This window comes from Enterococcus sp. GPZ-007, from assembly GCF_059374735.1.
Map to the genome: position 1 here is coordinate 57,672 of NZ_JCAFYN010000005.1, position 57,671 is coordinate 115,342.

Below are 57,671 nucleotides of genomic sequence, written 5' to 3' on the forward strand. Positions count from 1 at the left end.
TGACGACTTTGATTTTGATTCAGCAGATACGCTTTGCTCAGCTGATTTAAAAGCATTGATTGAAGACAACCATTTGAATCCAGATTTTGAAGGCTACAACCTGCGTCATATTTTCGGCAGCTCTTCCATTAAGGATACTGTTTATAACAATCCACGTGCTTGGTACGGTCAAAAATACTTTACTCCTGAAGTAGAACAAGATCCAATGGATCAAGACTTGCCATTCATTTGTCGAGCAAACCGCAAAATTTCGATTGAAGACGTGAAATTCGTCTTGAGTTCTCACTTTGAAAATACGAAATACGATCCTTACGGTGACGGTACAGAAGCAGAAAAAACATTGATTCGTCCAATCGGAATCAACCGCAACCATAATGTACACATCCTGCAAATTCGCAATAATGTACCCGCTGAAATTGCCGGTGTTCATTGGTTGGCTTATGGTGCCAACACATTTAACACAGTTGTTCCATTCTATTCAAATGTTAACGACACACCAGCTTGCTACAAAGATGCGACAGGAACGTTCGATATGAACAATATGTACTGGTTAAGCTGTGCGACCGCGCTTTTAGGCGATACAGATTACAATTTCTACGTTGATTTCCGTAACACCTTCGAATTAGAAGCCATGTCCGCTTATCATGTCATCCAAAATGAAACAGATAAAGTCGTTGGAGATCAATCAGACGTCCAAAAATTCTTAGAAGAAGCTAACGAAAAATTGGCTGACGAATCCTTCAAACGTCAAACCAAACTATTTGGTGATATGGTTATTTCTGGTTCAGAACACATGAAATTACGCTATAACCTAAATGACTAGTTAAAAAAACTGTAATCTTTCGCAAAAACGAGAGATTACAGTTTTTTCATTTCATTAATAATCCATGGTATTGATATAGCTCATCAATCGTCTTATAACGATGCAAGGTGATGCCAGCAGTAATAAAGCTGATGGTGATATCTCGTTCAATCTCACGAGCACGTTGGCATAGTGGCGCGAGATTCTTCCAATCGAATACACTTAGTAGTTCCTTCGTTGCGATACTAATCGATAAATCTTCCTTCAATGAGCTCTGCAAACTGCCAGCGGTCAAGAAGGCTAAGATATAATTGCCTGATAGTTCGCAGGCATATATCTTATTGAAGCTTGAACAAACCTCCTCGTACCAAATGGCTGCTTGATGGTAGTCGGGTGTGGCTGCGCTCATTTCTTTGGGTGAATCCGGTTTGATGTAGTAATCGGTTGGCTGATAAGAAAAAGCAGTAGCTGTTGAGAATAGTTTACCAGTAGCAGACTGAAGTGCGGACAAATTTTGTGCTTGTGGAACTTCCTGATAAAGAGCCAAAAAGTCTTCCGGTAGTCGAGTGAACATCTGCAATTCTTGATATTGTTCTTTGAGACCTTTATGGAAATACGTTTGATTTTGATAGGCGATACAGGTTGTTAGCGTATTTAAATGTTTAACTGCTAATTCTCGCGCCAAGCTCAAATCAGTGGCTTGCTGGATTTGTGAATTGTACAACGCTGCCTTTTTCAATCTATTAATCGCACGATTCTTCATTAAGTCTTCATCATTCATATTTCGTTCCATTCGTTCCTTTAGTTCCTCATAGCGCTGCCGCTCTTTATCCGAATGGCTGAAAAGAATGATTGAATCACCTAGTAAAGGGGATAGATGATTGTGGAAGTCGGCGATATCTTGCAGAATATCCCAAGATAAAGGAAAAATATCGTAGCCGACACCATTCAGAATGAATGTCTCCGACAGTTCATGATTATCTGTGCGAGGAATGTAGAACAAATCAACATCAGAAAGTGCGGTAGCATTTCCTGTCACATAAGAACCGTAGCACACGATTAAATCAATTTCATTAGCTAATCTTTCTCCCCGTTTGGTAATGTATTCTATTATTTGTTTTTGGACTTTCATTAGGACTCCTCTCTGATGTTTGCTTAATTATAATGTTTTTCATTAATAGGATAACAATGATCCCTAGGGTTTTGTCAACATATTTCGCTTTCGTTTCTTAAATAAGTTCTGAAATGTTTTGTTTTTGTGACATTTTTTGTTGGATTATTGTTTTAACTATGGTCATTTCTGGAAGGGAAGGCCAGTTTTGTTTTGAAATCAATTGAATATTCTGTGTAAAGCATCTCATCTCCAACAAATATTCCGCCTTTCCCTGTTATACTGAAAAAGAAATAGAAAACGGATACTTAAACGTATTTTTCCAGAAAAGCGAAAAGGGGAGAGCGAAACAATGAAAAAAGCAGTATTGATTGTCAATCCCAGTTCTGGGAATGAAGAAGCGAAAAAATATACTAGTCAAGCAAGAGAAAAATTGGAACAATTTTTTGATGAAATCGAAGTAAAAGAAACCGAAAAAGAAGGCGATGCAACGAATTTTGCACGAAAAGCAGCAGAAGAAAAAGCGCATAGTGTCTTTGCGATGGGTGGCGATGGTACAGTCAATGAAGCCATCAGCGGTTTAGCCGAACAAGATTATCGACCGAATTTCGGCTTTTTCCCATTAGGCACAGTGAATGATTTAGGACGTTCGCTAAATATTTCGATGGACCCAGAACAAGCAATCGCATCATTTGACCCTGAACGAAAGACTTCACTGGATATTGGCAAGATCAACGATGATTATTTCATGAATATCGTCTCGGTCGGAAGTATTCCCGAAGCCATCAGCGATGTGGATGTAGAAGAGAAGACCAAGTTCGGCAAGCTAGCCTATTTTGTGAATGGCGTTAAAGAAGTCTTCAACGATGAAAATTATCACTTCACCTTAGAGATCGATGGAGAAAAGACCGAGATAGAAAGCAGTGCAGTTGTCATAGTTCTAACAAGGACAATTGGCGGATTTACTCATATCGTGCCTGAGGCTAAAAATAATGATGGCAATCTGTATCTGCTTTATTTGAAGGATCAAAGTATTACAGATCGATTGAAAAGCCTGCCTGATATCATTAAAGGTGTGGACCAATCCACCGAGAATATCGGCTATACACCTTTTACAGAAGGACGATTGACAATGAAAGAAGAAGTCGACCTGCATCCCAGTGTCGATGGCGATGAAGGGCCGGCACTGCCACTGTCATTCAAAGTATTGCCCCAGCATTTAGAAGTCTATTATGGAAATGAACAGAAAAATTAGTAGAAAAGATCACCTGTGATGGTGGTCTTTTTGCATAACTTTTCGAATTCTTCCTAGAAAAATGTGTCATACAGGGCTGATTAAGTGAATTTTTTTTTCAAGAAAAACAACAACACTTGTATTATTCGCAAAAATCATCAATTATTTTCTTCTAAATAGTTATTTTCCTCTTTCATCAACTTTCGTGAATAAAAAGCGCTTAAGCTGAACATTTGGCAATTTATTTCTTAAGGATTATAGTTATTACAGAAAGAGATTTATTTTAGTTTTGTTATTCACAATAGTAGGGGAGGAATTAAAATGGATATAGTGACGTTGGCCCGTTTTCAGTTCGCTATGACGACGGTTTTTCACTTTTTCTTTGTGCCATTCTCGATTGGGATGGTATTGGTTGTTGCCATTATGGAAACGTTATATGTTAAAACGAAAAATGAAAAATACCTGCAGCTGGCGAAATTCTGGGGAAAGATATTCCTATTGAGTTTTGCGGTGGGCGTCGTGACTGGGATCATCCAAGAGTTTCAATTTGGGATGAACTGGTCAGATTATTCACGGTTCGTCGGAGATATTTTTGGCGCGCCATTAGCAATTGAGGCATTATTAGCTTTCTTTATGGAGTCGACATTCTTAGGACTCTGGATGTTTACGTGGGATCGTGTGAAGCCAAAGGTCCATGTGCTCTTTATTTGGTTAGTGACGATTGCTTCGATGCTATCAGCTTTCTGGATTTTAGCGGCAAATAGTTTTATGCAGCACCCAGTCGGCTACGCTATTCGTAATGGGCGGGCAGAGATGACAGATTTTGGCGCGGTTATCACTAATCCCAAAGTGCTGTATGAATTTGGCCATGTGCTGGCAGCAGCAATTACCATGGGCGGAATGATCGCGGCAGGACTTGCGGCGTTCCAATTGTTAAAACGCAAAGACAAACCAATGCGAGAATTCTTTATGAAGTCGATGCGTATTGGACTTGTAATTACTTTATTTGGTTCAATCATGGTTCTAGGTGCAGGTGATGCGCAAATGAAGGCCTTGATTGAAGGTCAACCAATGAAGTTTGCGGCGATGGAAGGAACCTATGAGGATACCGGTGATCCGGCAGCTTGGACCTTGATCGCTTGGGATAACGAGCGGGAGCATAAGCAGGTCTTTGGTGTACAAATTCCGTATATTTTAAGTATTCTTTCTTATAATAAGCCTTCTGGCTCGATTAAAGGGATGGATACCGTCAATAAGGAATTAGTCAAAAAATATGGTGATCGTAATTACTATCCGCCAGTGAATGTTTTGTTCTGGAATTTCCGGATCATGGCAGGCTTCGGTATGTTAATGCTATTGGTAGCGATTCTCGGCTTGTTCTTTACTCGGAAAAAGAAACCAGTCTTGTATGAGAAACGCTGGATGCTTTGGGTGATGGCGCTTTGTACCTTCGCACCGTTTTTGGCAAATACAGCTGGGTGGCTGGTGACTGAATTAGGCCGCTATCCTTGGACCGTTTACGGTTTATTTACGATTGAAGACAGTGTTTCGCCAAATGTTTCAGTTGCTTCATTGTTAACTTCAAACATCATTTACTTCCTATTGTTCTCAGGCTTGGCGGTAACGATGATCTATCTAGTGAAACGGCAATTAAACATAGGACCTGAATTGGATCAGATTTCAAAAGAAAATGATTCCGTTGATCCTTTCGACAGGGGGGCATTCACTCATGAGTAGCTTACAATTATTATGGTTCTTATTGATCGGCGTCTTGTTTTCCGGTTTTTTCTTTTTAGAAGGCTTTGATTTCGGTGTCGGGATGTCCGTACAGACATTAGCTCATGATGAGCATGAAAAAGATCAGATTGTTCAGACAATTGGACCCGTTTGGGATGGCAATGAAGTTTGGTTGCTGACAGCCGGCGGGGCGATGTTCGCTTCATTCCCGTATTGGTATGCGTCATTGTTCAGCGGGTACTATTTGATTTTGTTTATCATTTTATTCGGCTTGATTATTCGTGGTGTTTCTTTTGAGTTTCGCAGTCATATGCCGAAGGAACGCAAACAGTTGTGGAACTGGACGTTGAGCATTGGCAGTTTCTTAGTGCCATTTTTCTTCGGCGTTTTGTTCATTAGTATGATCCAAGGAATGCCGTTGGACGCGGATCATAATATGATGGCGACTTTTACTGACTATATCAACTTGTATTCAGTGGTCGGCGGCGTTGCCTTGACGTTATTATGCTATTTGCATGGCTTGAATTACATCGCATTGCGTACAGAAGGTCCAGTACGTTATCGGGCTAAGAACTATGCCCAAATGCTCTATTGGGTGTTGTACGTCGGTTTGATTATTTTCGCTATCTTGATGTATTTTCAAACAGATTTCTTCCAAAACAATTTTGCGGTAACGTTGATTTTATTAGCCGTGATCGTGTTACTGACAGTAATCGCGAATGTCTCTATTTATAAAAATAAGGAAATGCTGGCGTTTATGATGAGCGGCTTTACGTTGATCGCATTGGTTGCACTATTATTTAGTGGATTGTTCCCACGTGTATTGATCAGTTCGATCCCAGGCAATGATCTATTAATCGCAAATGCGTCTTCAAGTCCTTATACTTTGAAGATTATGTCGTACATTTCATTGACGATCTTACCATTTGTTCTAGGATATACAGCTTGGACATATTACATTTTCCGCAAACGGATCAAACATCCGCATGAGGTTGGAGTAGAGGTACAATCATGATCGACAAGAAGTTATTACAACTTCCCGGAATCAAAAAAATTCTAATGTTGCTTGCAGGATCTGCGGTCCTGCAAGCAATCTTTATAATTGGGCAAGCGTATGGTTTATCCATGACGATCACTCATTTATGGAACGAAGGCTTAAACAACCAAATAAACTGGATGCTACTATTCTTCGGTTCTTTTGCGCTACGTCATTTGATGACTTATCTGCGGGAGCATGTACTGGAAGAGTATGCGTATCAACAAGCTAAGGATCTGCGTAGTCAATTGCTGCGGAAGATTTTTCGATTAGGTCCGCAGGTCGTGCAAAAGCAAGGGACTGGGAGTGTGGTTACGACTGCATTAGATGGGATCGATCAGGTAGAAGAGTATTTGCATCTGATTTTACCTAAAATGCTGAATATGATGATCATTCCATGGATTTTATTAGTCGCGATTTTTCTATTGGACTGGGAATCGGGGATCGTGTTATTGATCGTTTTTCCGATCATCATTATCTTTATGATTATTTTAGGTTATGCGGCTCAAAGTAAAGCAGATAAGCAATACAAGGTCTTTCAAGTATTATCGAATCATTTTATCGATTCACTGCGAGGAATCGATACGCTGAAATTTTTCGGTATCAGTAAGCAATATAGCAAAAGTATTTTTACTACCAGTGAGCGATTCCGCAAGGCGACGATGAGTACCTTGAAGATCGCGATCCTGTCGACGTTTGCGTTGGATTTCTTTACGACTCTATCTGTGGCAGTCGTGGCGGTCTTGCTGGGACTGCGTTTAATCAATGAAGCAATCTTCTTATTTCCGGCTTTGACCGTACTGATTTTGGCTCCAGAGTATTTCTTGCCGATCCGAGATTTTTCTAGTGATTATCATGCGACTTTGGATGGAAAAAATGCGATGGATGCTGTGAATCAAATTTTGGATCTGCCAGAGAAGCAAGATACAACGATTGGTTTACCGACTTGGTCAACTGACAGTCAATTGAGTGTTAATATGCAGTATAATTACGCAGATAAACTTGGTGCAGAAGTTGATTTCGAGGTACAGGGATACAAAAAAATTGGAGTCATCGGTATGAGCGGATCAGGAAAATCAACACTGATCAATTTGTTGAGTGGATTTTTGCAGCCTGATAAAGGTCAAATCAGATTTGATGAACAAGCTTTGACGGCTTTTGATCAGCCTCAGTGGCAGGAACAATTGATTTATATCCCACAGAATCCTTATATTTTCCAACGCTCAGTTCGGGAAAATATTGCCTTCTATCATCCGCAAGCTAGCGATGAAGAAATTCTAAAAGCGATAGAAGTCACGGGATTAACGGAATTACTTCAAGAACTACCTGAGGGGTTGGATACAAAACTAGGTGAGGGAGCACGTACACTTAGTGGAGGACAAGCGCAGCGGATCGCATTAGCTAGAGCATTTCTGGATCAAGAACGGAAAATTTTACTATTCGATGAACCGACAGCACATTTGGATATTGAGACAGAGGTAGAACTGAAGGAACGAATGTTGCCATTGATGGATAATCATCTGGTGTTCTTTGCGACTCACCGTCTGCATTGGTTATCAGAAATGGATTATCTGCTAGTGATGGATCATGGCGAGCTTATTGAGCAGGGAACATTAGAAGAACTGAAACAAAGAAATGGCGCCTTTACTAAATTGAGTCAGGCATTGCGAGGTGAAGAAGCATGAAGCAGATCGGATTATTCGAAGTATTAAAGACCGATGAATGGGTCAAACCCTTTTTCAAACAATATAAGAAATCGTTGATTTTGGCTTTGACGCTAGGTTTCATTACTTTCTTCTGTGCCGGAGCTTTGATGTTCAACTCAGGTTTCTTGATTAGTCGAGCCGCTTCGTTACCGGAGAACATTTTGATGATCTACATTCCCATCGTATTGACGCGTGCTTTTGGGATTGGGCGTCCAGTCTTTCGCTATGTCGAACGCTTGGTCAGCCATAACTGGGTTTTGAAGATGACGTCAAATTTGCGTGTGAAGCTGTATGATTCATTGGAGCAAGATGCCATTTTCTTCAAACAGAATCATCGGACAGGAGATATTCTTGGTTTGCTTTCTGAGGATATCAACCATATCCAAAACTTGTATCTGCGGACGATTTTTCCAACAATTATCGCTTGGCTGCTGTATGTCTTTATTATTATCGGGATCGGCTACTTTTCACCATTCTTTGCATTAGTAATGTTGCTGTTGCTAGGAATCGTTGTCTTTTTACTACCGCTATGGTCGGTAATCATCAACGGTGCTCGTCAGGAGCAACAAAAGCAGATGAAGAATCAGCTGTATAGTGACTTAACTGATAATGTTTTGGGTGTGTCGGACTGGATATTTAGTCAACGAGGGCAGGATTATGTGAACCATCACGAGGAATCCGAAGAAGCCTTGCGAGCTGTCAATCGCAAGCTGCAAAGCTTTCAGCGCAAGCGCAACTTCATTTTACAGTTGATGTTTGGTATCATAACGATTGCCTTATTGTTGTGGACGAGCCGACAGTTCCCCGGAAATCATGGGGGAGCAGCAAATTGGATAGCAGCTTTTGTTCTATCCGTCTTTCCATTGATTGATGCCTTTGCGCCATTGCCAGCCGCGGCTCAGGAAACGAACAGCTATCAGGATTCCATCAGAAACTTGAATGGTCTTCCAGAGATTCAGAAAATTGATGATTTGATATCGACTGTTTCAGGTGCTTTGACCTTGAAAATTGACAATGTTCATTATCATTATCCAGAAAGTACCAAGGAAGTTTTATCAGGTATTGAGTTGACACTGAATCCAGGTCAGAAAATGGCGATTTTAGGACGCAGCGGCTCGGGAAAGAGTACGTTGGCTAATTTGATTCGTGGTGATCTGCGAGCAACTGAAGGTGCAATTACGCTGAATGGAGAGGATACGTACAAGTTTGGTGATGATATTAGTAAATATATTGGAGTGATTCACCAAACACCATATTTATTCCATACGACGATCGCGAATAATTTGCGAATCGGGAACGAATCTGCGGATGAAGCTGAGCTTTGGCAGGTGCTGACCCGTGTTGGGTTGAGTGAATTAGTAGAAAGCTTGCCAGAAGGATTAGAAACAATGATAGATGAAGCTGGGTTACGCTTTTCTGGCGGTGAACGGCAGCGTTTAGCGCTAGCTCGGATCCTGTTGCAGGAAGCACCGATCATCTTATTAGACGAACCGACCGTTGGACTCGATCCTGTAACAGAACAGGCCTTGATCAATACATTCTTCCATGAGTTGGAGGGGAAGACCGTTATTTGGATCACCCATCATTTACAAGGAATTGATGCGATGGATCAAGTTATCTTCATTGAAGACGGTCACTTGACAATGCAAGGTACCCCCGCTGAATTAGAATTAACGAATGCTCATTATCGTAAACTAAAGCAAATTGATAAAGGGATTATATAAAAGCAAAGCTTCTCCAGCAAACCGCCGGAGAAGCTTTTTGCCAGTCGGACTTTTCGCAGTTCTGTAAAGTAAGTGAGCAAGAAGAGCAATGCATAGTAAAATCTCGCTCGATGAGGATAGTCCGATGGTATGCGTACGAAAAGTGTATTCCTTATTAACTTTTAGGAGAATGACTGACCATGTCATTTTCTGGTACAATTAACAAAAGTAAAGGTTGGAGGTAGGACATGAAAAAGAGCAAAGTTGTTTTAGCTGCGGGAATTCTGGGTGCAGCTGCCGTTATAGCTAAAAAGAAGCTGATCGATGAGACCATCATTAAACATTTGATTCCTCGACATTGGGATGAGGCAGAAATAAAGGAGCGTTTAAGCGAATTTACTCAAGCATTAGCAACTGGAAATGATATAAATATCAATCCCTTCGTTTTAGGAAAAGAAGTTAAAAAATTCAATCCGTTAAAGGGACAAGAATTAACCTTCCTAGAAGCTCGCTTTATAAATTTATATAAAGTTAAAGGAGATAGTTACAATAATTTACGCGGTTTAGTATCCTACCGTGTTGCTACACCGAAAAAAGAGTACACGTATTTGATTAAAGTTGCTCGTCTAGGTGTTGAGAAGCTGGAGTGGTATATTCAAAAAGTAGTGGAACAGGATCATGGGATAAAATATCCAAATCAATATTTGCTACAGCTGACAGCTGTTCGTTCGAATGAGGAGCTTTGTCAGATCGAAACGGATGCAGGGACAATAACTTTGAGAGTATTTCAGCAGGATGCCCCGAAAGCGGTTAAGAATTGGCGCGGATTAGCAAAACAAGGCTTTTATGACGGCACGCCATTTGCCCGAGTGATCAAAGATTTTGTGATTCAGGGCGGAGCCTTGGACGGTTCTGGTGATGAGGCGCAATCGATTTATGGTGGATACTTTGAGGATGAAGTGGATGAAGGATTGTATCATTTTGATGGGGCAGTTTGTTTAGGCAATCATGGTCCAAACACTAACGGCAATCAGTTTTACATTGTGGAACGGAATCACGTGGATAAGGAACAGTTATATAGAATGAATTTGCCGTTGAAGGTTCGCTCTCATTATGAAGCGGTTGGTGGAATTCCTGAGCTGGATGGTCGATACACTGTTTTTGGTCAAGTCATTGAAGGTATGTCGGTTGTACGGAAGATTGCAAGCCAAGAGAGTGATACTCAAGATGCGCCATTGAAGCCGATCATGATTCGACAAATCACTTTTAAGAAAGCAAGTCAGAGTTGATCTGACTTGCTTTCTTTTGGCTCTATTTTAACTCTTTGTTTTGTGTTTTATCCATCGAGTAGACAATGAATAAAGGATAATTAAACCAATCAAAATGATCATTCGAATGATAGCAGGCGGGCTCCATACCCAAATAACAAATAGGACGAGTAATAGGTAAAGAAAGGTAAGGTAGACCATGTAAAACTCCTTTCCGAAGAAGGCTAGTATGAAGTATCAACTTGTACTGATAACAATATATTTGTTATTTTCAAACATTTACTTATCCGCCAATAATAAAAAATAAGAAGAAAAAAAGTTAAGGAAGACTTAAATTGTCTTCCTTAACTTACTTTATAGTACCACATTTTTGATAGAATTTCAAGATTGTCTTTTTACTAACTATGTGCTATTTAGTCTGTGAAGGAGGCGAACTCAAAGATGACAAAATTTGATTTATCGTTATTTAACTATTTTTTAACTGAACAGACAGAAGAATCACGAACCCAAATTAATCAACAGCTTCTGAAGAATCATAAAAGCTATCAATTATCTGCTGCAGATTTCTCTGAAATCGCTGAAGAGAGGACGCAACTTTTTAAGGAGCATCATCTGATTGATTTTAGCCGGGATAATTCACAGCTAGTAGCAAGTTTCTTAGCTTCAGAACCAATCCTTTACAGAAGTGATTATGTTGAGCATTTATCAGTTTGCCAAGCGATATTTTATTATTTACGAGCGTACCATTCCAGCCAAGTGACGGACCAAGAAATTCTTGAAGAAATCGAGCGACGTTATCGAAAATATGATAGCGATTTAGAAATGCTGCAGGGCTCCTTTGAAGATTTCCCAGAATTGGAGGAAGACGAATGAAAAATGAATTGTTAGATCCAGCGTTTTATCCTTTCTTTATGAAGAAATTACAGGAACGCTTAAGCGGTTCTAGTGTCATGCCGATTGACCAAGCGGAGAGGATTCGGCAGTCAATCGAGTTTGTTCTAGAAAGTGGCGAAGAGGGGGAGTTGCCCGAACGATTTGAACAGGGCAAAGCGAAGTTGAAGGACCGATTAGCTGAGCTTCAGGACATCTATCAGGGAATCGTGGATAATTATCAAAGTTTTGGTATTGAATCACTGGAAGAAAGTCTGAGTGAAATCGGTAATTTTTTTACTAAATACGATATTGAGTATGGTGCAGCTGAAGTTGATCAGGCGTTTTTGGATTATCAGCTTGCTGAGTCTGTTCCAGCAGATTTTCTTGGTATTGATTTTTATGAACGCTACTTACAGAATCTGGCTGCGGAGGTCCTTTTTCTTAAGAGTATTCCAGAGCACCAAATCTATGAATTAATGGACCATTATCAACAAAAACTAGGATTTGATTACCGCAAGGATGTGAACAATTTGTTTGAAATCGCCTTTAGACAGATAATTGGGAAACTATTAGTCGGAAAAAGCGGGATCAACTCACTGTTGCTAAATAGAGTTGAAGCGCAATATGTGTTGGAACGGATTAAAAATCAAACTCATTTTCCTGAGTTAGATCCGCTTTTTCAAAAGAATGATTATTATCGTCGAGTTTTTCTGCAGCTACGAAACAGGGTTCTTCAACTGATAGTGTCTGAGAGCACAGTTCACTTTTTTATCATCACTACTCCTAAGAAGAAGCTATTAGAGTTACCTCCAACAATGTCATCAATCTGTTTTAATCAATTAATGGAAGCCTATTCTGTCGCGGATCAAAAGGGGAAAATCAATCTAATTGCTACAAATATTTCAACCCCAGAAGATCTCGAGGAATACTTAAAAGGTTCCTCTGAATCACCAGAGTTTTATAAAAGTCTTTTTAAAGCGTTTGACAAGAACTTTATAAAGATTCTTTTGCTGGCTATAATGAATAATTATGGATGTAAAACATATGAGGATATCGTTGATACGACAGCTCCTGACACACTTTTAAATTTTTTAAAAGATTATATAAAAACTTTGGTTTCGAAGCAACGTTTCGAGCTTTTTACCACAATCGAAGAGTATCAATTAGTTCCTAACGATTTTTCGTAATATATAAAAATACGCTGCTAGTTAATGATTTTCCTAATTATTTGCTCGACCAGATTTGTCTGCTCAAAAGAAAGTTATGAAAATATTGTCGGAAATCCCATTATTAATAGATTTTGCCAGATTATTATAATATCGATAGTTATTTTACGAGCGGGATTTAAGAAGAAAGCCCGATTTTCCGTTAATTTGTAGGCAAATAGCAAACAGCTTTTTGCTTAGGAGGAACGGAACATGAGTAGCTATATAAAATTTATGATAATCGCTGCGCTTTTTATTTCTACCGGCGCTGCATCTGTATTTGGTCAATCTCAGGAAAGCTCACCAAGTACAACGGATCAAAAGACATCAGAGCAATCTACAAGTAAAGAAGCCAGCACCTCTTCGGAGAATTCAACGATAAAATCGTCTGAAGTATCATCTGAAGAATCGAGCAGTCAGACAACAACCAGCAGCACAGCTGCCGTTGAAAGTGAACCAGCTGTTCAAGACAGTGATGAAACACCGGTGGTAAACAGCGCGGAAGAACCTGAACCAGCAACTGTTGAATCGACTAATGAATCAGCTGTGATAAATAGTCGGCCGGCACCGACTGTCAATGAAGCTGAGCCAACGAAGGAAACAGCCGCACCAGTCGAGACGCAAAATGCAGCAAACCCTGAACCAACAACAATGCAGGCTAGTCAAATGAAGATCAATGGTCAATTCATTACCTATTTAAATGCTGGCCAAAGTAACGGGCAAGCGATCATTGATGCCAACCCAAATCAAGTCGCAACATGGGGTGGAGCTTCTGTCCAATCAGGAAATGATGGATCTAATACTCATTTTATTGGGCATAACCCTGGAATTTTCAACGTACTATTCTCATTAGGAAATGGTGCGACTATCGATGTTTCTGATAGTGGTAACAATGTAACCTCATATACAGTTTCCCAAATCGTCACTGTTGATGACTCTGGCATGGCGGCGGATGGTACCGACTATTGGGATCAGATTACAGGTACTGGCGGTGGAGAACGCATTACTTTGCAGACATGTATTAATGATGATTACAACCTGATTGTCTTTGCGAACAAATAAACACGAAAGAGCAGTGCCGTATACAGCGGCACTGCTCTTATTTGTTCATTACTTGTTGAGAAAAATAGATTTCCTGGGCGGTTCTCATTTTGATATTGCCGAGTTGTTTTAAATGTCGACGTGACTCATTTTTTTGAATCTTGACAATAAAGTTCAGAAGATTCTCACGATCAGAAGCTGAGAAGAAGTTATTTACGATCAGAACGTTCTCATTTTCGTAGCCTTGGATTGGATTATTGCTAAGCACGATATCGTACGAAGCAAAATTCTTGAAATCTTCTGGTCCGGTGGAAATCACTGGCTCATTGAAAGTGTCGACAACAATGCGTTTATTGTAGTTAGCGATCAAGAAGTCCCGTAACATTTCTGCATGCCTTCGTCCGAGATCGCTGACGACTAGGATGTTTACCTTACGCCGCAGTTTTTCTAATTGAATCGGCAAATGGGTCCATTCCTTCATCAATAGGAAAAAGATACTGTTTAAACGAATATCCGTCCACAGCTCTGGTGATTTTTTCTCGATATCCTGCAAATGAATCTTTACTAAGGTTGAGAAGATAGGGTAGACTAGCTGGATCTCGCGCGCGAATTTCTGATGTTTATCAAACAGCATCGTCTGACGATAAGGATAGAAATTATACTCGACATACCAAGACATCATTTCTTGGATGATTTTGCGTTTATCTTCTCGATCCAATGGAAATTCGATTGCCTGAGAGACATTTTTTAAAAAGGTCTCGATTTTTCCATTGATTCGCACAATCTGTTCGGGATTATCCCAATTATAAAATTCATGGAAAACTGTTCGACTAACTTCTTTGTACCATTGCTTCGGTAGTGTGAAATCCGTTTTTGCTAAAAGATGCTCAGCAAAGGGGCGACTAAAGTCTAAAACCTTATCAATCGTATCATCTTCTTCCGCATAAACGTTTTCTGGCAAATAAAACCCTTGATACATTCGGTTTAGCGTTACCATGAACAGATAAGCAGCTTCTTGAATCTCCCGATCATCCAAAGCAACATCAAAGTCGGTTGATGTTCGCATGATAAAACAGGTCGTTTCTTCATGGTCTAAAGTGAAGGGCCACTCATTGACTCCATAGGCCTCAGTAAAGTATTGTTGGTAAAAGAAGCGTACCCAGCGTTCATCTGGACCAATGATCCTAAATGGAGATCGTTCAAGCTGCAGTCCGCGCCGCTCCAAAAATTCTTCCAACGCATTGACCATGCGGTAAAAGGATGCCTCGCTCATAAACAGCTCATTGATCCAATAATCCGCATCCTGATTAGATTCATAGAGCATCTTCTCTACAAATTGAAATTCCAAAGATTCATGATAGATTTGACCGTAAACATTTCCCAGCTTATTTGAGGTAATGTTGTTCAATCGTACGCCTTGGAATTTTGAATATTCGATGTAAATATAGTCACCCCAAAATTCATTGATAAAATCAATGTCAGATAAAAGTGTTTTGACCGAGCAATCAACTGTTCTAGCTGCTTCTTTGATATCACACCAAGAGGGCAACTGGTCTAAAAATTCCACGAATTGAATGCGTCGATAGGTAGAGGAGTTTAGTAATTGTTTCATAGCGCACTCCTTTCAAAATAATAGTAGTTATCATTATAATTTTACCGATTTTCTTAAAAAAAAGCGAGCTATTTAGTTACACTGAGCAATAAAACCTTCTGAAATAATGATTAAAGTGAGTATTTTCCCATTATAGCCTATGGTATGATAGGAAAAAATGGAGGGATTAAATAATCGTGATCAAATTAGAAAAAGTAACTTCACCAACATTCGATGAAAATGTGGTGCCGGTTCAACTGACTGATGAAACAATGACGGCACGTAAGAACAATTTATTAACAAAAATGCAGCAAGAAAATTATGATGCTGTGGCTATTTACGCGGACTTAGAGCACGGCGGTAATTTTGAATATTTCACTGGTTTCGTTCCCCGCTTTGAGGAGGCGCTATTAGTTATTCACCAAAATGGCGAAGCGTATTTAGTATTAGGTAATGAAAACTTAAATAAGGTACCTTTTGCCCGGATCGAAGCAAAGGCCGTTCACATGCCGCATTTTTCATTGCCAAACCAACCAATGGAAACTAGCTTGAGTGTACCGGATATTTTAAAGCAAACTCGACTAGATAAGGCTAAAACAGTTGGACTGATTGGCTGGAAAAACTTTACTAGTCAGCAAGAAGACAATCGCACGCTTTATGATTTGCCATACTTTTTAGTGGATGGGCTGAAACAAGCAGCACCAGCAGCGATTTTAAAAAACGCTACCTACTTAATGATCGGAGAAAAAGGCCTGCGCACGACAAATAATGTCAATGAGATCGCGCATTATGAGTTCGGCGCTATGGTGGCGGGAAACTGTATGTTGAATGCTATGGATCAGCTGGAGCTGGGAAAAAGTGAAATGGAAGTCGGCGCTTACTTGAATGATCTCGGACAAACTCCGAGTGTAGTGACGATTATGGCGACAGGAGCACGTTTTGAAAAAGCCAATCTTTATCCTACTGGCAAGAAAATTCAGCTGGGTGATCGGATATCTATGACATGCGGCTACAAAGGTGGCCTTCAAAGTCGCGGCGGTTATGCGGTGAATACGAAAGAGGAGCTTCCTGAAGCTGAGCAGGATTATCTGGATCGTGTGGCGAAGCCTTATTTCAATGCTGTGAAAACATGGTTCGAAACCATTGCTGTTGGAATGAACGGAGCTGATCTTTACAATATAATTGAAGAGGTCTTACCGAAGGAACAATACGGCTGGCATCTGAACCCGGGGCATCTATGTGCTGATGAAGAATGGTTAGCCTCTCCTGTTTATCCTAGTTCACGCGAAACAATTAAGAGCGGTATGATTTTTCAGTTTGATGTTATTCCCTCAGTTCCTGGTTATTCCGGAGCTAGCTGTGAAGGCGGGATAGTTATTGCTGATGAACAGCTGCGGAAAACAATCCAGACTGATTGTCCAGAAATGTGGGTACGAATGCAGGCGCGCCGCAGCTATTTAATAGAAGAAATCGGTATTGCTTTGAGTGAAGAAGTGTTGCCGATGTGTAATGCTACAGCTTATTATCGTCCATTCTTTTTAAATAAGAAAGCAGCACTAACAGCTAAATAGATATAATCCAATCAAACACTTAAAGGAGCAATTCTTTGAGTGTTTTTTGGTTTCTTTTTCAGAGATTCGAAAGAAGGAAATTCTGGATGTCGCAGATAAATTATTCACTCGAAAGATTTTTTTATATGAAGTAGTTTAGTATAAACACAATACTGGATATACATACTTTAGTAAATATGGATCGAAATAAACTGGAGGATTTCGCCGTGTCTCATCGGAATGTAACAGCTTGGCAAGTGCTAAATTCACTGAATGCCAATAATAGTAAATTGTTCATCGCAAGAGATTCTATGACTAATAGTTTATAGAATACTAGTTTTTCAGTTTAAATTGAAAAAATTGCTAGAAGAGAAGACTATTCCTGTCATGAAGCAGGGCATTAAGAGTAAGGTGGTGATGAATCGACGCCCTCCTGATGAAATTGATTTGAAGCAAGTACAGCAGGAGTACTAAAAAGAAATAGTTAGCTCTGAGCTTTCGCTTGTCCCTTCCTCATGATATGCTTGATTATGAGGGGAGGGCAGCCTATGATCGAAAGCAGATTATTACAAATTCTTTTTATCCTATTAGAAGCCGGCTCTGCGACTGCGCCCGATCTGGCTGAGAAATTTGAAGTGTCAGCCCGCACGATTTATCGCGACGTAGACGCTTTAAGTGCTGCCGGTATCCCGGTCTATGCCGTTCGAGGAAAAGGCGGCGGTATCTTTATTCAAGAGAACTACGTCTTAGACAAAGCCGTGTTTTCAGATGAGGAACAAGAAGAAATCCTGATTGCGCTGCAAAACTTCAATCTCACCGATGGCACTCTCAGCAGTTCATTGGTTTCTAAGCTCAACACCTTGTTTAAAAAAGAAAGTCTGGATTGGCTAGAGATCGACTTTTCTGATTGGACCGGTCTGCGCACCCAATTTTTCGATACGCTTCAGCGTGCCATTATTAGTAGAAAAGTCATTCGAGTGAAGTATCTCAGCAGTAAGGGACAATTTACTGAGCGAGAACTTGAACCTCTAAAACTTGTTTTCCGCAATAAAGCATGGTATCTCTATGCTTTTTGTCGTGTCAGAGCAGATTTTCGACTTTTCAAAATCGCTAGGATGCGTGATTTACAGATTTTATCGGAAGACTTCGTTCGAGAAACACCGAAGAAAGTGTTCTCAGAAACAGAAGCATCATCGCAAAAAAAAGTTGAGCTGACGCTTCTATTCGATCAGGGGGTCGCCTATCGAGTGCAAGAAGAGTTCAATAATATCGTGGAAAACGAGGATGGCAGTTTGCTCGCTTTCGTAAGATTTCCTGACGATGAAACGACAGTGAATTACTTGTTTTCGTTTGGTGACCATTTAGAAGTTTTAGAACCCAGGGAGTACCGTGAAAAAATGGCTAATCGAATTGAAAATTTGAGAAGGAAATACAAAACTTGACATCGGGTTACAAGTTTCACTTGTTAAACTTAGGAAAAAAGGAGACGTTTTTAATGAAACCAATTTTAAAGGACCAATCAGAATTTCCGACTATTGAGAATTTAGCAAAGCATTTATCCATTGAAGATTTAACACTTTACCAGCAACTATTAGATGAAATCCATAAATTTTCCTACAAAGAGGATTGGAATTACTATAAGGACGGAAATAATTGGTTAAGTAAAATACTCTTTAAAAAGAAAAATCTTGGCTGGATCTCGGTTTGGGAGACTGGTATCAAAGTAAGTGTTTTCTTTGGTGAAAGAATTTGGCCGCAGCTTGTAGCTCATGAGCTGTTTAACAAACTTGAAGCTAACGGTGCATCGATTGACAAAACAGGGAAGCTTAACGCAGTTTTGGTTCCTATTAAAGATGAAGAAAGTTTACAAACTGCTATCGAGTTAGTTAATTTAAAAAAATCCATCAAATAAATAATCAAAAATCTCATAGTGTAAAGTTGTCCATGGAGAAAAATTGGAACAAGGGTGCTTTTGTTGCGAGATTGGTTCGATTCTATTTGAGAGAAGTGAGGCTAATTTCACTATAGATGCAGAAAATGAAACGTTGGAAGGTCCTCAGAGATTACAGAAAATTACAGAAAGTTATAAGATTTAGATATAGAAACAAAAATTCTTTATGGTTAACAAAATCTATTTAACCCAAAACTAAATGATTTTTCTGCCTGTCATTTATAAAAGAAAAGAAAGACAATCCAAATTTAATTTATAGCGAATTTTAAAATGAACTTAGCCACTTCATAAAATAAAAAAACGTCATTGCCCAATTTCATGTATTATTGAAGTTCCTACACAATCAATAAAGGATGAAATGACAATGACGCAAAATGAGAATACCACATTTTTACGCAAAGGCAAACACCTTAATTTTGAAGAGCGAAATAAAATTGAAGCCTGGAAACAATTAGACGAACCACTTTCGAATCGAGCGATCGCCAAACTACTTGATCGTGCTCCTCAAACCATTCATAGCGAAGTAAAAGATGGTACGGTTCGCCAAATCAGGCGGCAAGTTCAAAACAGTAAAACCTACGAATATGAATCGTTTGTTTATTCCGCAGATGCTGGTCAAGCCGCTTACGAAAATGCCCGAACGAATTCCCGCAAACAAATGAAGTGGGTTGCTTTACCGAATTTCATGGCGTATGCCGATCATCAAATGAAGAAAGAAAAGCAATCACCAGATGTCGTTGTTGGTCGTGCAAAGAAACTAGGATTGTTTCCTAACGAAAAGATCCCTTGTACCACAACCCTATACAACTATATTGATCTCGGTTTGATGGAAACGAAGAACATTGATCTCCACCTCAAAGTTCGACGGAAGACCAATAAGCCAAAAAGCAGACGAAACAAAAAAATTCTAGGTGATTTAATTGAAAAACGTCCAGATATTGTCGATACACGTGAGCGATTCGGCGATTGGGAAATCGATACGGTAAACGGTCTGCGCGTTGGCAAAGACCAAGCATTGCTTACTTTGACCGAACGTAAAACACGCTACGAAGTGATGATCAAAATCGATGGAAAAGCAACTGATCCAGTTGATCGTGCACTGACCGCTTTAAAAGAAGCAGCGGGCAACAATTTCAAAGTGCTTTTCAAAACGATTACTTCAGATAATGGTGCTGAATTCGCTGATCTATCCACACTTCTTAAAGATATTACAGAAGTTTATTTCACCCATCCCTATTCTTCATGGGAACGAGGGACCAACGAAAATCATAATGGAATGATTCGCCGTTTTATACCGAAAGGAACACGCATGGAAGATGTAGCGTTGACCACCATTCGTCGTGTACAGGATTGGATGAACAATTTGCCGAGAAGAATATTGGGGTACGCCACTCCGCGTGAGTGTTTATTGAATGAGCTATCAGAGTTATCCTTAGCCGCTAGATAACCAACAAAAACTAAATAACCAATGAATTTCAATAAGTGGCTAACTTGCACTTGAAATTTGGGAAATTTAATTTATAGAAGCTTTTCGATGACAACTGTCGAAGAGCTTTTTTCTTTTTGCATAATGATTATTGGCGATAAAGGAGGACCCAAGAGACAATTTAAGGTTTGAGAAAAATGTTAGTTTTTCTCAAACCTTAAAAGAAGTAAAATGAAAGAGGCTTTTAAATCAAGAATCTTGTCATAGCAACTATAAAGCATTCTTTTGAATCTGTTCGTACACAAAAAATATTTTTTAGAATTGATCTGGAAATTTTTTAACATGAATGATGATGAATCAAAAGAAGAACTCATTTTGAATCAGCAAGCAGCAACAATTACGAACAAGACTTAAGCGAATGATCTGAAACGGCTTCATGAATGAATTGTATGATCCAGTGTGCATCAATTGATCACCAGACGACGATTGACAGTGATTTTAAACGAAAAAGGTCTATAAGATATCACAAGTGATTATTAGAATTCATTTTAGCGATAGCGACAGGCTTTTTCAGTCAATGGATGATGCGTCTAATGAGACAACTAGAGTTTTACAAAGCTATTGATTGCTGAAGAAGCCGCAGGTTAAGAAATCATGTTTTCGTAACAATATCTATTTTCCCGAAAGCATAATTTTTAGGACATTGTAAATCGTAAAAAGCGGCATTTTCAACGATCATTAGAGATACTGAAAAATATTTCTATCGATCCAAAAATATGTTAATCGCATTAATTCGTTTTAATTATGCAAGAAATTACAATTCGTTGGTATCAAGCGTATCCGTTGCTGCATCAATGGTTTTGTTTATCGTTTAGCCGGATTTATGATTGTTCAAATGACTTTTTCTAGCTAAAATACTGATTTTCAATATGTATATAAATTTGATTCAAAATTTTTTAAGTGCAACCCTCTTCTTTAATTTATTTGATACATAGTTATTTAACGACTGGAATAACTATTGTTACGCTTTATAGAAAGAACCATTTTTCAGTAATTTAAGACGATTTATTGGTTTATCCCCTTTCTTATACATTTCTATAAGACGTTATTTTATAATTGACAAAAAGGTATATACCAATTATAATGGATTTAGAGGGTTCGTTCCCTCTCCTACTTCAAAATGAAAGGACTGAATCGAAATGAGTCGAGAAATACTAAAAGAACGCTACGAAAAGGAATTTGAAAAATTACCGGATTTTATCCAAAAGTATTTGCTTTACTTGGAGGCAATCCCCCGTTCGACTAATACACTCTATGAATACTCAAAGGAATATCGGCGATTCCTCTCCTGGCTCTCCTCAGAACGCATCATTCAAGTGGATGATATTTCAGAGATCCGGCTGGAAGATTTTGAAAGACTAAACAAAGATAAGATTGTTCTATATAAGTCCTTTTTAAATCAATCACCGAAACGAACCTTTGAAGGAAAAAATGAAAATGATGTCGCTCAATCCCCTTTAGTTGAAAGAAATACCCATCGTCTGAAAGTTACTGTTCAACGCAGTATTACTGCCCTGCGTTCCCTTTTCAAATATCTAGCAAATGAAGAAGTCGAGGAGTTTGATGAACAAACGGGTGAATATATCATTCGGCCGATGCTAAGAAGAAATATTATGGTCAATATCGAAAATGGTGGTGTCGATGCTTCTGATGCCGTTCGAAAAGATAAAATTGAAAAAATGCTTTATTTGGATTCTGATGCGATCGACTTTGTTGAATTTGTCTATGAGGGCTATGGCAACAATCTGACCTCCCGTCAAGCAAAAACCGCGTATGAAAAAAATCGCATTCGAGACACCGCGATCCTCGCCTTGTTCCTAGGATCAGGTATTCGTCTATCGGAATTGGTCAATACAAATGTCAGTGATCTTAACTATGATGGATTGTATGTTCAAGTTCAGCGTAAAGGCGATACATTAGATCATGCGATGATTTCCCCTATTTTTATCGATTACATTCAGGAATATATTGATCAGCGGAAGGTTTTATATAATGCGGATGACTCGGTGCCGGCTTTGTTTTTAACGAAGCACAAGAATGTTGCCAAACGGATGGAGGGCGGATCAATCGAAAAAATGATCGACAAATACTCCACTGCTTTTGGTAAACGAACGACTCCACATAAGCTGCGGCACAGCGTTGGAACGATGGCTTTCAGAAAGACGAAAAACTTGAAAACTGTTAGCGAAATCTTAGGTCAACGCGGAACCTCAGCGACAGAAATCTATACCCATATCGTCAAAAAGGAAAAACGCTCCGTGATCGATGATTTGTGGACGTAATAAAACAGAAAAGCAGAGATCAATCTCACTAATATGTAGATTGATCTCTGCTTTCTTTTTATTTCTCTGGAGTAATATAGGGAACGATTGGTGCGGTTGCTCCTATTGAGCTTAGAGTATCCTTAAAATAAACATTCTTACTTATGCATATTTTTGAATGCGGCTGTTTGTTCACGAATGCCTTTTTCTGCCGCAAAGCGTTCAATACTTGATGCGCCAAAGAATCCGTCAATTCCCTCAGTTTTTTCGATCACGTATTGAGCATCTTCAGGTTCTGCAATTGGACCACCGTGACAGATTACTAAGATATCAGGGTTTACTTCTCTTCCAGCCTTAATAATAGCTTCGATCTTTTCAACACAGTCATCTAAGGTTAAGGCAGTTTTTGCACCAATCGTTCCCTTGGTCGTTAATCCCATATGGGCTACTAAGATATCAGCACCGGCTTCCGCCATTTTTTTTGCTTGTTCAGGGTCGAAAACATAAGGTGTCGTAAGCATGTCCAAATGATGGGCTTTTCTGATCATGTCTACTTCTAAATCATAGCCCATGCCTGTTTCTTCAAGGTTCTGTCTGAACACGCCGTCGATTAATCCCACTGTTGGGAAATTTTGGACACCGCTAAAGCCTTGCTCTTTCAACTGCTTTAAATAGATTTCCATCACTCGAAATGGATCGGTCCCGCAAACACCAGCAAGTACAGGCGTTTCTTTTACTACAGGCAAGACTTCTTGCCCCATCTCAACAACGATTTGATTAGCATCTCCGTAAGAAAGAAGTCCTGCCAATGATCCTCTTCCAGCCATCCGATATCTGCCAGAATTGTAAATAATCAGCATATCTGCTCCGCCAGCTTCGCTACTCTTAGCCGTGATCCCAGTTCCGGCGCCGACACCGACAAGTACATCTCCTTTGTTGATTTTTTCTTTAAAGTTTGCGACGATTTCTTTTCTAGTTAGCTTATTCATTCTTTATTTCTCCTTTTTAGTCATAAGATTTATTAGTTGTTGAGCTGAAAATTCCGCGAAATCCTTGTCGTTGATCGCTATTTCTTTGTCGATCACGGTTACTTTTTGATTGGTTAAATTTTCTTTGATTGTGTTGATCAAAGCCGCATCTGCTTCTGGATCATAGAAAGGGCCATCTTTCACATCAATAGCTGAAAAACCAGCCTTTGGAATCATTAAAATCGTGTCTGTTTTTGCTAGGTTCAATTTTTCGGCGATTATTTTACCCAGTTTTTTATTTTCCTCAATTGTTGTTCTCATTAGGGTCACAGTCGGGTTATGCTTGTAAAATTCTCTATCCTTGAACTTCTCTGGAACAGTATCGAAGGGACCGAAATTAACCATATCCATCGCACCTAAGGAAACAACCTGAGGAATTTCGGCTAAAGCAGCCGCTTCCAATCGTTTTTCACCAGCGTTCAAAATGCCGCCCACTAATTGATCTGCCCATTCAGTAGTTGTTAAATCAAGAACTCCTTTAAAATAGCCATCAGATACCAACGATTCCATCGTTCTCCCGCCAATACCGGTCGCATGAAAGACTAATACTTCATACCCATTCTCTTCAAGATATTCTCTGGCGAAGTTAACTGCTGGTGTAGTGACACCAAACATGGTCGCTGCAATTAAAGGTCGTTCATCTGTTTCGTCTTCAAAGCGATAATTCAACAAACCAGCCATGGCCGACACAGCATTTCCAAAGATCCGTTTAGAAATCTTGTTCAAGCCGGAGACATCTACAATTGAGGGCATCATCATGATGTCACTGGTTCCAATATAAACACTAGTATCGCCTGAAGCCACCGTTGAGACAATCAGTTTTGGAATTCCAATCGGTAATTGCCGCATTCCCGGAGCTACTAAAGAAGTTCCTCCCGTACCACCAAATGATAGAACGCCATCAAATAATCCCTTTGCGAAAAGCTTAGGTAATAGGCTCTCCAATCCTTTTGACAAGATATCGGTGGCATACGCCCGATCGTTTCGTTCCTGAATTTTCTGGATATTCTCATTCACTTGTTCTGCAATTTCTGCTACATCAACATCAGGTGTAAATGTTGGTTCAAAAACGCCAGTGTGGATAGTGAAGACGTTCAAATTAAGCGTTTCAAGAAGTCCTTTGATATATTGATACTCCGCGCCTTTTGAATCAAAAGTTCCGACTAATGCAACTGTTTTCAATCGTTTGTACCTCCTTATTAAACTTTTTGATTACAAAGTAATTATAGCTGTGCAAACAACCGGTGAAAACGTTTTATCCGCTTAAGAAATAGTGTCTATATTCGATTCTCTGTATTTCTTTGGTGATTTCTTCATGTACTTCTTAAATATCTTGTTAAACTGTGCATAATCTGGGTAGCCGACTAATTGTGCAATCTCAACGAGCCGCAAATCAGTTGATTTCATCAGTTCAATCGCTTTATTTAAGCGAAATTTGATCAGATACTCAGTAAAGCTAATTCCTGTTTTCTTTTTAAAGAGATCACTCAGGTAGCTGGAGGATAAGTTGGTGAACTCGGCAAGGTCACTGATAAAAATATTGGTGGAATAGTTTTCGTGAATGTATTTTTTGACAAACTCTACATAATCATAGTATTTTTCAACGCCTTCTAGAATTTGAATGGTCAGATTGTCATGTTCTGTATGGGCAGCATCTTTAAAGGATTTGATTTGGGTTGAAAGAATTTGCTCAGAATTTATCCGCTCAAATGTTGAACCGCCGATATATCCGCTAATTTCTGGAAACTTATTATAGACGTACCTGACTTCGGTCAAATCATTGATCGGACCACCGTATACCGTAATAATACTAGTGGACTTTCTTTTTTTTAAGAATGTACATATTTCTTGGATTGTAGCAAGCATCGCTTCAAAAGAACGCATCTTTTTAGCACCAAGATTTCCTCCCTCTGTCAGACCTAGATGAATACATAATACATCTGGTCTCACCCGATCCATTTGTTCTGCTTCGTTAGTATTTGTAACAAATCCCATGGTAAATAGACCTGCTTTTTTCGCTTTTTCAATGAAGTCTACTTCTTGAGAGTATTTAATGTTCTCTTCCTCTAATGCTTCTCTGAACTGTCCATCAATCAGGCAAATAGTCGGATAGTTCACAACACCAGCGAAATTATATTCTCGAATATGTTCGATCAGTTCGTTCGAATTCATCAATGGATCGGTGGTATTCACTCCAAATAAGACTGGATAATCCTCGAGGATCGGCAAGAGCTCCCTGATGGAAAAATTTTCTACTAAGTCATTGCTATTGGCAAATGGTAGATAACCGGCTAATGAGCTTCTGCCCATCTGTCTGAATTTCCCCGAATTTAGCGCTAAAATGAAGTCTGCCCCACCTTCTTTAGCGTTGATCGCACTCATTCCTGTAGCTGTAGCAACGCCTAGAAGAAACTTTCCTTCATAAATTTGTCGTTTTAACTTTTTCAGAATTACTTCTCTATTCATCTATTTATCACACTTTCACTAGTTACTAGCATCGATTTTTATAACTCTATGCTAACACTGTGGCATTCAAGTTGCGATATAAAAAGCCGAACGCTGTAAAACTATCCATAATGATAGTCATACAGTCATTCGGCTTAACGTTTTTCACTATTTCATAATATCGTAGACTTCTTTTGACAGCCTTGAGATTGTTTCGTAGTTAGAGTTGTTGGTCATTACACTAATAATATAAGGTTTATTCGTGTAGACGATGCCGCAATCGTGGGCGTAGCCGTACAGATCACCAATTTTGTGAGCGACACGAACGGGTAGATATTTTGGCAGACGTTGTTTATCATAGGTTGTGTTAGACAGGTAATTTAGAACGTTTCCACCATTATGATACATTTCCTTCAATAGTAAGGAGTTTTCACGTGCAGTGACGTAACGGATACCATCCCAGCGACGACCGATCACTCGACTGATCTCATTTCTCATCTTTTGATCGTATTTGTTAGCCCCATAATACCCTAAGAAATTAGCGCCTTGATTGTCGGAATATTTGCAGGTCCAATCCATGATCGTATAGAGGCTGTATTGATTTCCCAATCTCTTTGTTTGAAGAATTCCAGCCCCGCCGCGCATATAGGAATAAGTCATGCGATTGATCTGATCGGTGTAGGTATAGAGCTTATTAGGGTTCAATTTCTTCTCGTTGATCATTTTTTGTGTGTAGTATAAAACAGGCAGCTTTCCAGTGCTAGCCCCCATGAAGGTTTTGCTGCCGTTGATTTGAGCAGTTTCGCCATCAATCAAACTAGTGACATAGATGCCATAATTCCCAGATCGATACTTTCGATTGAGCAGATCCTGAACTCTTTTAATTTTGCTTTTGGTGGAAGCCTCAACTCTGGTTGCACTAGAATTAATATAGCCATACCATTTTCCGTTGCCGTCATATAGCGAAAGATAGCGTGAGCCGTTGAAATGCTGATAATAGCCCTGTGCAGTAAACAGCTTGCTGCGGTAGCTGTTGCTCTTCGCTTTGGGTGTCCAATTAAAGCTGCCCCAAAGATCCCAATTTTGTTTGGTCAGAATCACCTTTTGTCCGCCTTTTTGCCAGATTCCTTGTTTTCCACCAGCTACCTTAACACCTGTCGCATTGATGTACCCCTGCCATTTGTTCTTATTGTCGTACAAGCTGTAATAGGTCGAACCGTTGTAATGCCGATATTGGCCTTGTGCGTGATAGGTTTTTCCGTATAAAGCAGAGCTGCCTTGTTTTTTCTTCCAGGAAAAGTTGTCCCAGACGGTATAGTTTTTGGTCGTGACAGTGATATATTTGTTGAAGCTTTGCCAGATGCCCTGCTGAGCATTGGTGATCTTCGTTCCAGTATCATTGATGTAGCCGATCCAGTTGTTTTTACTATCGTACAAGCTCAAATAGGTCGAACCATTATAATGAAGATAACGCCCTTTTGCGCAATAAGTTCTGCCGAAAACAGATTTCGAGGTGCGTCTTGGATTCCAGCTGAAACTGTTCCATATAGTGTAGTCATTTCTGGAAATCGTCGCATAGCGGTTGTATGTCTGATAGTTCCCTTGCGGTCCGCCTGCATAGGCGACCATCGGCTCTTCGATATAACCGACCCAAGCTTCTTTATTGTTCTTTCTTTCGTATACGCTGAGGTAATTTTTGCCATTGGCATGATAGTAGATTCCCTTAGCAAGCAAGGTTCGATTTAGGAAGCCTTTGTTATCTTTTTTACCTGTAAAAGCAAAGCTAGTCCAAATAACGGTCTGATTTCCTTTTAGATTCAGGTAGCGTCCATGATTGCGATAGTCCCCTTGAGCCGCGGTGATTTTACTATCTTTTTGCGGCAGCCAACCGAGAATCTGTCCTTTTGAATTGGCTACCTGAAAATAGGCGGTTCCATTGAAGTGCTGAGCAGTAGCTTTGATGGTAAGTGTTGCTTTTAAATAATTTGCTGCCGATAGTGTTTGCGAACCATCGCCATTTTGCAAGATTGAAGCTTTACTATTAGTGATGATTAAGTAGCCGTTTTTTACGGTTGGGATACCGAAAGCATCATTGGCAATCGAACCAGCATTGATTTTCCCATAAAAAAGCTTACCATTAGAAAATTGGAATTCCAGAACTTCCCCATTTTCCGTTTCTTGACTGCGGATGATTTTTACTGTAGTACCTTTTTTAATGCTATTAGTCGGCTTCGTCATTTCCGGATCCGTAAAAAGCTTAGTCGGATCAGTAATCGTGAAATACTCAGTTCTTGCCACCCACACAGGTGGAGGTGCCGTTTCTGAAGAAGAAGTTTCTGTTGTCGAATCACTTGTGTTTTGTTCTTGTAAGCCGGTTGTTGTGTCATTAGTATGAGACGATGGCGGTTCTTCGTTTCTAATCTGATCTGAATTATTTAATGAACCATCATAAGTGCTTTCTGCGGTATTCTCAGTTGAAGCGGAATTATTCGATGAATGTACTGTAGTTTCAGCGGTTCTACCTGCAATCAGCCCACTACTCGATTCTGTTTCCGCGATGACTTGCGGAGTAAATAAGAGATTTACCAACAACCCCAAAATAATTAAGTGCCCCTTTTTCATTCCAACCCCTCCAGATAAAACTTTATTTATTATTATTATCACCTATAACAAGAAATCAAGCTAGAGGAAAAGTAAATATAATTTTTAAATGGCTATCATTTCTGCATAAAAAAGGTATGCAATGTTATAAATCACATTACATACCTGAATAATTTTTTTGTGTTTATCCTAATAAATTGAAATAATGTTGACGTTTTACATATTTACGATTATCAATATCGTAATCCAGCTCTTTATCAGCACCAGATAACGTAGGATCATTATTCAATAGTTCTCGGACTAACGCCCACTCGTCTAGCTCCATCTCGAATTCCAACCATTATTGTTCACCTCAATTGTTTACTAAAAAACAACTTGAAATTCTTCACTCGTCAACTATGTTCAGCGACAAATTGTATGATCGCTGCTGCAACTTCTTCCATATTCGTACCAATCGCTGGATGTCCCGGATTCTCAAACAGTTGGAACCGTGCATGCGGGACTTCATCGACGATCGATTGATATTCCTCTTTGATATTCGAACGAATCATGCCATCATTAATAGTTCCTGTTAGCAGTAAAGGACATTTTAATGTTTTTAAAGAATCAAAAAATAAACCTTTCTCTGATCGAATTAGGCGAAGCAGCGAATCGGTATCCTTTTTAACAATCGATTCCCAATCATCACCGAGATACCACTGATAGATCACAGCGGTTTCCGGATTTGCTGCGACAGCTTTTCGTTCGGCCAATAGCTCATCTCCAAAGCCTTCGTGAAGCGAGCGTCCATCGAAACTATCGGCTGTGACAGTAGCGATTAAGTCCGGTCGTAATAATGCCGCATTGATCGCAGCCCAGGCACCGCCGCTGGTTCCAACCAAATCAACTCTTCCAAGTTGAAGATGATCTAGTAACGCAACTGTCTGGCGAGCTTCGTCCTTCCATAGCTCTGTTGGGAATTCCGCTAAGCGATCGGACTGACCGTAGCCTAAGAAATCAATCAAGAGGATTTGAAAATCTGAATACAGATGCAGCATTGGCGAGAAAAACTTCGATGAAGAGGTATTGCCATGTAGGAATAGCAGCGGTTTGCCCTCTCCTATTTTTTCATAATAAATTTGTTTGTCGTGGTAATTGAAGAAACTCATACAGAACCCTCCTGTAGGTAAAAAGACGATCAAAGGTTGGATTAATTTCGTTACCCCGCCATTTGATCGCCATTCTTGTTTGTTTTAACTATATTGATAAATAAATTGGTTGATTGTTTCTGCTACTTCTTCGGAGCTTGACTCGATCGCTGGATGTCCAGGCTTATCAAATATCTTGAAGTGTCCGTGAATGACTTCGCCGACAATCGCTTGGTATTCTCTTTCGATATTCGGACGAATCGTGTCATCTTTTTTGGTTGCTGTTAAAAGTAAAGGAGCTTGAAGAAATTGCAGGGAATCGAAGAATAATTCTCGTCTAGAAATACTTAAACGCCACATGGAATCCGTATCGCGTTTAACCACATCTTTCCAATCATCACCAATACACCAGTGGTAAAACTCAGAGGATTCAGGGTCTTCCATCGTAAAAGAACGCTCTGCCAATATTTCTTCATCATAATCATCTGGCAGTGTTCGACCATGGAAGCTATCCGCCGTGACTGTAGCAATTAGGTCTGGTCTAAGAAATGCTGCATTTATCGCTACCCAAGCGCCACCGCTGGTTCCAACTAAGTTTGCCTCAGCGATGTCCAAATGCTCCAGCAAGGCAATCGTTTGACGTGCTTCATCCTTCCAAAGTTCTGTCGGGAATTTTTCCAAGCGATCTGATCGGCCATAGCCCAAGAAATCAATCAAAATTACCTGAAAATCCTTGTAAAGGGGCAACATGGGTTTAAATAACTTTGACGACGAGGTATTGCCATGCAAAAAAACGAGTGGCTTTCCTTCTCCGATTGTTTCGTAAAAGACATTCTTTCCATTATAGCTAAAGAAACACACTACAATCCCTCCTTAGAACTTAATACATTCCATTTCAAGTATAACAAGAAAAGCCAACGACGAAGGTCATTGATTTTATAATAAATTTTATGATTTATAAATTTTTTGGGTTGGACGTTTAACAAAAAATATGATTTATAACTAAACTTCACTTCTTACCCGCATTTGCTTGAAGATTCGGATAGAGAAAATAGCAATCAAGATGGTCACGACTGATGTTGCAATGATCAATAGTATCAGCATTTCTGTCGAAGCCACTGCCGCAAAGCCGCCATACATCACTTGTCCTAGCGGGATCGCCAAGGTTGTCACGATCATTACTAATGACATGATTCGTCCAAGCAGCGCCTTATCGGAAACTAATTGGATATACACGATCAATTGAACCGAAACCACTGTGACCACACCCATCGCACTAGCAACAATGCTCGTCATGACCCAAAATGCTAAGGTCGAATCTTGGATCAAACCAAATGGAATCACCAGTAGTCCGAACAAAATCGCCACTAAGATCAAATTCTTGGTGATACTAGTTTCATTCAAACGATTGGCGATGATACCGTAAATCACTGTTCCTAACAAGCCGCCGATCGCAAAAATCGTGTTCATCAGACCAAACTGCGCATCACTCGCACCTAATTGAATCCGCGAAACATACGGAATGATGACTTGAAGGAAAGAAGCCAGGAAGAAGTTTAACAAGAATGCCACTGCCGCAACTTTTACAATCACTTTTTGCGCCTTCAAATAATGCGTTACTTCCTTTAAATCTCCCGCCACTACTTGGAACAATGAGCCTTCCTTTGCTGTGTGTGTTTGAACTGGAATTTTCAGCAATACTTCACAGAAGATTGCGATCAAGAACAATCCCGCAGTAATGATGAAAATTTGATAAACGGCATCAAAACGATAGATGATCCCTGCAATGATCGGACCTAAAACCGTGCCTAATGTACCAATCGAACTGATAATGCCATTTGCCCGCGGAATCTCCTCTTCTGCACAAATCACAGGAATCGCTGATTGAACAACAGGTGTTTCAAAGGCTGAGACCATACCGATGACCACTGTCAGTACACCGATTGCAGTAACTGGATTCGCCAAACGTGTAACTAAAAGCAGACCAACGGATAAAACCAGATACAGACAATCCATCAACAACATCAAATTTCTTTTCGGCAAACGATCCGCCAACACACCGCAGAATGGCAAACAAACCAAACGCCCTACGATTGATAATGAAGCAATCACACTAAAAGTCAACGCTGACTTCGTAATATCCAACACATACAATGAAATGACGAACTGAACGATGGTGGTTCCTAACACTGAAAATAATTGACTCCCGATTAATAGATTAAAATTTTTATTTTTTCTCATAATAAACTCCCTACTTTCCTAACCTTATGCAACAACCTCAAAATCCAGCAACTATTTGTCAAAATGAAGAATTATCATACCTACCGTTGGTATCTATGCACTTAAAAAAAATAGCTTATTCGCTGCTATCTTTTTTTATAAACTCAAACATCTTGTAAGCTTCTGTCATGATTTCTTCATTGAAGATCGGAATACCGACACCATCGAATAATTTCTTAGTAAAAAGAATCTTGCGCTTCAACTGCTCCTCTGAAAAAACAGTCAAATGCAATCCAATCCAAAAATTCAGATTCAGCATCAAGACATCAGCCACCTCTTCGGGAAATTCTGTCTCAATCGAACCATCGGCTAACCCCGCCTGCACGATTTTCTTGATCTCTGGAATCACGACTTGGAACATTTCTATAAATTGTTCACCGATGAAGCGCGGACTTCTTAGTGTGACTGCCGCTGAGTAATTCAGCTGCATGCGAGAATAATCAGTGAAGGCATCTAAGATCGCACTCTGCAATCGTTCCATACCGTTATTTCCCTTGTGTTTGCTCAAGCTTTCCTCAGCCGTTGCAGCCGGCTCGATAATTGTCTCGAAAATTTCCAGCTTTGATTTGAAATGCTGATAAATCGCACCCTTCGTCATGCCGTCCAAGCCCTTCACGATGTCTTGAATCGAAGTGTTGTCATAGCCCTTCTCAAGAAACAACTTTTTCGAAACCTCTAGAATCTTTCGCCTAGTCTCTTCTGGATTCTTTCCTCGTGCCATTGCTTTTTCTCCTTACATACCACCGGTATCTAAATAAAAGATAAACCTAAATTAACTATTTGTCAAACTGTTTTTGAAAAAAATATTTGTAGTTATTTGATTTGCGATATAAATAGTCCATCCTTATTCGTAAAAATATCTGCTTATTTGTCGAGAAATCGCGGAATATCCAGACGTAAAAGCTTTTTTACCTGATTCTTCTCGCGACTAAATGAAAAATGTTTTATGCTATAAGAAAGATGAATGATAATTGAGGGATGAAAAATGGATGTTGGACAACGCTTAAAAGCTCGGAGAAATGAATTGAATTTGAAACAGGAGTATGTTGCCGAAGAATTAGGCATCACACGACAAACAATCTCAAACTGGGAAAACGGCAGAAGCTACCCTGATATCGAGCGGATCATTCGCTTGTCAGAAATCTATGAACTATCTTTGGATGAATTATTGAAGGGAGATCAGGAAATGGTCAAGCATTTGCAGGAGAATACGGTCGTCAATCACTTCTTGAAAATCTTTATTGGGATGCTTTTCATCAATGTTCTTTTGATGGTGTTTCTCTTAGTCAATCAAAATATGAGTGAAACCTTTCTATTTATTATTTTTGCTTTGATCGGTGCCAATTGTCTTTCACTTTTCTATCTGATTATTAAAAAAATTTAGGAGCTGATTCTCGTGAACCAAACAACTATAATGATTTTTTTAATGAGTTTACTGATCTTGGCTGCTGCCTGCATGTCCTACTACATTTTTTCATTAGTAATGCTGGACGCTAAAAGTCGCGGAATAGAGCAGCCAAGATTCTGGTCTTTGTTAGCGGCTGGCGGACAAAATGGTGGTGGATTATTGCTCTATCTTTTTGCTCGGCGGAAGACGGCGAGTTTGATGAATGTTGCCGATGCCGCTCGTTTTCAACGGCTCAAGCTTAAAATCTACTGTTTATTAGCAGTACTCTTCTTTCTTTTTCTGTTTTTTATTGTGACTATTTTCCACTTTAATTAAAAAAGAGCCAAGCTCGGCTCTTTTTTAACGATTAATCATTTCTAAATCCAGCAAATATTGCTTCCGCTCCAAGCCGCTGGCGTAACCTGTCAGATTACCATCGCTGCCGATCACCCGATGACAAGGAACGACGATCGCCAATTTATTCGAGCCATTCGCTCGTCCTACCGCACGAACTTTATTTTTATCTCCTAGCCGCAGGGCGATATCGCGATAACTCAATGTTTCTCCGCTCGGGATGGTCGCCAAAATTTTCCAGACTTCTTTTTGGAATGGCGAGCCATCATAGAATAACGGTAATGAAAACTCGGTGCGTTCCCCACGGAAGTATTCACCCAATTGTTCTTCAACTTGCTGATTGATGGTCGTTTGTCCATAGATGATCCGGAAATTGTACTTCGCCCGCAAAGCTTCGATCTCACGCTCTAGCCCCCGCCGATCCTCAAACTCTAATAAATAAAGATACTCGTCATCGGTTAAGCAAAGCATCCGACCGATTGGCGTAGAGATGAATGAAGCATTCAACGTCCGAGCCGCTACTTTTTTCGCCGGATTACCCATGATTTTGGTGAAGGCATCATTGAAGCCGCTGGGCGATTCATAGCCTGCTTCAATCTGCTGATCGATTACCTTGCTGCCTTGGCTGATCTCCTTGAAGGCTAATCCCATGCGACGTGCGCGGGCATATTGAACAAAGGTCATATTGTAGATTTCTTTGAATTTTCTACGGGCTGTGGCAGAATTCAGTCCGATTGCTGAAAAATCAGTCTCCTTCCAGCGTTTTTCTGGATGCTCCTCCACCGCATTCACCAGCAATTGGACCTCTTCCGGAATCGCGTGGGGAAACGACAATGGCTGACAAATCTTACATGGACGATAACCTGCTAGCAACGCCTCTTCTGCCGTTGGATAGAACTCACAGTTTTCCATTTTCGGTTTACGTGCGGTACAGCTGGGATGACAAAAAATTCCTGTGGTTTTTATCCCAGCAAAAAAGATCCCATCATAATTACGATCCCTCTCCTTCAAAGCACGATAATACTCAGCTTGTTTTTTCTTCGAAGTAATCATGAATGACTCCCCCCTTATTGCGTCTATTATAGACCGTTAGCTCGCGCCTTTCTTTCGAAAAATGAACAACTATTTTTTATTTCTATTATTCATTAAATAACTATAAAATGAATATGTGTTTTGTTTCAAAGATATTGGCATTGTATAAAATAACTGTCGTTTGACAGTGTTTCTTCTCTGATTTATACTTCTAATTATAAAGGAGCTGGCCTGTATGAATCAACAAGAAGCCAATCGACGGATGGAGGAAGAAATCCAATTTTTCCCTTGGTTCGTCCAAAATTATTTTCGCAAAAAAAGTGGTGATCAGTATTCTTCTATCACCCTCTATGAATATGCCAAAGAATACCGGCGCTTTTTGAATTGGCTGATCCAAGAAGGCTTCTCTTCAGCAGAAAACCTGTCAGAGATCACCTTGGATGAATTCGCGAAGCTGTGGCCTGAGGACTTGGAATTCTATAAAGCCCATCTAGTCAAAGCACCGAAAATCTTGAAAGAATCTACAAAAAAACGTTTAGAAGAGAATGAGCAAGACCTGCCCTTACGTCAAAACGTGACTGTTCAACGTGGAGTGACAGCTCTGCGTTCCCTATTCAGCTATCTCAATGAAGCAATCGACCGCGATACCGGCAAACCTTATCTTGAACACAATATGATGGGAAAAGTCGCAAATGTCAAGGATAATAAAACCATGGCTGAGCGGGGAGCCGCGATCGAAAAGAAACTTTTCCTAGACGAAGAAGCCTTAGATTTTCTCGATTTTGTCGAAAAACGTTACATTGGTACTTTAGAATCGCGTCAGGCGATCACAGCTTTTAAGAAGAACCAAGTCCGCGACCTCGCGATCATTGGTCTTTTCCTTGGAACCGGCATGCGTTTGTCCGAACTAGTAAATATGAATCTGCAAGATCTTGACCTGAACGCAGGTGAAGCACGTGTCTATCGAAAAGGCGGAAAATGGGATATGGTGGTCATCTCTTCAATCGCTATCGAATACTTGAATGAGTATTTAGCTCAAAGAGAGCAGCTTTATCAGCCAGATGAAAAGGAGTCTGCCCTCTTCCTGACACGCTACCGCGGCAAAGCCAAACGCATCGCTAGCGGTGCCGTCGAAGCAATGGTGGGAAAATATTCCGAAGCCTTCAAAATCAGAATCTCGCCTCACAAGCTGCGGCATTCCGTTGCTACTCAGCTATACAGCAAGACCAATTCCCTAGTTCAAGTCGCAGAACAGCTAGGGCAATCAGGAACATCGGCGACGACTGTTTATACCCATATCGCCGGGAAGAAAAAACGCGATGCGATGAATGATTTGTGGACGTGAGATAAAGAAAAATAGCATCATTTTTTCAAGTATACTTAATAATAAATTTGTTACCTTAGAGAGTCTAGCCCCTTCTATAAGACCGATATGGGGCTGAAAAAGTAGGACAAACGAGCATTCTTGATCTTATTAAGAATGCTCGTTTGTCAGCTTTCGTTAGTTATTACCAAAAAAATCCATTAAATGAGGATAAAGCAGATCCTGATTGATAATGTAACTGGCATGGTCGTGGTCGTTCATGATTTTCGAGGTTGCATTGGGCAAAGTCGCCAACAGATTGATGTAGGTTTCTGGTTTGAAAATATCGCCATCGGCTCTGATTAACAGTGTTGGTGTAACTACTTTTCGAACCTCCTCCAATTCAATGTTGGGCTGCTCCAGCATTAATTTGAACAATGGATCTTTCGTTTCTTCGTAGGTTTCTTTGACGAATTGATAACTCTCTTCGGTAAAATCTTCGGGCTTCAAATTAACCCCCAGCAAAGCCATTTTCTTAATCAACGTTGGTTCCTTCATTGCCAACATTAACCCGATAATCGCGCCATCACTAAAGCCGACTAAATCCACTGGTCCTAAATTTAGTTCCTTAATGAAGCCGGAAATGTCCTTCGTCATAGTTTTGTAAGAATAATCTTCGTTTTTTTGGCTTTGTCCATGATTGCGGCTATCAATAGCGTAGACTGTGTAATGGTCTGCCAGCTTTACGGCCAGTTCAGTAAATATGTGATGGTCTTCCCCGTTTCCATGGAGTAGCAGCATTGGTTCACCGTTGCCACTGACTTGGTAGAAAAGTGAAATGCCGTTTGTTTGAATATTCATGTTGAAGCTCCTTTCAAGTATCTTGCTGGATTTAATTATAGAGGATAGTTCTAAATACGCAAGAAGCAGGAAACGGACTTTTGTTGTATGCTAGACACAAGAGTTGATGAATGCTGTCTAAGATATATCAAGTACGTTTGGTGCTCCGTTGATAAGATAGAAACATGAGTAAGGAGAGGAAATATGATAAAGGATTTGAATCATCTGATTGAGTATATTGAGACCCACTTAACAGAAGAGATTTCTATTGCTGAAGCAGCCAAAGCTATTGGGATTTCCGAATACCATTTGAAACGGACATTTTCCTTCATAGCAGGGATTACTTTATTCGATTACATTAAAAACCGGAAATTTTCATTGGCTAATAGCGATCTGATAGCCGGTAAAAAAGTGACCGAAGTGGCGTTTACGTATGGGTATCAAACAGTTGAAGGCTTCTCTCGGGCTTTTCGTGAATGGAGCGGGTATACGCCTTCAGAGGTCAGCAAAAACAAGCTTCAAAAATCCTTTCCTAAACTCTCGTTTTTTATCGATGTTAAAGGAGGAAGTTCAATGAAATTTAAAATTGAAGAAAAAGCAGCGTTTCATCTAGTTGGCGTATCCAAAAGAGTTCCCTATCAATTTGAAGGAGAGAATCAAGTGATCCGCCAGCTGTCGGAAAGTATTACTTCGCAGCAAAAAGCGGAAATGCATGAACTGGAAGATTTGTATCCCCACCAAGTACTAAATGCCTCGTATAATTTTGATCAGGACCGTTCACAAGAGACCGGTGAGTTGACTCATATGATTGGGGTTGCTACGACCAAGGATAATCCTTTTAGTGACTTAGAAGAATTACTTGTTCCTAGCCATACATGGGCGATCTTTCCAAGTGAAGGAATTTTTCCTACTACATTGCAGGAAACCTGGGGGAAAATCTATGCGGAATGGCTGCCCTCTTCGGACTATGAACTAGTCGAAGCACCAGAAATTTCCTTTATTAGATTTGGCGATGATCCAAAGAACGTTTACAGTGAAATTTGGATTGCTGTAAAGCAAAAATAGAGTAGCAAAAGCCTAAGTTGGCCTAGGAAGATTTTCCCAGGCCAACTTAGGCTTTTAGTCTAATAAAGTAATTTTAGGAGTGCTTTTTTATTAGAGAGCGCTCTTTTTTCTTGGATGTACTTTCGTTCAACGCTGTTATAGTATACTCTCACAAGCTGTGTAGACTAAATCATTCATCCTAACACCAAGGGTTTGTTCATGATATCTATAAAGAATTCGGAGAAGTTCAAATTACCACTTTTTTCTCAAAATTCTGGTCTTAATCGTTTAGTCTAAGCTAGGTTTATCACCCGAAAAACTTTTGTTTGAGTGATAAACCTAAACTATTATTATCTCCTTTTTCCAGCAGAATGTCAAAGCGCAAATTTGCATTTATACCCTGAAATTTACCACTTTATCCCTTAGAAAGCCTAATTCTTCGTTCAAAACCTGCAAATTTGGGGGTAAAAGTGCAAATTTGCGGTTCGCACTTTTTTTGAAAATCCGCTATCTTTTAGTCACCGGCCGGAACAAAAAATAATTTGGAGGAATACAAATGATTCAACACATCGGAAACAAATTACAAGTAGAGATCGACGCAGGTGGAGAGAAAATCAAGAAGATCACCTTCCCAAATGTGATCGAAGAACCAAGTGAAGAAAAAGTCCTTGAACTAGGCGAAATCATGAAAGGATTATCCGTTGAAGGCAGCGAGTTGTATGGCGTGGTCTTGACTAGCCAAACCCGCTACACCAAATAACGAAAGGAGAAAAATAAATGTCTATGATAAAACTTGTCGCAACCTTTAAAACCAGCTTTGGCAAAGATCAACAATGGAGCTTCAATGATCCGAATACATTGAAAACCGACACCGAGATCAAAGGACTATTAGAACAAATGACCACCGTGAAGCTTTGCCAGAAAGATGGCGCGGAGCTCTTCCACACCATCGAGACCGCCAAGTACGTTGAAACGACTGAACGAATTATTTTCTAAATCAATACTTGAGGGGTGATGGTAGCGCTGCCACCACTCCTCTACCAAAAAAAGAAAGGATGAAATCCCATGATGCAGATCCAACCCCTGTCGTTCCGGCAGCTATTCAATTTGAAACCAAAAACATTAGAAACACGTATTACGAATTTTTACCAAGCCACCCAAAACAGCAGTGTCACGATCCAATACATTTTGACCCTCAAGGTCCGCAACCAGCTGGGAGCGAGGGAGTTCGATCATTTTCTGAAGGATCTTGTCCGCGAACTGTTTATGAATACGAAAGCGACTAGCACCATGAAGCGCTTCTTCCATTACTTTGAAGACTATTTTATCACACCAGAGTGGCAAACTTTAAGTTCGAAAATCTCGCCGCAAAGAGTCTCTCCACAAAGAACCTTCGGTGAAAAAGTCGTGTCAAAAGTCCGTTCCTTCTTTTCATTTGCCCGTCCCGAAGAAACCAATGAACCTTGAAAGAATAAGCTGTAACCACTAACCTACGCAGAAAAAATCATCAAAGAAAGGATAAAAAAACCATGAACGAAGATTTAATCGTGACCTTTGGCAAAGGCGATGGCGGGACCCATGACTGGAAATATAAGGGGCTCGACCCTGAACTGACCCCACCAAAGATCAAAGAAGCCTGCGAGCTCCTAACAAAATTAGACATTTGTACAGAAAAAGGCGTAAAACTTTTTGACTCAGTGGTGACCGCAAAAATCGTGACCACTATTGATACTTTGATATTTAACCCAGAACATGAACCAAAAGGGCTTAATTATTACGGAGAACCCGCTCAAGAACCAACCTGTGAAGAAGTCCGCTGTTTTGAAGTGCCAGAGGAAGAAATCGCTCAACCGAAAGAAAAGCAGTTGTTCCCGACTCTCCCTTTATTGGGTTCGACGAAGCAACCACTTGTACGACCAGTTACAGAAGTAGCGAAGATGCAAAACATAGAAACATCCGTAAAGGTGGAAAAGGACGTTTTCCCACAAGTAGAACTTGCGTGCCCAACGTTTAAGGAACACGAACAGGAGACCGTTCTGCCGACTTCTAGCTCACAACAACAGCCTGTATCCCCACCAACCAACAGGAAAGATGGCTGGCTGAAACGACTCTTGAACAGGACGAACCGCAATAAGGAGGACCCACCGATTCTCCCGCGGGAATAACCTTTTTCGCGATTAAATCCGATCCTTGAAAACTGAATATTGCGTAGGGAACAAATTTCCACTGACGCCTGTGAGGGAAATTGCAGATATTGATTCAATCAATTAAGAAAGGAGGTACATGAACCCTTCTAGGATTTGTATCAATCGAACCATTCAACGTTTAGCTTGTTTTAAGCTTCAACAACTATAGTAGACGTTGAAGTTAGTAAAAAGGAGGATTTTTGATGGTCCAAGTAATTTTTAAACGAACGGCTGCGATTTTATTAATCGGTACTTTAGTAATGAGCGCCACAAATGCGTCCCCTGCCATAGTGTTTTCAGTTGAACAAGGTGGTGCTCCAGAAGCCCCGCCAGAAGGAGGCGGTGGACCCGGTGGTGCAAATACGATGACCTACGATTACAGCGGAGAATTGAAAGGCAGTTTAGTAGCCGATACTCAGGAATCCAGCTCGAAAAGTGAAAGTCACAGTTCAACTACTGGTGACGAAAACACGGTGCTGGTAAAAAATGGCGGGAAATTGACTCTTACCGAAGCCGCTTTGGAAAAGTCCGGTGAAAGTGCGAATGATGATAATAGTAACTTTTATGGGTTGAATTCTATTTTATTATCAGTAAATGAAAACTCCTTGGCTTATCTTTCCAATAGTCAATTGACTGCCAGTGATAAAGGAAGTAATGGGTTATTTGCAACGGATAAAGGAATGATTTACGCGAATGATAATATCATTGCGACTGAAGCTGATAACTCTCGCGGCATGGATGCGACTTATGGCGGCACCATTATCGCTAATAAAGCCACGATTAATACCAAAGGAGATCACAGTGCCGCTTTAGCAACCGATCGTGGTGGCGGAAATATCTCCGTAACTGATAGTCAGTTTACAACGCATGGCTCAGGTTCTCCCCTGCTTTATTCTACTGGAGATATCGAAGTAAATAATGTGAAAGGAACGTCTACGGGCAGTCAGATTGCCGGAATGGAAGGTTTTAATTCGATTCAGATATACAATTCTGATTTGACTAGTGAGCTGACCGAAGCAACCGCCAGCGATCCTATCGCAAATGGCGTGATTATTTATCAGTCTACTTCCGGTGACGCAGAATCAACCACTAGCGAAACAGCAACCTTTGAAGCGGTCAACTCCACTTTAAAAAGTGCTACAGAGGGAACCATGTTTTATGTCACAAATACTGAGGCGAATATCGTTTTGCAGGATACTAAGCTGGATTTTGATAACGATAAAGCCGCATTGATGACCATTCAAGGAAATAATTCAAATAATTGGGGAACCGCCGGAAGCAACGGGGGCATAGTGAATGTCACAGGGATCGACCAAAAACTAGCTGGTAAGATCAGTGTGGACTCGATCAGCAGCCTTAACCTTACGCTGACTGAAGGCTCTACTTATAGTGGAAGTACTGAAATTACTACAAATGATGTGAATACCAATCCCACTGATTCTCCTATTACGATCAATGTTGATAAAACATCGAAATGGGTGGTTACTGAGGATTCACAGGTAACCAATTTGAATGTGGCGTCAGGTGGCAAGATTGTCGATGGCGAAGGCAAAACTGTTAATGTTGTAGCGAATGGAGAAAAAGTCGTTGAAGGAACTGGAGCGACTACCGTTACTGTTTCAGGGGCTTATAGTACTCAAGTGAATCTTGATGATAGCAATCAATTAAGTGATCCATCTATTGATCGAACAGCTTTCGACCAACATTTTCAACTAGCAACAGCTTTTACCAACAAAACGATTACCAGTGAAAGCACAAAATCTAGTAGTGAAAATAGTAGTGCCACCAGTGCAACTAATTCCATTACTAGTAGTAATCAAGCGGCAGCTTCTAGCGAAAAGAGCAATCAGTATTTATGGTACGGATTAGTGGGAGTTGTTGTCATTGTTGGAGGGTTCATTTTTATTCGGCGCAGAAGAAGACCGACACACAGACACTAGGTTAATCGAGTCTTCTCGTATCGCTCTAGTTGTTTAAAGGCAATGTTGTTGATACGACTCATCTTTAGCAATCAATGCATTTGTTACTCATGGTCAGAATTAAGTTGGGACGACTATCGGTAAGCTAGAGTCTGAAAAAAGCCCATCATTCGACAGGCTTAAAAAATATCCACTTAAATTACTTGATGATCACTGTTTCGAACGTAGAATCTTTTACTAGGACTATCTGGATAAGACATATTTCCATCATAATGCGTTATTTCAGTGCGATCGTCGTATTTGATGAACTTCACATAGCTACCGCCTGCTCCGCTGATATTCGACCAATGAAGAACGATGCGATTCCCCTCTTGTTCTGTCACACTCCAGCATTTTCGATCGTAATTTTCCCAGGCGATGTCTTTGCTAACTTCATTTGCTGGATTTTTGTAGGTTGCTTCATAAAATTCGATGGCTTCTTCCATTGACGTCCAATCGTTGTTCACTGGTTCTGGCTGAGCAGCTGCCGCTGTTTGTTCCGTCGATTTGCCTGCCGCAATCGCTTGGAAACCACTATTCAATGCTTGGTTTTCTGTTTGAGTGGTGTGCAGTGCTTTGTCCGGCATTCCTTGATTCTGCATGGATACTAAAACCACTGGCTGATTATTGGTAAAGGCAAAGAAGTAGACGTGTCTGGTCTTCATGCCAGAAACTGTTTCCGCATCAGAATAGACCGCAACGATACTGTATTGAGCAGCGGATTCACCTGTATCAGACCACTCCGCTGATACGATAGTGTCATTTACTGCCAATGGACTCTCAGTATTTCCTAGAATTGCTTCAGGTAATGGCATCCCGTAAAAATTCACATTGTTCCCAGGGCGATATTCGTTGTAGGATTGCCCCATCGTATTTCCCCAGCTCTGCATGAAGCTTTGAAGTTCACTAGATTTGTTGGTATCCCATAAGGTAGTTGCAATACTAGTATCAGTCGAGCTTTCACTAGTTTCCGCTGAAGAGGCTTCAGTCGTTTTTGAAGTACTAGCCTTTTCACGCGTTGCTTTGTTCTTTTTACTGGAAGAGTAAGTTTCTGAAACTTTGATCGTGTCATCACTTTCTCCCTTGCTTGCTGGGGACTCGTCCTTGCTGCACCCTGCTAAACCTAATAAGCCCATACACAAACTCAGGCTGATAAGTGCTTTTTTCATGTGATCACTCCTATGTTATAAATACTATATAGTTATAATAACTAAAACAAGATGATAGATGAAAGCTTTTTTTACCCTATTAGAAAAGTTTAGCTTCTTAAAAGTCCAACCTTCATTCTATTTTCATTATACTGCAACATCTGTATTACATTAGGGAGGAATTTTAGTTACCCACTATTTCCTTCCTAGAATTCTTAAAAAGGATAAAGTCCATTATTATTTCAATGAACTTTATCCTATAGTTATCACAAATGACAGTATCTGTTCCTTTAAAAATGGATTTGAAAGACAGAGATTTCCGGCGGCACCCCCATTCTGGCGTGAATGGCTGTCGTGCCTAAGCCAGTATTTACATATAGCTTGGTATGATCACTTAGTTCATACAATCCGCGGATATATTTTTCTGCTAAGACATTCTTAACTTGATAAAAGGGCAGCCGAATTTGACCGCCTTGATAGAATGTCTTATAGCATCAATCCCATAACATATAAATGGTAGTATTTTCCTTCAATTAAGGTGGTATTCTTCAATTCGCCTTCAATTTCGAAGCCAAATTTCTGATACAATTCTACTGCTCCAAAATTATCTGTTCGAGTGTCTAACTGAATTTTGGTTGTAACGCCGTTTGCTCTGGACCAGTCTAACATTCGGCGAATCAATTCGCTGCCAATCCCTTGTCCCTGAAATTTTTCGGTAACGACAATACCTAGTTCACCGCAGTGTCTTGCCTTGATTTTATTACTGGAAGTAATTGTTCTGATACCAACAATCTGATCATCTGAAATCGCTAGAATCATGACCGAATTCTGCTGCTGTTCAAGACTTAGAATATTTGCTTTCTGCTCCTCCACGTTAAGCGGATACTCATTTTCTGTAAAGCTCAAATAGGTCGTTTCACCATCGACACGATTATAAAAGCGACAAGATCCTCCGCATCCTCTACGACGGGATTTCGATAAATAATCTCCTCATTCAACTTCATTTTAGCTCTCTTTCCAAATCTGCATCTAAGAAAACGGATTCATGATTTATTAATTGAATTGTATGTCTGTAAAAAATACCTGTCAATCCTTTTATTACCAAGCTCTAAATCTTTACTATTTATGCGTCATCAATCAATTGCTTTGTATCAGAAGTCCGGTTAAGTTCATATTTCTTCGCTAATTCAACGCGCTTGTTCAAATTTTTCTTGTAGTCAATGGAAAAGAGGACATCCAGAATAAAATCCATCGATCCCACCGAAGAAAAAGCGCTGATTTTATGATTCAGCTTTTCACGTGTTGAATAAAACAAATTCAGTTTTGCGGATTTTGCGATGATGTTCGAACCGATATTCGTCACACTAATCATGTTTATCTGTTTCTTATTTTAAACACGTCATGATCGTTTTCAAAAAACAGCTTCACCGGAATAGCTTAAGACAATCACACAATCAGCTGTACTTACCTACTCACTTTCGTACAACTGTTCACCATGGATCAATGACACGCTTGTTCCGATAACATGAATTGCCTTTGCATTGTTCAATAGATGGGCAGCTTCGTGCAAAACTTTATAATCAAGAAAGAGAGCGTGTCGCGTATTGTTTCAATCTCAAGAGCTCCGATTTTATTGGCGACAGACATAAAGCTTTCATTCACCGAAAAGGGAATATTGGCATCCACTTCTGAAAAATGCGAATTTAAATACTCCGTCTCTGAAATAAGCGCTCCTTAAGCTCATTCCAGCCAGGCAAACCCATTTTTTGTGCTAATCGTACCGCAGTGGTTGGCGAGGTAAAGGGATTTTTGGCGATCTCCGCAGTAGAAATCTCTTTTACCTCTAAGCCCAGACTAAGAATAAAATCGGCAACGACTTTTTCAGAAGCGGTTAGATCAGGACAATTTTCTATCTTTTCTTTTACTAGCATAATTCCTCCTCATGGAAAAGCAGTTTTTTTGATAGCAGAAACACGAAAAACGCTGATCACATTGCCTGATCAGCGCTTCTACCTATTCAACTTTCTCCGTTAACCAAGCAAGTAAACGCTCTACGACCTGTTGATTTTGAACGGTGATCGTTGATTTTCCATCGCCTTTTTGTGCGCCATAAGCACCAAAGCCCCCATGGTTTCCTCCAGCTATTTCTTGATAATCCGTACTTTTCGGCAAATCTTCTTTGGCTTTCTGATAAGCCTCGCGATTTAAAACCTTGTCATTCTCTCCAGTCAGGGATAGTATGGGTATCTCCGTACCAGCCAAGCTTCCCTTCTCATCTGGATAGCTAGCTAGGAAAAACATCCCTGTCAGCTTATCGGAATGCGCCTTTGCAAAGCGACTGGCCATCACACCACCTAATGAATGTCCTCCTAGCACATAGTCACGTTCAGGATGTTCGGAAAGTACCTTCTCTCCACGATTCGGTGCCAAAACAGCCAAATCTAATGGCATTTTCAAGATATAAACGGGATAACCTTCTTTTGCCAAGGTTTTAGCCCATAGACTATAGCTTTCCGGATCAACTAGCGCTCCTGGATAAAAAATGATCATTGGTTTGGTCTTGTCATTAGAAGGAAAGTAAAGCCAATCCCTGCTGCTTTCCCCTTTTTCTGCTGTCTGTTGTGCCCTCTCTGTCGGAGCATAAGTTTGTGTTTTTAGGTAGGCTACTCCCCCGACCATCACGACAACGATTCCGATCAGAACAGTCAGAAGAATCTTTTTCCATTTCTTCACTGTTATCTCCTCTTTCTATCGTTGTCATCATATCATTTTCGTGAGTTCAGCAGCAATCTTTAGGATTTCTCATGGCTAATCTAAGACTAATCGCTAGGCCGATAGCGTTCCTTTTTTGCTAAATTTCATTTCGATTGTGTCTAATACCTCATCATGAGTTAAAAGCTTTAAAATCAGATATTTCTCTAATACTTTCTATGTTTCGGTATAAGACATTTCCCGCTAATTCTAGTATGTCTAACGTCTCATCCTTTAGCGTGGTGATTCAAATGCCCCGACCATCACGATACTGCTCGTAGTCAATTGATTCTCTTCGCAAGGTTCTTCTTTTCACCCACACACCCTCCTGAATGCTAAACAGCTGATAAATGAAAACACAGATTTTTATACTATCTTTGCTCCGCATTTGTTGCAATAAATCTTCACTTGTTTTTGAAACTGTTCTTCAGAGATGATTGGTGTCTCCTTTGACAACACAAGGTAGTTCGTCTCGCCCACGATCATATCAACCACACTCTTGTTACTGCAGGAAGGACATTTTAGCTTTCTAAGTTTGAATTGTCTCAGGTAGGACCAGGCCGTATTTTGTTCATTAACAGCTCTGCGACAGCGATCGATCATTAACAGCTCGCGATCATCAAGTTCTCTTGCTACTAAAGTTTTTACACTTGGAATATTGGAACATAACGCAAATTCCTTGATTGCCTCTTGGGCAGCCTGTTTATCCGAATATAGTTTTATACTTGCGACTAGGTGAGCGAAGATCGGAATTTCATTCTTTTGACACGTTTCTGATAGTACCCTTGTTGTATTCAGAAATTTTGAACCCTCAATAACACTGATTCCTGTAACATACCCAAAATCTTCATTGCTAGAATAAATCGCATATAGTTTTTTATAGTACATCTTTATTCACTCCTTCATGATGAAATAATCTGACTGGCTCAATTTGAAAATCGATACGGTGAAATTATGAAATATCGTTTGCCAGATATTGGTCTCAGCTATGTAATAGTTAACGATTTCATTTAGCTAAGCATTTGTATTCGAAAATTTTACAGGAAACGATGCATTCATAAATCAATTGTTGAAAAAATAATAGCACATCATTGAATTCGGGAGGTTGTCTATCTTTTTTCTTTTATTTACCAATTTGAATAATTCTTTTTTTATTTTTAGTCATATTATTTTGTTTTATCATTAAGAACGAAAGAAAGGGTCGGACACTTTCACTCGAAATGATTAAATGGATGGCAAAATTTGCTGCACAAAAAAACGCTGATCCTTTTACAGATCAACGTTTCAAATTCTTCGTTCTTGTTTGATTGGTAGGTCGTTTTAGTATAAGCAAATGGAAAAAATCAAGCTGAAATTCTCTTTCACGCCATCAAAAAACTATGCACTTAAGGTTATTCTATAGCACTTTAGCTCGCCATTCTCTACAATCTTCAATTTTAGCATATCTGATCTCTCATTTGCTAAAAGCTTAGGCATTAAATAGTTGCCGATGATATCTTGCTCTGAGGTTCCTTCTTCAAAAAATTCTACATTATTTGAAACTGCACCTGTTTCCTCCAAACTTGAATGAAAAGAATAACTGATCACAGTATCATTTTCGTTTTGACCATATTTCAGCATTTCAGAATTATCTACTAGCTCCAGTCCAAAAATCCCTAGAGTGTCCTCCAAGCTGCACTCTCCCCATTCAGCTTGATTATTGCTGAAAATTTGCTGAATGTCACCGATCTCATTGGACGTGATAGATTCCACGACAACTTCAAAATTGTCTTCCTCCATATTTTGTCTGAACTTGTATAAAATATCTCCAGCTTTATTTAGGACATTGAATTTGAGTGTCATTTCGCCTTTCAACGTGGTAATTAAAATGACACGACCGACTCGATACTCACCATAATGCAACAGTTCTTTCTGAGCCCATATTCCCACGTGATCAACCTCCTATTGTTGCTCTTTAGTTAAGTATAAGTGATATCGAGCCCAGAGCCTAGATGATTGGGCAATAACAAGAATTGTTTTTTTTGGAATAATTTAAAAAAAATGATAATTTAATTTGTTAAGCAGTTTTCAAACTTATTGAAGAGGTGAAATAAAAATGATAGAAAAGTTCTGACAAACAGATTGAAATTCTTCCCTCACTGCCATAAACGGTTCATAAAGGAAGTCATAATGCTGAGAGATCACAGAAAAACTTCTCTTTGTTCCTAGTAAAAAATGCTTCTCCATGTCTTCTACCTGAGCTAATATCCGTTTGGCGTAGATCAAAAAGTCACTCCCGGCTTCTGTTAAGCAGACACCGGATTTTGAGCGATGAAAAAGCTGAACATTCAGTTCGCTCTCCACCTCTTTGATTGAACTGGAAAGGCTAGGCTGCGTAACAAATAATTCTTTAGCCGCCTGGCTGAAGCTCCCCACTTTCGCGATCGTTTGAACATAACGATATTGCTGTAAATTCATGAGCTGCCTCCCTTCATCTAATCATCAAAGACATTGAAGGCCTGAGTCAGATCCGTCAGCAGATCTTGACTATCTTCGATCCCGATCGAAAGGCGTAGCAGGTTGTCAGTCAAACCGTAGGACTCTCGCAGCTCCTGCGGGATATCCGCATGTGTTTGAGTCGTCGGATAAGTGATCAAGGTCTCTACTCCGCCTAAGCTTTCCGCAAAAGTAATTAGCTGTAATTGAGTTAAAAAATGTGTGATTTTACTTGCGTCAGTGACCAAAAAGCTGATCATTCCACCAATCCCGGGATAAAGCACCTTTTCTACTTGAGGAAATTGTCCCAAAGCTTCAGCGATTTCCTGTGCATTGCGTTCTTGCTGTTCAAAACGAACCTTTAATGTTTTCAAGCTGCGAATAAACAACCAGCTGTCAAAGCTTGATAGCGTTGGTCCGGTCGTATTGCTAAGCCAAGCTAATTTCTCACCTATGTCAGAATCCTTTGCCACCACGACCCCTGCCAAAATATCATTATGTCCGCTTAAAAACTTCGTGCCTGAATGAACGACGATGTCTGCCCCTGCCTTTAAAGGCTGCTGCCTTAATGGCGTTGAGAAGGTATTGTCCACGATCAATAGCGACTGCTTTTGTTGAGCTAGTTTCGCGGTATCGGCAATCGAGACCTCCTGCATCAAAGGGTTCGTTGGTGTTTCTAAAAAGACAGCGTCGATCCTTTCAGTCAATTGTCTTTTAAGGCTGTCGAAATCGTCAAAATAATGAAAGACTGCAGCACTTTGTCGTTCTAATTCTTGGAAATATCGATAACTTCCGCCATATAGATCACGGGAAACTAAGAACTCGCTTTTAGCTGGGAAGTAGTTGAAAACTAACTGGATCGCACTCATGCCAGAGCTAGTTACAATCCCATGACTGCCTCCTTCTAACTTCGCCAATGCTTCTTCTAAAATCATTCGAGTAGGATTTTTTGTCCGTGTATAGTCATAGCCCGTACTATGTCCCAGCTCTGGGTGGGAAAAAGTCGTCGATAAGTAGATTGGTGCCGAGACCGCTCCTGTCTGCTTATCACTATGATTCCCAATCTGCGCCAATTCTGTTGCTGTATGATAGTTCATTCTCCATTTCCTCCCTTAAAGCTTGTGATCGACCTCAATTAAATTTGTTATTGCTTTTTGGATATTCTCCGGTTTTGTTGCCAAATTGATACGGATAAATCCTTTTGTTTCAGATGAAAACCATTCCCCGTAATCAATTGCCAATTTAGCCTGATTTTGGACTGTATTCTTTACATCAGCTTCTGTTGACAGCCAGTCTCTTAAGTCCAACCAAGCCAAGTAGGTTCCTTGAAGCTCGCTAAGCTTGATTTCTGGTATAGCATTCAAGAGCTGTCGTTGTAATAGCTGATAGTTTTCTTCTACGATGGCTAACAAATCACGCAGCCAATCATCCCCTGTTTCGTAAGCAGCGATCGCCGCCACTTGTCCCAAAACGCTTATCCCTGTATGGTGATGAAGACTTTCCCATTTCTGATACTGTTTGCGTAAATTTTCGCCTGGCAACCAGATGTGGGCATTCAAAAGTGATGCTAAATTGAACGTTTTTGATGGTGCGTTGCAGACAATCAGCTGATCTAAAAAATCTACCTCTTTAGCCACTGTCACTGCCGAAACAAAGGATGTTCCTGTTAAGATCAAATCAGAATGGATTTCGTCAGAAATGACCAGTACCCCATATTTTTGACACAAGGTAAGGACCGTTTTAAGTTCCTCTTTACTCCAAACACGTCCGACTGGATTGTGAGGAGAACACAGAATGAACAGCTTGATATCATTTTCGATCAGCTGCCGTTCAAAATGAACCAGGTCCATTTGATAGCCAGCCGGTGTTTCAACTAAATTTGAAGTCACAAGCTGACGCTTCTGGTCTCTGATCACATCGAAGAAAGGATAGTACACAGGTGGTTGAACAATGATTTGATCCCCTTCCTCCGTAAAACAATTGATCAAATCGTTCACTTCGTTTTTGTAAAAAAAACGTCCCTTTGTCATCAGACAAAGGGACGGATCATACCGTGTTACCACCCAAATTCGTATTAAAAAAACTCGACAGTTCCATGCGAAACTCGGCAAGGTTCTAACGAGCGTTAACCCGATAGAACACTCAGAGCTCATCTTCATCGAGTTTGCTTTATCCTCTTTCTTACCAGCCGAGGTCTCTGTATCCAGCAGCATCCATTACTCTTCTCATCAACGTTTGATTTATTCTGTTCGATAAACAATTCGCGCTAACCTGCTTTTATTTGGCCACTTAGCACGTTCTTAGTATTTTGATAAATATGCTTTGCCACTTCAGCATTGTTCATTGTATACAGATGAATTCCTGCAACATCTTGTGTCGCTAAATCAATGATCTGATCTACAGCATAAGCCAATCCAGCCTCTCTCAGGGCTACTGGGTCGTGTTCATACTTTTCTAAAATGGCTAAAAATTTCCGTGGAAGCTTCGTGTTCGTTGTCTTGATCAAGCGCAAGGCCTGTTTGCGATTCACGATCGGCATAATTCCTGCCAAAATAGGAACCTTGATATCAGCTAAATCGCAGGATTCTTGAAATTGATAGAACAATTCATTGTCAAAAAACAACTGTGTAATCAACTGATCACATCCTACAGAAACCTTTTGTCTTAAGCTTTTAATATCCTCAATCCGATTTAGAGATTCTGGATGAGCTTCAGGATAGCAAGCGCCACTAACATGAAAAGCTGGTGCTTGCTTCTTTACAAAGTCAATCAAATCACTCGCATAAGTGAAATCCTTTTTAGGTGGTAGCTCAGGACTAATGTCGCCTCGCAGGGCTAAAATCTGATGGATGCCAATTTGATCCAATTGTTCTACTAGTCGTTGGACCTGATTTTGATCCAGATATGCTGCGGGCAGGTGGGCGATTGTCGGCACCTGTAATTCATTATGGATATAATCTGCCACTTTTAGGGTTGTTTCTTCAATCGTTTTCCGATTATTACTACAGGTCACACTGATAAAATCAGGCTGCAGTTCCCGCAGCTCCTCCAATGTCGCAAACAATTTTTCTGTCCCAACTTGAGTATTTGGTGGGAAAACTTCAAATGATAAGATGCTGGACATAACACTCACTTCCATTCAGCTGTTTTCAAGAGTTTTATATTCTTTTTTAAATCAACGCGTCTCTTAGCGGTTCTCCTGTTCAATCTGTGATACAGTACACAATATCATTCTTTTTAGAGATTGAATAACTGATAAAAATAATAACCAGTTATAGCCAATAACTATAACATCAGCTATAATTTATAGAAAAGAGGTGAGACGATGCGTCTGCAGCAATTAATTTATTTTGAGAAAATTATTGAAAAAGGCTCCATCAACGAAGCGGCTAAAGCTTTGTTTCTGACTCAACCCAGTCTCTCCAATGCTCTAAAGGAGCTGGAGAATGAAATGAATGTTCAGTTGCTCGTCCGAAACAAACAAGGGATCATTCCCACTGCAGAAGGTCGTGAATTTCTGATCTATGTCCGCCAAATATTGGATCAAGTCAATTTGCTGGAGGAAAAATTTAAAAATGAACCTCTACGCAGGCAAAATTTTTCAGTTTCTGCCCAACACTATGCCTTTGTGGTCCACGCCTTTGTGGAATTGCTGCGGACCGTCAATGCAGATGAATACAACTTTACTTTGCGTGAGACTGAAACGGAAAATATTTTTGATGACCTTGCTAGCTTCAAAAGCGAATTAGGAGTTTTATATCTGAACTCTTTTAATCGTCAGGTCATGACAAAACTATTTAAAGAGAAGGGATTAGAGTTTACCCCGCTATTTAATGCCAAACCTCATGTCTTTGTCAGTCGGACCAATCCGTTAGTTGCTAAGAAGACAATCCAACTGAGTGATCTTGAGGAGTATCCTTATTTATCCTACGAGCAAGGGGATAACAACTCGTTCTATTTTTCCGAAGAAATTCTCAGCACTTGGGATCGGAAAAAGAACATTAAGGTCAGTGATCGCGCCACGATTTTTAATCTAATGGTTGGCCTGAATGGCTACACAATCAGTTCTGGAATCATCAGTAGTGAGCTAAATGATGATAAGATCGTCGCAATTCCTTTAGAGTACGAGGATGTGATCACCTTAGGCTGGATCAAGCAGCAGCAGCTGGAGCTAAGTCATTTGGGGCACACTTATCTAGAACTATTAAAAGAGCATATTCGCGGCTATGGATTTGAAATTATTCAATAAAAATAGTCAAGAACTTCTCTGTTAATGAGAAGCTCTTGACTATTTTTTACACTAATTCAATCTAATCAATAGTAACTGAACCGATTCTTACTTACGATCACTATTAATGATGAGCTCACTTGCCCTCACCCATAAATAAACAACCACCATTGCAGAATCAGCGTGATCCCGGCACCAAACAACCAGCCGCCTACTACGTCTGACAAGTAATGAATTCCTAAATACACGCGAGAAAAGCCAATCATTCCAGCGATTATTACACAAAGGATTACCAATAAGGGCAGCCATTGAGGATAAACCGCCCCGCCACCAAGTGCGATACTACAATAAAGCGCGCTAGAGCACGTCGCGTGGAAACTAGGAAAACTGGCATCCACCTCTTCAACTAAGCGCTCACCCACCGGACGGGGACGCTTGACAATCCGTTTGATCAGATAAGCCAAACCCCAGCCAATAGCTAGAGATAGACCAGCTGGTTTCAAGATTGCTGAACGAAATGGTGGAACTAGGGCCAACGCACCAATCACAATAATCACCCCCGTTGCTCGGCCAAGCTTAGTAAAAAACAGCATGATCCGATTGGCGAAGGGCCGGCGCCAGGCTATTACTTTGAGGGTTATCTCTTCATCGAACTGTTGTAAATTTAAGAATAAAAGGCTGAACAGCAACACTAAGAATAATAGCAAACAACTAATTCCCACAATTAACATGTCCTCTCCCCCCTCCAGATAGTAAAGTAACTGCCAATTAAGAACTCCGTATATCTCTTATATTCAGTATAACCCAATTTATTTTCTGTGTGTTAAAGAGACAAAAGGATTCTTTCTGGAAAAAGTATGATTCCCTTGTACGCTCCTTCCCCTCCCTCATATAAACAAAACTTATCGTTACCCAACGTTTTGACTATACTTTCCTTCTCCTTTTATACTTCGTGAGCAATCAAAATTTAGGAGGATCTATTTATGCTTACAGGTTTAAATTTATTAAACAACCCCTTTTTAAATAAAGGAACTGCTTTTACCAAAGAAGAACGGGCAAAATACGGTATTACAGGAATGCTTCCAAGCACCGTTCAAACATTAGAACAACAAGCTGTTCAAGCCTACGGACAATATTTAAGCAAACCATCTGATTTGGAAAAACGTATTTTCTTAATGAACGTTTTTAATACAAACCGGACATTATTCTACAAATTAATGGGTCAACATCTAGTTGAGTTCATGCCAATCGTTTATGATCCAGTTGTTGCGGATTCCATCGAACAATACAACGAAATCTTCGTTGAACCACAAGATGCAGCTTTCTTATCTATCGATGATCCAGAAAGTATTAAAGACAGCTTGAAAAACGCTGCTGACGGCCGCGACATTCGTTTGATCGTTGTGACTGATGCAGAAGGAATCTTAGGTATGGGTGACTGGGGTGTTAACGGTGTCGACATCGCTATCGGTAAATTAATGGTTTACACAGCTGCAGCTGGAATTAACCCGGCACAAGTATTACCTGTCTCTATCGATGCTGGTACGAATAACGAAGAATTATTGAATAATCCGCTTTACTTAGGGAACCGTCATGAACGTGTAACTGGCGACACTTACTATGACTTCATCGACAAATTCGTTGAATCAGCAACAGAGCTTTTCCCTGAATTGCTATTGCACTGGGAAGACTTCGGACGTGGCAATGCCGCAAATATCTTAGAAAAATATCAAGATAAGATCACTACCTTTAATGATGATATCCAAGGAACTGGGATCGTTGTACTTGCCGGTGTATTAGGCGGATTGAACATTTCTGGTGAAGACTTGAAAGATCAAACGATTTTAACATTTGGTGCTGGTACTGCCGGTGTTGGTATTGCCAACATTCTATTAAAGGAAATGGTTCGTCAAGGAACTCCTGAAGAAGAAGCGCGTAAACACTTCTACCAAGTTGACAAACAAGGTCTATTATTTGAAGACACAGAAGGCTTAACTCCTGGACAAATTCCATTTGCTAGAAAACGTGCAGAATTTACAAACAGTGAAGAATTAACAAACCTAGAAGCCGTAGTGAAAGAAATTCACCCTACAATTATGATCGGGACTTCTACTCAACCAGGTGCTTTCAGCGAAACAATCATTAAAGAAATGGCTGCACACACTGAACGTCCAATCATTATGCCTTTATCAAACCCAACAAAATTAGCGGAAGCAACTGCTGAAGACCTAATTAACTGGACTGATGGTAAAGCCTTGATCGGAACGGGTATCCCTGCTGCCGATGTGGAATACAAAGGCGTGACTTATCAAATTGGTCAAGCTAATAATGCGCTAATGTACCCAGGTCTTGGTTTAGGCTTAATTGCTTCAACTTCGACTCGCGTAAATGATGAAATCATTTCTCAAGCTAGCCGTGCTTTAGGCGGAATTGTTGATGTCACAAAACCAGGTGCATCTATCTTGCCTCCAGTCGCTAAATTGACGGAATTCTCTCAAATCATCGCTGAAACAGTCGTGAAATCAGTGGTTGACCAACAATTGAACCGTGAAGAAATCTCAGATGTGAAAGCGGCTGTTGAAGAGGCTAAATGGGTTCCTGAATACAACGATTAATCCCAATCATCCCTTCCCCCTTGATATGATTTGGGTTTATATAGAAACATCTCTCTGAAATGAGGGAGTAGATGCTGCTCTACTCCCCATTTTTATGGATTCAACAATGTTTTATTAAAGAAAGGATCTTTTAAAAATGGCACAAAAAGAATCAACAACTGCGATGCCGGTTGAAGAAAAAAAGACCAGCTTCTGGTCCACAAAAATTACTGGCGTCAGCCTTCCAATCTATTTGATCATGGTGGTCGTTCTGATCGTGGCAATGGCTTTAGGCAAGCTGCCAACAAATATGATCGGACCAATCGCTATTCTAGTAATCTTTGGGAACTTATTCCATTTTATCGGCAATAAAATTCCAATCGTTAAAAGCTATCTTGGTGGCGGATCAGTGTTTGCGATCTTCGCTTCTGCGGCAATCGCCACGTTTGGCATCTTACCTGCTGAAGTTGTAAAATCAACACAAAATTTTGTCAGCAACATGGGCTTCTTAGACTTTTATATTGCGGCTTTGATCACTGGTAGTATCCTGGGGATGAATCGTAAATTATTGATGAAGGCTTCTGTTCGCTTTATTCCTGTAGCACTTATTTCAATGGTTGTTTCTTTCTTCGCAGTTGGACTTATTGGTATGCTGATCGGTAACGGTTTTGCAAACTCTGTTCTATACATCTCATTACCTGCGATGGCTGGTGGTGTTGGTGCCGGAGCTGTTCCTTTATCAACTATTTATGCTCATGTTCTAGGAACTGACGCATCATCGATCATTTCACGTTTGATCCCTGCGACAGCCATGACGAATGTTTTAGCAATTATCGGCGCCGCTTTAGTTGCTCGTGCCGGTCAATCATTGCCTAAACTAAACGGCAATGGCAAATTGATGGAAAAAGGCGATCTTGGCGATGGCAAACCTCGCGAAGTAAAACCTGATATCGCTCAACTTGGTGTTGGTTTAATGGTTGCCTTGACCTTCTTCATTTTGGGACAAATCTGTAACTTCTTTGTTCCAAAAATTCATGCCTATGCTTTTATGATTATTATCGTTGTTATTTGTAAAATTACCAATATCTTACCTGAGTACTATGAAGATGCTGCGATCATGTTCAACAACTTGATTGTTAAAAACTTAACTGCTGCAGTTCTTGCCGGTATTGGTATTGCGCTATTGAACTTGAACGTTCTAGCTTCAGCATTAACGTGGCAATTCGTTGTTCTGTGTTTGACAAGTGTCGTAGTCATTTCTCTTGTTTCTGGATTTGTCGGTCGTCTATTTGGTTTATATCCAATCGAATCAACGATTACTGCTGGTCTATGTAACAACTCAATGGGTGGCACTGGGAATGTAGCCGTGTTATCTGCCGCAAACCGCATGGAATTGATTGCCTTTGCTCAAATGGGCAACCGTTTAGGTGGTGCGATCGTACTGATTATTTCAGGATTCTTAATGCAACTATTCTCATAAGCTTTTATCATGTAAAGAATCATTGATAAAACTTGATAAGTATAAACCGATCGAACATTCTACTTTTTATTAGGAAAGTGAATGTTCGATCGGTTTTTTATTATTGATAGCTAGATAACGGAATCCGTTCCTAACATTTTTTTACTAGATTTATCATACTGTCTTAAAAAGAAAAAGGAAAACAGCAAGGTCGCCCCTTCAGTTACTGGCAAGCTCACCCATGCTCCCGTCAGTCCAAAAATTCCAGCTAAAACGATGACTAAAGGAATTAAGAAGATGTATCCACGAAATAACGCCAGCGCAAAGGCCTGCTTTGCCCGCCCAATAGCCGAAAAGAAGATACTAAAAACGACGTTAAAGGAAGATCCGAACAATGATAGAAAGAATATCGGAATTCCGGCAGCAGCCAATTGAATCAGTATTGGATCATTCTCACGATTGAAGGCAGAGATGATTGGATACTTTAAGAAAAACAGAAGCAGATATAAGCCGACCGCCATTAGAAAACTAGTTCTCAAACCAAAGTTCAACACTTTTTTGACTGTAGGCGTATCTCCTTTGTTTACCGCACGACTGATCAATGGTTGGATACCCTGCGCGACACCGGTAAATAGGGATAATGCTACTACTAAAATATTCGCCAAAACACCATATGCGGCGATGGCAATATCCCCTCCTAAGCCAATTAACACCTGATTGAAGACCAAGATGCTAACACCAGTGCTCATTTCAGCAAGAAAAGACGAAAGACCTAATTGGACACTTTTAGTGATTGTTCTCAGTTCAGGTATTGACCAAGTCAATGAAAGTTGGCGTTTCGAAAACTTGCGATGGGTACTCAAAATCATCAGGCTC

The 57,671-nt window shown here is 40.1% G+C and carries 53 protein-coding genes and 1 pseudogene (2 of these 54 cut by a window edge); 27 read left to right on the forward strand and 27 right to left on the reverse strand.

Annotated elements, in window-relative coordinates:
* A protein-coding gene (locus AC4J95_RS04605; protein WP_494548793.1) for a C69 family dipeptidase crosses the window boundary here: on the forward strand, positions 1–823 show its 3' portion. Its footprint begins 584 nt before the window's first position; the window shows 823 of its 1,407 coding nt (coding positions 585–1,407); its start codon lies beyond the left edge, outside the window; its stop codon occupies positions 821–823.
* 46 nt (positions 824–869) lie between these two features.
* On the opposite strand, the gene AC4J95_RS04610 is transcribed toward AC4J95_RS04605, so the two are convergent.
* Entirely contained in the window at positions 870–1,934 is a 1,065-nt protein-coding gene (locus AC4J95_RS04610) for a nucleotidyltransferase domain-containing protein (RefSeq protein WP_494548794.1), read from the reverse strand.
* A 331-nt stretch (positions 1,935–2,265) separates the two neighbouring features.
* Here AC4J95_RS04610 and AC4J95_RS04615 point away from each other — a divergent pair, with 331 nt between their 5' ends.
* The 9 genes from AC4J95_RS04615 to AC4J95_RS04655 all read left to right on the forward strand — a co-directional run bounded on the left by AC4J95_RS04615 (position 2,266) and on the right by AC4J95_RS04655 (position 13,737).
* On the forward strand, positions 2,266–3,168 hold the full coding sequence (locus tag AC4J95_RS04615; protein WP_494548795.1) for a diacylglycerol/lipid kinase family protein: 903 nt from the start codon (positions 2,266–2,268) through the stop codon (positions 3,166–3,168).
* 300 nt (positions 3,169–3,468) lie between these two features.
* On the forward strand, positions 3,469–4,884 hold the full coding sequence (locus AC4J95_RS04620) for a cytochrome ubiquinol oxidase subunit I (protein WP_494548796.1): 1,416 nt from the start codon (positions 3,469–3,471) through the stop codon (positions 4,882–4,884).
* Positions 4,877–5,899 (forward strand): cytochrome d ubiquinol oxidase subunit II, encoded by a 1,023-nt coding sequence (cydB, locus tag AC4J95_RS04625; RefSeq protein ID WP_494548797.1) that lies wholly within the window; start codon positions 4,877–4,879, stop codon positions 5,897–5,899. Before AC4J95_RS04620 ends, cydB begins: the two co-directional genes overlap by 8 nt.
* Positions 5,896–7,605 carry a thiol reductant ABC exporter subunit CydD gene (gene cydD / locus AC4J95_RS04630; RefSeq protein ID WP_494548798.1) on the forward strand — a complete coding sequence of 570 codons (1,710 nt, stop codon included), beginning with the start codon at positions 5,896–5,898 and terminating at the stop codon, positions 7,603–7,605. Before cydB ends, cydD begins: the two co-directional genes overlap by 4 nt.
* Complete coding sequence (gene cydC, locus AC4J95_RS04635) at positions 7,602–9,350, forward strand: thiol reductant ABC exporter subunit CydC (RefSeq protein ID WP_494548799.1); 1,749 nt, start codon at positions 7,602–7,604, stop codon at positions 9,348–9,350. Before cydD ends, cydC begins: the two co-directional genes overlap by 4 nt.
* 227 nt (positions 9,351–9,577) lie before the next feature.
* The gene (locus tag AC4J95_RS04640) at positions 9,578–10,618 is read left to right on the forward strand and encodes a peptidylprolyl isomerase (protein ID WP_494548800.1); all 1,041 of its coding nucleotides are present in this window, start codon (positions 9,578–9,580) and stop codon (positions 10,616–10,618) included.
* Between the two features lie 420 nt (positions 10,619–11,038).
* A complete protein-coding gene (locus AC4J95_RS04645; protein WP_494548801.1) occupies positions 11,039–11,470 on the forward strand; it encodes a DUF6323 family protein in 432 nt (143 codons plus the stop codon).
* Positions 11,467–12,657: a DUF6179 domain-containing protein gene (locus AC4J95_RS04650; RefSeq protein WP_494548802.1), complete on the forward strand. Its 1,191-nt coding sequence runs from the start codon at positions 11,467–11,469 to the stop codon at positions 12,655–12,657. The genes AC4J95_RS04645 and AC4J95_RS04650 overlap by 4 nt, the downstream gene beginning before the upstream one ends.
* Before the next feature lie 231 nt (positions 12,658–12,888).
* Positions 12,889–13,737, forward strand: a complete 849-nt coding sequence (locus AC4J95_RS04655) for a class F sortase (protein ID WP_494548803.1) — start codon at positions 12,889–12,891, stop codon at positions 13,735–13,737.
* A 37-nt stretch (positions 13,738–13,774) separates the two neighbouring features.
* Here the strand turns inward: AC4J95_RS04655 and AC4J95_RS04660 are convergent, their stop codons facing one another.
* Positions 13,775–15,328 (reverse strand): AcpB/EbpR/MafR family transcriptional regulator, encoded by a 1,554-nt coding sequence (locus AC4J95_RS04660; RefSeq protein WP_494548804.1) that lies wholly within the window; start codon positions 15,326–15,328, stop codon positions 13,775–13,777.
* 176 nt (positions 15,329–15,504) lie between these two features.
* On the opposite strand from AC4J95_RS04660, the gene AC4J95_RS04665 reads away from it, so the two are divergent.
* The 5 genes from AC4J95_RS04665 (at position 15,505) to xerS (AC4J95_RS04685) (ending at position 22,576) form a co-directional block, all read left to right on the forward strand.
* Complete coding sequence (locus AC4J95_RS04665) at positions 15,505–16,878, forward strand: M24 family metallopeptidase (RefSeq protein ID WP_494548805.1); 1,374 nt, start codon at positions 15,505–15,507, stop codon at positions 16,876–16,878.
* 527 nt (positions 16,879–17,405) lie between these two features.
* Complete coding sequence (locus AC4J95_RS04670; RefSeq protein ID WP_494548806.1) at positions 17,406–18,299, forward strand: helix-turn-helix transcriptional regulator; 894 nt, start codon at positions 17,406–17,408, stop codon at positions 18,297–18,299.
* Between the two features lie 53 nt (positions 18,300–18,352).
* Positions 18,353–18,769: a DUF3788 family protein gene (locus AC4J95_RS04675; protein ID WP_494548807.1), complete on the forward strand. Its 417-nt coding sequence runs from the start codon at positions 18,353–18,355 to the stop codon at positions 18,767–18,769.
* A 403-nt stretch (positions 18,770–19,172) separates the two neighbouring features.
* Positions 19,173–20,255, forward strand: coding sequence for an IS30 family transposase (locus AC4J95_RS04680; RefSeq protein WP_494548808.1), 1,083 nt, complete (start codon positions 19,173–19,175; stop codon positions 20,253–20,255).
* Between the two features lie 1,178 nt (positions 20,256–21,433).
* Complete coding sequence (gene xerS / locus AC4J95_RS04685) at positions 21,434–22,576, forward strand: tyrosine recombinase XerS (RefSeq protein WP_494548809.1); 1,143 nt, start codon at positions 21,434–21,436, stop codon at positions 22,574–22,576.
* A 137-nt stretch (positions 22,577–22,713) separates the two neighbouring features.
* Here the strand turns inward: xerS (AC4J95_RS04685) and AC4J95_RS04690 are convergent, their stop codons facing one another.
* From AC4J95_RS04690 to AC4J95_RS04730, 9 genes are all read right to left on the reverse strand, one after another.
* Entirely contained in the window at positions 22,714–23,544 is an 831-nt protein-coding gene (locus AC4J95_RS04690) for a phosphoenolpyruvate hydrolase family protein (protein ID WP_494548810.1), read from the reverse strand.
* Positions 23,545–23,547: 3 nt separating this feature from the next.
* Positions 23,548–24,765, reverse strand: a complete 1,218-nt coding sequence (locus AC4J95_RS04695; protein WP_494548811.1) for a Tm-1-like ATP-binding domain-containing protein — start codon at positions 24,763–24,765, stop codon at positions 23,548–23,550.
* 81 nt (positions 24,766–24,846) lie between these two features.
* Positions 24,847–26,049: a phosphoenolpyruvate hydrolase family protein gene (locus AC4J95_RS04700; RefSeq protein ID WP_494548812.1), complete on the reverse strand. Its 1,203-nt coding sequence runs from the start codon at positions 26,047–26,049 to the stop codon at positions 24,847–24,849.
* 147 nt (positions 26,050–26,196) lie between these two features.
* Positions 26,197–28,650 (reverse strand): serine hydrolase, encoded by a 2,454-nt coding sequence (locus AC4J95_RS04705; protein ID WP_494548813.1) that lies wholly within the window; start codon positions 28,648–28,650, stop codon positions 26,197–26,199.
* A 163-nt stretch (positions 28,651–28,813) separates the two neighbouring features.
* On the reverse strand, positions 28,814–28,966 hold the full coding sequence (locus tag AC4J95_RS04710) for a hypothetical protein (protein WP_494548814.1): 153 nt from the start codon (positions 28,964–28,966) through the stop codon (positions 28,814–28,816).
* A gap of 55 nt (positions 28,967–29,021) precedes the next feature.
* The gene (locus tag AC4J95_RS04715; RefSeq protein ID WP_494548815.1) at positions 29,022–29,777 is read right to left on the reverse strand and encodes an alpha/beta fold hydrolase; all 756 of its coding nucleotides are present in this window, start codon (positions 29,775–29,777) and stop codon (positions 29,022–29,024) included.
* A gap of 84 nt (positions 29,778–29,861) precedes the next feature.
* A complete protein-coding gene (locus AC4J95_RS04720; RefSeq protein WP_494548816.1) occupies positions 29,862–30,617 on the reverse strand; it encodes an alpha/beta fold hydrolase in 756 nt (251 codons plus the stop codon).
* Between the two features lie 141 nt (positions 30,618–30,758).
* Entirely contained in the window at positions 30,759–31,997 is a 1,239-nt protein-coding gene (locus tag AC4J95_RS04725) for an MFS transporter (protein WP_494548817.1), read from the reverse strand.
* Positions 31,998–32,112: 115 nt separating this feature from the next.
* Positions 32,113–32,757, reverse strand: coding sequence for a TetR/AcrR family transcriptional regulator (locus AC4J95_RS04730; RefSeq protein WP_494548818.1), 645 nt, complete (start codon positions 32,755–32,757; stop codon positions 32,113–32,115).
* Positions 32,758–33,021: 264 nt separating this feature from the next.
* Here AC4J95_RS04730 and AC4J95_RS04735 point away from each other — a divergent pair, with 264 nt between their 5' ends.
* On the forward strand, positions 33,022–33,420 hold the full coding sequence (locus AC4J95_RS04735) for a helix-turn-helix domain-containing protein (protein ID WP_494548819.1): 399 nt from the start codon (positions 33,022–33,024) through the stop codon (positions 33,418–33,420).
* A gap of 12 nt (positions 33,421–33,432) precedes the next feature.
* Complete coding sequence (locus tag AC4J95_RS04740) at positions 33,433–33,759, forward strand: hypothetical protein (RefSeq protein ID WP_494548820.1); 327 nt, start codon at positions 33,433–33,435, stop codon at positions 33,757–33,759.
* A 24-nt stretch (positions 33,760–33,783) separates the two neighbouring features.
* On the opposite strand, the gene AC4J95_RS04745 is transcribed toward AC4J95_RS04740, so the two are convergent.
* Positions 33,784–34,830 (reverse strand): bifunctional transcriptional activator/DNA repair enzyme AdaA, encoded by a 1,047-nt coding sequence (locus AC4J95_RS04745; RefSeq protein WP_494548821.1) that lies wholly within the window; start codon positions 34,828–34,830, stop codon positions 33,784–33,786.
* A 214-nt stretch (positions 34,831–35,044) separates the two neighbouring features.
* Here AC4J95_RS04745 and xerS (AC4J95_RS04750) point away from each other — a divergent pair, with 214 nt between their 5' ends.
* A complete protein-coding gene (xerS, locus tag AC4J95_RS04750) occupies positions 35,045–36,154 on the forward strand; it encodes a tyrosine recombinase XerS (RefSeq protein ID WP_494548822.1) in 1,110 nt (369 codons plus the stop codon).
* Positions 36,155–36,310: 156 nt separating this feature from the next.
* Here xerS (AC4J95_RS04750) and AC4J95_RS04755 read toward each other — a convergent pair whose 3' ends face one another.
* Positions 36,311–36,973, reverse strand: coding sequence for an alpha/beta fold hydrolase (locus AC4J95_RS04755; RefSeq protein WP_494548823.1), 663 nt, complete (start codon positions 36,971–36,973; stop codon positions 36,311–36,313).
* A gap of 183 nt (positions 36,974–37,156) precedes the next feature.
* On the opposite strand from AC4J95_RS04755, the gene AC4J95_RS04760 reads away from it, so the two are divergent.
* The 6 genes from AC4J95_RS04760 to AC4J95_RS04785 all read left to right on the forward strand — a co-directional run bounded on the left by AC4J95_RS04760 (position 37,157) and on the right by AC4J95_RS04785 (position 42,122).
* Entirely contained in the window at positions 37,157–38,017 is an 861-nt protein-coding gene (locus AC4J95_RS04760; protein WP_494548824.1) for an AraC family transcriptional regulator, read from the forward strand.
* 535 nt (positions 38,018–38,552) lie between these two features.
* On the forward strand, positions 38,553–38,756 hold the full coding sequence (locus AC4J95_RS04765; RefSeq protein ID WP_494548825.1) for a DUF1659 domain-containing protein: 204 nt from the start codon (positions 38,553–38,555) through the stop codon (positions 38,754–38,756).
* A 17-nt stretch (positions 38,757–38,773) separates the two neighbouring features.
* Complete coding sequence (locus AC4J95_RS04770) at positions 38,774–38,992, forward strand: DUF2922 family protein (RefSeq protein ID WP_494548826.1); 219 nt, start codon at positions 38,774–38,776, stop codon at positions 38,990–38,992.
* Positions 38,993–39,064: 72 nt separating this feature from the next.
* A complete protein-coding gene (locus AC4J95_RS04775) occupies positions 39,065–39,463 on the forward strand; it encodes a hypothetical protein (RefSeq protein WP_494548871.1) in 399 nt (132 codons plus the stop codon).
* Positions 39,464–39,525: 62 nt separating this feature from the next.
* Positions 39,526–40,161: a DUF2922 family protein gene (locus AC4J95_RS04780; protein WP_494548827.1), complete on the forward strand. Its 636-nt coding sequence runs from the start codon at positions 39,526–39,528 to the stop codon at positions 40,159–40,161.
* Between the two features lie 224 nt (positions 40,162–40,385).
* A complete protein-coding gene (locus AC4J95_RS04785) occupies positions 40,386–42,122 on the forward strand; it encodes an autotransporter outer membrane beta-barrel domain-containing protein (protein ID WP_494548828.1) in 1,737 nt (578 codons plus the stop codon).
* A 173-nt stretch (positions 42,123–42,295) separates the two neighbouring features.
* On the opposite strand, the gene AC4J95_RS04790 is transcribed toward AC4J95_RS04785, so the two are convergent.
* The 12 genes and pseudogenes from AC4J95_RS04790 to metF form a co-directional block, all read right to left on the reverse strand.
* The gene (locus AC4J95_RS04790; protein WP_494548829.1) at positions 42,296–43,309 is read right to left on the reverse strand and encodes a DUF4767 domain-containing protein; all 1,014 of its coding nucleotides are present in this window, start codon (positions 43,307–43,309) and stop codon (positions 42,296–42,298) included.
* 269 nt (positions 43,310–43,578) lie between these two features.
* Positions 43,579–43,761 (reverse strand): annotated as a pseudogene (locus tag AC4J95_RS04795) (metallophosphoesterase); the annotation flags it as partial.
* A gap of 13 nt (positions 43,762–43,774) precedes the next feature.
* Positions 43,775–44,194 carry a GNAT family N-acetyltransferase gene (locus AC4J95_RS04800; protein ID WP_494548830.1) on the reverse strand — a complete coding sequence of 140 codons (420 nt, stop codon included), beginning with the start codon at positions 44,192–44,194 and terminating at the stop codon, positions 43,775–43,777.
* A 217-nt stretch (positions 44,195–44,411) separates the two neighbouring features.
* Complete coding sequence (locus AC4J95_RS04805) at positions 44,412–44,660, reverse strand: hypothetical protein (protein ID WP_494548831.1); 249 nt, start codon at positions 44,658–44,660, stop codon at positions 44,412–44,414.
* A 331-nt stretch (positions 44,661–44,991) separates the two neighbouring features.
* Positions 44,992–45,219: a MurR/RpiR family transcriptional regulator gene (locus tag AC4J95_RS04810; RefSeq protein ID WP_494548832.1), complete on the reverse strand. Its 228-nt coding sequence runs from the start codon at positions 45,217–45,219 to the stop codon at positions 44,992–44,994.
* 82 nt (positions 45,220–45,301) lie between these two features.
* Positions 45,302–46,021, reverse strand: coding sequence for an alpha/beta hydrolase (locus AC4J95_RS04815; protein WP_494548833.1), 720 nt, complete (start codon positions 46,019–46,021; stop codon positions 45,302–45,304).
* Between the two features lie 384 nt (positions 46,022–46,405).
* Entirely contained in the window at positions 46,406–46,927 is a 522-nt protein-coding gene (locus AC4J95_RS04820) for a hypothetical protein (RefSeq protein ID WP_494548834.1), read from the reverse strand.
* A gap of 489 nt (positions 46,928–47,416) precedes the next feature.
* The gene (locus tag AC4J95_RS04825; RefSeq protein ID WP_494548835.1) at positions 47,417–47,968 is read right to left on the reverse strand and encodes a hypothetical protein; all 552 of its coding nucleotides are present in this window, start codon (positions 47,966–47,968) and stop codon (positions 47,417–47,419) included.
* A 144-nt stretch (positions 47,969–48,112) separates the two neighbouring features.
* Positions 48,113–48,496, reverse strand: coding sequence for a LysR family transcriptional regulator (locus AC4J95_RS04830; protein WP_494548836.1), 384 nt, complete (start codon positions 48,494–48,496; stop codon positions 48,113–48,115).
* Positions 48,497–48,513: 17 nt separating this feature from the next.
* The gene (locus AC4J95_RS04835) at positions 48,514–49,611 is read right to left on the reverse strand and encodes a PLP-dependent transferase (RefSeq protein ID WP_494548837.1); all 1,098 of its coding nucleotides are present in this window, start codon (positions 49,609–49,611) and stop codon (positions 48,514–48,516) included.
* 15 nt (positions 49,612–49,626) lie between these two features.
* Entirely contained in the window at positions 49,627–50,727 is a 1,101-nt protein-coding gene (locus tag AC4J95_RS04840) for a MalY/PatB family protein (protein ID WP_494548838.1), read from the reverse strand.
* A 53-nt stretch (positions 50,728–50,780) separates the two neighbouring features.
* The gene (metF, locus tag AC4J95_RS04845) at positions 50,781–51,638 is read right to left on the reverse strand and encodes a methylenetetrahydrofolate reductase [NAD(P)H] (protein WP_494548839.1); all 858 of its coding nucleotides are present in this window, start codon (positions 51,636–51,638) and stop codon (positions 50,781–50,783) included.
* 201 nt (positions 51,639–51,839) lie between these two features.
* Between metF and AC4J95_RS04850 the strand changes: the two genes are divergently transcribed.
* A complete protein-coding gene (locus AC4J95_RS04850) occupies positions 51,840–52,763 on the forward strand; it encodes a LysR family transcriptional regulator (RefSeq protein WP_494548840.1) in 924 nt (307 codons plus the stop codon).
* A gap of 125 nt (positions 52,764–52,888) precedes the next feature.
* On the opposite strand, the gene AC4J95_RS04855 is transcribed toward AC4J95_RS04850, so the two are convergent.
* Complete coding sequence (locus tag AC4J95_RS04855; RefSeq protein ID WP_494548841.1) at positions 52,889–53,473, reverse strand: phosphatase PAP2 family protein; 585 nt, start codon at positions 53,471–53,473, stop codon at positions 52,889–52,891.
* 252 nt (positions 53,474–53,725) lie between these two features.
* Here AC4J95_RS04855 and AC4J95_RS04860 point away from each other — a divergent pair, with 252 nt between their 5' ends.
* Both AC4J95_RS04860 and AC4J95_RS04865 read left to right on the forward strand, forming a co-directional pair.
* Positions 53,726–55,357: a malolactic enzyme gene (locus AC4J95_RS04860; RefSeq protein ID WP_494548842.1), complete on the forward strand. Its 1,632-nt coding sequence runs from the start codon at positions 53,726–53,728 to the stop codon at positions 55,355–55,357.
* A 136-nt stretch (positions 55,358–55,493) separates the two neighbouring features.
* Entirely contained in the window at positions 55,494–56,816 is a 1,323-nt protein-coding gene (locus AC4J95_RS04865) for a 2-hydroxycarboxylate transporter family protein (RefSeq protein WP_494548843.1), read from the forward strand.
* A 110-nt stretch (positions 56,817–56,926) separates the two neighbouring features.
* Here AC4J95_RS04865 and AC4J95_RS04870 read toward each other — a convergent pair whose 3' ends face one another.
* Positions 56,927–57,671: the 3' portion of an MATE family efflux transporter gene (locus AC4J95_RS04870; RefSeq protein WP_494548844.1), read on the reverse strand. Its footprint extends 560 nt past the window's final position; the window shows 745 of its 1,305 coding nt (coding positions 561–1,305); the start codon falls outside the window, past its right edge; it ends in the stop codon at positions 56,927–56,929.

Bases quoted from the DNA above. Each gene is read 5' to 3' on its own strand.
- AC4J95_RS04640 (WP_494548800.1), top strand. From the start codon at position 9,578: ATGAAAAAGAGCAAAGTTGTTTTAGCTGCGGGAATTCTGGGTGCAGCT.
- AC4J95_RS04780 (WP_494548827.1), top strand. From the start codon at position 39,526: ATGAACGAAGATTTAATCGTGACCTTTGGCAAAGGCGATGGCGGGACC.
- AC4J95_RS04650 (WP_494548802.1), top strand. From the start codon at position 11,467: ATGAAAAATGAATTGTTAGATCCAGCGTTTTATCCTTTCTTTATGAAG.
- AC4J95_RS04700 (WP_494548812.1), bottom strand. From the start codon at position 26,049: ATGAATAGAGAAGTAATTCTGAAAAAGTTAAAACGACAAATTTATGAA.
- AC4J95_RS04620 (WP_494548796.1), top strand. From the start codon at position 3,469: ATGGATATAGTGACGTTGGCCCGTTTTCAGTTCGCTATGACGACGGTT.
- AC4J95_RS04820 (WP_494548834.1), bottom strand. From the start codon at position 46,927: ATGTACTATAAAAAACTATATGCGATTTATTCTAGCAATGAAGATTTT.
- xerS (WP_494548809.1), top strand. From the start codon at position 21,434: ATGAGTCGAGAAATACTAAAAGAACGCTACGAAAAGGAATTTGAAAAA.
- AC4J95_RS04655 (WP_494548803.1), top strand. From the start codon at position 12,889: ATGAGTAGCTATATAAAATTTATGATAATCGCTGCGCTTTTTATTTCT.
- AC4J95_RS04765 (WP_494548825.1), top strand. From the start codon at position 38,553: ATGATTCAACACATCGGAAACAAATTACAAGTAGAGATCGACGCAGGT.
- AC4J95_RS04705 (WP_494548813.1), bottom strand. From the start codon at position 28,650: ATGAAAAAGGGGCACTTAATTATTTTGGGGTTGTTGGTAAATCTCTTA.
- AC4J95_RS04610 (WP_494548794.1), bottom strand. From the start codon at position 1,934: ATGAAAGTCCAAAAACAAATAATAGAATACATTACCAAACGGGGAGAA.
- AC4J95_RS04645 (WP_494548801.1), top strand. From the start codon at position 11,039: ATGACAAAATTTGATTTATCGTTATTTAACTATTTTTTAACTGAACAG.
- AC4J95_RS04840 (WP_494548838.1), bottom strand. From the start codon at position 50,727: ATGCTGCTGGATACAGAGACCTCGGCTGGTAAGAAAGAGGATAAAGCA.
- AC4J95_RS04680 (WP_494548808.1), top strand. From the start codon at position 19,173: ATGACGCAAAATGAGAATACCACATTTTTACGCAAAGGCAAACACCTT.
- AC4J95_RS04660 (WP_494548804.1), bottom strand. From the start codon at position 15,328: ATGAAACAATTACTAAACTCCTCTACCTATCGACGCATTCAATTCGTG.
- AC4J95_RS04790 (WP_494548829.1), bottom strand. From the start codon at position 43,309: ATGAAAAAAGCACTTATCAGCCTGAGTTTGTGTATGGGCTTATTAGGT.
- AC4J95_RS04860 (WP_494548842.1), top strand. From the start codon at position 53,726: ATGCTTACAGGTTTAAATTTATTAAACAACCCCTTTTTAAATAAAGGA.
- AC4J95_RS04675 (WP_494548807.1), top strand. From the start codon at position 18,353: ATGAAACCAATTTTAAAGGACCAATCAGAATTTCCGACTATTGAGAAT.
- AC4J95_RS04775 (WP_494548871.1), top strand. From the start codon at position 39,065: ATGCAGATCCAACCCCTGTCGTTCCGGCAGCTATTCAATTTGAAACCA.
- cydC (WP_494548799.1), top strand. From the start codon at position 7,602: ATGAAGCAGATCGGATTATTCGAAGTATTAAAGACCGATGAATGGGTC.
- AC4J95_RS04715 (WP_494548815.1), bottom strand. From the start codon at position 29,777: ATGAGTTTCTTCAATTACCACGACAAACAAATTTATTATGAAAAAATA.
- AC4J95_RS04760 (WP_494548824.1), top strand. From the start codon at position 37,157: ATGATAAAGGATTTGAATCATCTGATTGAGTATATTGAGACCCACTTA.
- AC4J95_RS04850 (WP_494548840.1), top strand. From the start codon at position 51,840: ATGCGTCTGCAGCAATTAATTTATTTTGAGAAAATTATTGAAAAAGGC.
- AC4J95_RS04615 (WP_494548795.1), top strand. From the start codon at position 2,266: ATGAAAAAAGCAGTATTGATTGTCAATCCCAGTTCTGGGAATGAAGAA.
- AC4J95_RS04730 (WP_494548818.1), bottom strand. From the start codon at position 32,757: ATGGCACGAGGAAAGAATCCAGAAGAGACTAGGCGAAAGATTCTAGAG.
- AC4J95_RS04755 (WP_494548823.1), bottom strand. From the start codon at position 36,973: ATGAATATTCAAACAAACGGCATTTCACTTTTCTACCAAGTCAGTGGC.
- AC4J95_RS04835 (WP_494548837.1), bottom strand. From the start codon at position 49,611: ATGAACTATCATACAGCAACAGAATTGGCGCAGATTGGGAATCATAGT.
- metF (WP_494548839.1), bottom strand. From the start codon at position 51,638: ATGTCCAGCATCTTATCATTTGAAGTTTTCCCACCAAATACTCAAGTT.
- AC4J95_RS04735 (WP_494548819.1), top strand. From the start codon at position 33,022: ATGGATGTTGGACAACGCTTAAAAGCTCGGAGAAATGAATTGAATTTG.
- xerS (WP_494548822.1), top strand. From the start codon at position 35,045: ATGAATCAACAAGAAGCCAATCGACGGATGGAGGAAGAAATCCAATTT.
- AC4J95_RS04855 (WP_494548841.1), bottom strand. From the start codon at position 53,473: ATGTTAATTGTGGGAATTAGTTGTTTGCTATTATTCTTAGTGTTGCTG.
- cydD (WP_494548798.1), top strand. From the start codon at position 5,896: ATGATCGACAAGAAGTTATTACAACTTCCCGGAATCAAAAAAATTCTA.
- AC4J95_RS04785 (WP_494548828.1), top strand. From the start codon at position 40,386: ATGGTCCAAGTAATTTTTAAACGAACGGCTGCGATTTTATTAATCGGT.
- AC4J95_RS04865 (WP_494548843.1), top strand. From the start codon at position 55,494: ATGGCACAAAAAGAATCAACAACTGCGATGCCGGTTGAAGAAAAAAAG.
- AC4J95_RS04770 (WP_494548826.1), top strand. From the start codon at position 38,774: ATGTCTATGATAAAACTTGTCGCAACCTTTAAAACCAGCTTTGGCAAA.
- AC4J95_RS04810 (WP_494548832.1), bottom strand. From the start codon at position 45,219: ATGCTAGTAAAAGAAAAGATAGAAAATTGTCCTGATCTAACCGCTTCT.
- AC4J95_RS04725 (WP_494548817.1), bottom strand. From the start codon at position 31,997: ATGAGAAAAAATAAAAATTTTAATCTATTAATCGGGAGTCAATTATTT.
- AC4J95_RS04745 (WP_494548821.1), bottom strand. From the start codon at position 34,830: ATGATTACTTCGAAGAAAAAACAAGCTGAGTATTATCGTGCTTTGAAG.
- AC4J95_RS04690 (WP_494548810.1), bottom strand. From the start codon at position 23,544: ATGAATAAGCTAACTAGAAAAGAAATCGTCGCAAACTTTAAAGAAAAA.
- AC4J95_RS04830 (WP_494548836.1), bottom strand. From the start codon at position 48,496: ATGAATTTACAGCAATATCGTTATGTTCAAACGATCGCGAAAGTGGGG.
- AC4J95_RS04670 (WP_494548806.1), top strand. From the start codon at position 17,406: ATGATCGAAAGCAGATTATTACAAATTCTTTTTATCCTATTAGAAGCC.
- cydB (WP_494548797.1), top strand. From the start codon at position 4,877: ATGAGTAGCTTACAATTATTATGGTTCTTATTGATCGGCGTCTTGTTT.
- AC4J95_RS04805 (WP_494548831.1), bottom strand. From the start codon at position 44,660: ATGATTAGTGTGACGAATATCGGTTCGAACATCATCGCAAAATCCGCA.